At 71.9% G+C, this 51,421-nt stretch carries 42 protein-coding genes and 1 tRNA gene; 24 read left to right on the top strand and 19 right to left on the bottom strand.

The features are described 5' to 3' along the window. The 3 genes from IG62_RS0133170 to IG62_RS0133160 form a co-directional block, all read right to left on the bottom strand. Positions 1–904 (bottom strand): serine/threonine-protein kinase (locus IG62_RS0133170; RefSeq protein ID WP_030812021.1); only part of this gene is annotated, 904 nt, incomplete at its 3' end. Beyond that, a complete protein-coding gene (locus IG62_RS0133165) occupies positions 901–1,569 on the bottom strand; it encodes a hypothetical protein (RefSeq protein WP_030812018.1) in 669 nt (222 codons plus the stop codon). The genes IG62_RS0133170 and IG62_RS0133165, both read right to left, overlap by 4 nt. 328 nt (positions 1,570–1,897) lie before the next feature. Then, a complete protein-coding gene (locus IG62_RS0133160) occupies positions 1,898–4,045 on the bottom strand; it encodes an N-6 DNA methylase (protein ID WP_051798950.1) in 2,148 nt (715 codons plus the stop codon). Positions 4,046–4,238: 193 nt separating this feature from the next. Between IG62_RS0133160 and IG62_RS0133155 the strand changes: the two genes are divergently transcribed. Next, a complete protein-coding gene (locus IG62_RS0133155; protein ID WP_030812012.1) occupies positions 4,239–5,006 on the top strand; it encodes a DUF4190 domain-containing protein in 768 nt (255 codons plus the stop codon). Positions 5,007–5,198: 192 nt separating this feature from the next. Then, a complete protein-coding gene (locus IG62_RS0133150) occupies positions 5,199–6,728 on the top strand; it encodes a DUF2079 domain-containing protein (protein WP_078872400.1) in 1,530 nt (509 codons plus the stop codon). Between the two features lie 500 nt (positions 6,729–7,228). Here the strand turns inward: IG62_RS0133150 and mfd are convergent, their stop codons facing one another. Further along, positions 7,229–10,777: a transcription-repair coupling factor gene (gene mfd / locus IG62_RS0133140; protein ID WP_030812007.1), complete on the bottom strand. Its 3,549-nt coding sequence runs from the start codon at positions 10,775–10,777 to the stop codon at positions 7,229–7,231. A 232-nt stretch (positions 10,778–11,009) separates the two neighbouring features. Here mfd and IG62_RS0133135 point away from each other — a divergent pair, with 232 nt between their 5' ends. Continuing rightward, positions 11,010–12,641, top strand: a complete 1,632-nt coding sequence (locus tag IG62_RS0133135) for an MFS transporter (RefSeq protein WP_078872399.1) — start codon at positions 11,010–11,012, stop codon at positions 12,639–12,641. 23 nt (positions 12,642–12,664) lie between these two features. On the opposite strand, the gene IG62_RS0133130 is transcribed toward IG62_RS0133135, so the two are convergent. The 4 genes from IG62_RS0133130 to IG62_RS0133115 form a co-directional block, all read right to left on the bottom strand. Beyond that, a complete protein-coding gene (locus IG62_RS0133130) occupies positions 12,665–13,633 on the bottom strand; it encodes a hypothetical protein (RefSeq protein WP_030812001.1) in 969 nt (322 codons plus the stop codon). Positions 13,634–13,731: 98 nt separating this feature from the next. Then, positions 13,732–14,670: an LCP family protein gene (locus IG62_RS0133125; RefSeq protein ID WP_030811998.1), complete on the bottom strand. Its 939-nt coding sequence runs from the start codon at positions 14,668–14,670 to the stop codon at positions 13,732–13,734. A 257-nt stretch (positions 14,671–14,927) separates the two neighbouring features. Further along, entirely contained in the window at positions 14,928–17,576 is a 2,649-nt protein-coding gene (locus IG62_RS0133120) for an SUKH-4 family immunity protein (protein WP_030811995.1), read from the bottom strand. A 5-nt stretch (positions 17,577–17,581) separates the two neighbouring features. Continuing rightward, a complete protein-coding gene (locus tag IG62_RS0133115) occupies positions 17,582–18,589 on the bottom strand; it encodes an SMI1/KNR4 family protein (protein WP_037839911.1) in 1,008 nt (335 codons plus the stop codon). 373 nt (positions 18,590–18,962) lie between these two features. Between IG62_RS0133115 and IG62_RS0133110 the strand changes: the two genes are divergently transcribed. Together IG62_RS0133110 and IG62_RS0133105 are read left to right on the top strand one after the other, a co-directional pair. Next, positions 18,963–19,487 carry a YwqJ-related putative deaminase gene (locus IG62_RS0133110; RefSeq protein WP_030811989.1) on the top strand — a complete coding sequence of 175 codons (525 nt, stop codon included), beginning with the start codon at positions 18,963–18,965 and terminating at the stop codon, positions 19,485–19,487. An 8-nt stretch (positions 19,488–19,495) separates the two neighbouring features. Beyond that, positions 19,496–20,080, top strand: coding sequence for an SUKH-3 domain-containing protein (locus IG62_RS0133105; RefSeq protein WP_030811986.1), 585 nt, complete (start codon positions 19,496–19,498; stop codon positions 20,078–20,080). A 127-nt stretch (positions 20,081–20,207) separates the two neighbouring features. Here IG62_RS0133105 and IG62_RS0133100 read toward each other — a convergent pair whose 3' ends face one another. Continuing rightward, the gene (locus tag IG62_RS0133100) at positions 20,208–21,665 is read right to left on the bottom strand and encodes a sensor histidine kinase (RefSeq protein ID WP_078872397.1); all 1,458 of its coding nucleotides are present in this window, start codon (positions 21,663–21,665) and stop codon (positions 20,208–20,210) included. Positions 21,666–21,819: 154 nt separating this feature from the next. On the opposite strand from IG62_RS0133100, the gene IG62_RS0133095 reads away from it, so the two are divergent. The 7 genes from IG62_RS0133095 to IG62_RS0133065 all read left to right on the top strand — a co-directional run bounded on the left by IG62_RS0133095 (position 21,820) and on the right by IG62_RS0133065 (position 27,517). Beyond that, complete coding sequence (locus tag IG62_RS0133095) at positions 21,820–22,692, top strand: hypothetical protein (protein ID WP_030811980.1); 873 nt, start codon at positions 21,820–21,822, stop codon at positions 22,690–22,692. A gap of 7 nt (positions 22,693–22,699) precedes the next feature. Continuing rightward, positions 22,700–22,775: transfer RNA gene (locus IG62_RS0133090), tRNA-Gln, on the top strand. Between the two features lie 119 nt (positions 22,776–22,894). Beyond that, positions 22,895–24,352 carry a bifunctional UDP-N-acetylglucosamine diphosphorylase/glucosamine-1-phosphate N-acetyltransferase GlmU gene (glmU, locus tag IG62_RS0133085; RefSeq protein WP_078872396.1) on the top strand — a complete coding sequence of 486 codons (1,458 nt, stop codon included), beginning with the start codon at positions 22,895–22,897 and terminating at the stop codon, positions 24,350–24,352. A 73-nt stretch (positions 24,353–24,425) separates the two neighbouring features. Continuing rightward, complete coding sequence (locus IG62_RS0133080) at positions 24,426–25,400, top strand: ribose-phosphate diphosphokinase (RefSeq protein ID WP_030811974.1); 975 nt, start codon at positions 24,426–24,428, stop codon at positions 25,398–25,400. Positions 25,401–25,617: 217 nt separating this feature from the next. Beyond that, positions 25,618–26,211: a 50S ribosomal protein L25/general stress protein Ctc gene (locus IG62_RS0133075; RefSeq protein WP_030811971.1), complete on the top strand. Its 594-nt coding sequence runs from the start codon at positions 25,618–25,620 to the stop codon at positions 26,209–26,211. Between the two features lie 99 nt (positions 26,212–26,310). Beyond that, complete coding sequence (gene pth / locus IG62_RS0133070) at positions 26,311–26,901, top strand: aminoacyl-tRNA hydrolase (protein WP_030811967.1); 591 nt, start codon at positions 26,311–26,313, stop codon at positions 26,899–26,901. A 91-nt stretch (positions 26,902–26,992) separates the two neighbouring features. Further along, positions 26,993–27,517 carry a hypothetical protein gene (locus IG62_RS0133065; protein WP_030413452.1) on the top strand — a complete coding sequence of 175 codons (525 nt, stop codon included), beginning with the start codon at positions 26,993–26,995 and terminating at the stop codon, positions 27,515–27,517. Positions 27,518–27,612: 95 nt separating this feature from the next. On the opposite strand, the gene ppc is transcribed toward IG62_RS0133065, so the two are convergent. Further along, the gene (gene ppc / locus IG62_RS0133060; protein ID WP_030811963.1) at positions 27,613–30,369 is read right to left on the bottom strand and encodes a phosphoenolpyruvate carboxylase; all 2,757 of its coding nucleotides are present in this window, start codon (positions 30,367–30,369) and stop codon (positions 27,613–27,615) included. A gap of 300 nt (positions 30,370–30,669) precedes the next feature. Here ppc and IG62_RS0133055 point away from each other — a divergent pair, with 300 nt between their 5' ends. Both IG62_RS0133055 and IG62_RS0133050 read left to right on the top strand, forming a co-directional pair. Beyond that, positions 30,670–31,665 carry an acyl-CoA desaturase gene (locus tag IG62_RS0133055; RefSeq protein WP_030811960.1) on the top strand — a complete coding sequence of 332 codons (996 nt, stop codon included), beginning with the start codon at positions 30,670–30,672 and terminating at the stop codon, positions 31,663–31,665. 35 nt (positions 31,666–31,700) lie between these two features. After that, the gene (locus IG62_RS0133050; protein WP_037839908.1) at positions 31,701–32,390 is read left to right on the top strand and encodes a TetR/AcrR family transcriptional regulator; all 690 of its coding nucleotides are present in this window, start codon (positions 31,701–31,703) and stop codon (positions 32,388–32,390) included. 245 nt (positions 32,391–32,635) lie between these two features. Here IG62_RS0133050 and IG62_RS0133040 read toward each other — a convergent pair whose 3' ends face one another. Beyond that, on the bottom strand, positions 32,636–33,457 hold the full coding sequence (locus IG62_RS0133040) for a trans-aconitate 2-methyltransferase (RefSeq protein WP_030811954.1): 822 nt from the start codon (positions 33,455–33,457) through the stop codon (positions 32,636–32,638). 177 nt (positions 33,458–33,634) lie between these two features. On the opposite strand from IG62_RS0133040, the gene IG62_RS0133035 reads away from it, so the two are divergent. From IG62_RS0133035 to IG62_RS0133025, 3 genes are all read left to right on the top strand, one after another. After that, entirely contained in the window at positions 33,635–34,132 is a 498-nt protein-coding gene (locus IG62_RS0133035; protein WP_030413445.1) for a MarR family winged helix-turn-helix transcriptional regulator, read from the top strand. A gap of 305 nt (positions 34,133–34,437) precedes the next feature. Continuing rightward, positions 34,438–35,232, top strand: a complete 795-nt coding sequence (locus tag IG62_RS0133030) for an SDR family NAD(P)-dependent oxidoreductase (protein WP_030811951.1) — start codon at positions 34,438–34,440, stop codon at positions 35,230–35,232. Between the two features lie 71 nt (positions 35,233–35,303). Beyond that, positions 35,304–37,313 carry a beta-galactosidase gene (locus IG62_RS0133025; protein WP_030811949.1) on the top strand — a complete coding sequence of 670 codons (2,010 nt, stop codon included), beginning with the start codon at positions 35,304–35,306 and terminating at the stop codon, positions 37,311–37,313. Between the two features lie 478 nt (positions 37,314–37,791). Here the strand turns inward: IG62_RS0133025 and IG62_RS0133020 are convergent, their stop codons facing one another. The 4 genes from IG62_RS0133020 to galT all read right to left on the bottom strand — a co-directional run bounded on the left by IG62_RS0133020 (position 37,792) and on the right by galT (position 42,056). Next, complete coding sequence (locus IG62_RS0133020; protein WP_030811947.1) at positions 37,792–38,550, bottom strand: response regulator transcription factor; 759 nt, start codon at positions 38,548–38,550, stop codon at positions 37,792–37,794. Between the two features lie 271 nt (positions 38,551–38,821). Next, a complete protein-coding gene (gene galK / locus IG62_RS0133015) occupies positions 38,822–40,018 on the bottom strand; it encodes a galactokinase (protein WP_030811944.1) in 1,197 nt (398 codons plus the stop codon). A gap of 23 nt (positions 40,019–40,041) precedes the next feature. Then, positions 40,042–41,007: a UDP-glucose 4-epimerase GalE gene (gene galE / locus IG62_RS0133010; RefSeq protein ID WP_030811941.1), complete on the bottom strand. Its 966-nt coding sequence runs from the start codon at positions 41,005–41,007 to the stop codon at positions 40,042–40,044. Then, complete coding sequence (galT, locus tag IG62_RS0133005; protein WP_030811938.1) at positions 41,004–42,056, bottom strand: galactose-1-phosphate uridylyltransferase; 1,053 nt, start codon at positions 42,054–42,056, stop codon at positions 41,004–41,006. Before galT ends, galE begins: the two co-directional genes overlap by 4 nt. A 252-nt stretch (positions 42,057–42,308) precedes the next feature. On the opposite strand from galT, the gene IG62_RS0133000 reads away from it, so the two are divergent. After that, entirely contained in the window at positions 42,309–43,979 is a 1,671-nt protein-coding gene (locus IG62_RS0133000) for a sodium:solute symporter family protein (protein WP_030811935.1), read from the top strand. A 32-nt stretch (positions 43,980–44,011) separates the two neighbouring features. Then, positions 44,012–44,320, top strand: coding sequence for a hypothetical protein (locus IG62_RS0132995; protein ID WP_030413437.1), 309 nt, complete (start codon positions 44,012–44,014; stop codon positions 44,318–44,320). 21 nt (positions 44,321–44,341) lie between these two features. On the opposite strand, the gene IG62_RS0132990 is transcribed toward IG62_RS0132995, so the two are convergent. After that, positions 44,342–45,103: a response regulator transcription factor gene (locus IG62_RS0132990; protein WP_051798947.1), complete on the bottom strand. Its 762-nt coding sequence runs from the start codon at positions 45,101–45,103 to the stop codon at positions 44,342–44,344. A 326-nt stretch (positions 45,104–45,429) separates the two neighbouring features. Between IG62_RS0132990 and IG62_RS43500 the strand changes: the two genes are divergently transcribed. After that, positions 45,430–46,344 carry a hypothetical protein gene (locus IG62_RS43500; RefSeq protein ID WP_158795156.1) on the top strand — a complete coding sequence of 305 codons (915 nt, stop codon included), beginning with the start codon at positions 45,430–45,432 and terminating at the stop codon, positions 46,342–46,344. A 43-nt stretch (positions 46,345–46,387) separates the two neighbouring features. Here the strand turns inward: IG62_RS43500 and IG62_RS0132980 are convergent, their stop codons facing one another. Continuing rightward, positions 46,388–48,187, bottom strand: a complete 1,800-nt coding sequence (locus tag IG62_RS0132980) for an ABC-F family ATP-binding cassette domain-containing protein (protein WP_030811926.1) — start codon at positions 48,185–48,187, stop codon at positions 46,388–46,390. A gap of 126 nt (positions 48,188–48,313) precedes the next feature. Here IG62_RS0132980 and IG62_RS0132975 point away from each other — a divergent pair, with 126 nt between their 5' ends. Next, complete coding sequence (locus IG62_RS0132975) at positions 48,314–49,093, top strand: alpha/beta hydrolase family protein (RefSeq protein ID WP_030811924.1); 780 nt, start codon at positions 48,314–48,316, stop codon at positions 49,091–49,093. 21 nt (positions 49,094–49,114) lie between these two features. Here IG62_RS0132975 and IG62_RS0132970 read toward each other — a convergent pair whose 3' ends face one another. Continuing rightward, positions 49,115–49,330 carry a hypothetical protein gene (locus tag IG62_RS0132970; RefSeq protein ID WP_158795155.1) on the bottom strand — a complete coding sequence of 72 codons (216 nt, stop codon included), beginning with the start codon at positions 49,328–49,330 and terminating at the stop codon, positions 49,115–49,117. A 137-nt stretch (positions 49,331–49,467) separates the two neighbouring features. After that, a complete protein-coding gene (locus tag IG62_RS0132965; protein WP_030811920.1) occupies positions 49,468–49,683 on the bottom strand; it encodes a hypothetical protein in 216 nt (71 codons plus the stop codon). A gap of 233 nt (positions 49,684–49,916) precedes the next feature. Here IG62_RS0132965 and IG62_RS0132960 point away from each other — a divergent pair, with 233 nt between their 5' ends. Genes IG62_RS0132960 through IG62_RS0132950 form a run of 3 tightly spaced genes read left to right on the top strand, consistent with a single transcriptional unit; the run spans position 49,917 to position 51,211 of the window. Continuing rightward, positions 49,917–50,771 (top strand): helix-turn-helix domain-containing protein, encoded by an 855-nt coding sequence (locus tag IG62_RS0132960; protein ID WP_030811918.1) that lies wholly within the window; start codon positions 49,917–49,919, stop codon positions 50,769–50,771. Positions 50,772–50,781: 10 nt separating this feature from the next. Continuing rightward, entirely contained in the window at positions 50,782–50,982 is a 201-nt protein-coding gene (locus IG62_RS0132955) for a DUF397 domain-containing protein (RefSeq protein ID WP_030811915.1), read from the top strand. A 10-nt stretch (positions 50,983–50,992) separates the two neighbouring features. Continuing rightward, entirely contained in the window at positions 50,993–51,211 is a 219-nt protein-coding gene (locus IG62_RS0132950) for a DUF397 domain-containing protein (protein WP_030811912.1), read from the top strand. Positions 51,212–51,421 lie beyond the last annotated feature (210 nt).

Here is a 51,421-nt window from a genome sequence, read left to right as displayed (position 1 = left end):
GGCGGAAGGGGCGGGTGGGGTCCATGGGGGCGAGTGGTGCGGGCGGGTTCGCCGGGGAGCCCACGGTGGCGGTGGGCAGGAGGGGGGCCAGGGCCTGGTAGACCTCCTGCGCGTCGGCGGGGCGGGCCTGCGGGTCCTTGCGCAGGAGGTGCAGCACGAGGGCTTCGAGGGCCTCGGGGACGTCGGGGCGGAGCTTCCGCACCGGCACGGGCTCCTCGTGGAGGTGGCGGTGGAGCACGCCGAGGGCCGTCGACCCCGCGAACGGGACCTCGCCGCTGAGGAGTTCGTGCAGCAGGACACCCAGCGCGTAGAGGTCGGTGTACGGGCCGACCGCGCCGCCCATGGCCTGCTCGGGCGCCATGTAGGCGGGGCTGCCGATGGGCGAGCCGGTGTGCGTGAGGCGGGTGGTGTCGGTGTCCAGCGCGGAGGCGATGCCGAGGTCGAGGACGACCAGGGAACCGTCCGGGCGGATCATGACGTTACGGGGTTTGAGGTCGCGGTGGACGATCGGCACCGCGTGGACGGAGGCGAGCACGGCGCAGAGCTGGGCGGCGACCGAGACCGCCCAGGGCCAGGGGTAGGGGTCGTGCTCGGCGAGGTGGTCGGAGAGGTCGGCGCCCTCGACGTACTGCATGACCAGGTAGAGGTCCTCGCCGTCGCTGCCGGCGTCGTGGACGGTGACCAGCCCGGGGTGGTCGACCTGCGCGGTGACCCGGCACTCGCGGACGAAGCGGCGCCGCATCTCCTCGCCGTCGGGGGTACCGGCCACCCGGTCCGGGCGCAGCAGCTTGACGCCGACCCGGCGGTCCAGCCGGCGGTCGTAGCCGATCCAGACCTGGCCCATCCCGCCCTGGCCGAGCAGCGCGGAGAGTTCGTAACGGTCGCCGATGACCCGGCCGTTCACCGCCCTTCCTCCTTGCGGAGGTAGTCGCTGAGCTCGTCGAGTTCGGCCCGCACCCGGTCGATGCGCTGCGGCTGCGGACGCTCCTGGGGCGCGGGCGCGGGGAGATACGGGGGCGCGGGGTGGTGGCCGGGCGCCGGCGGCGGGGGCAGCCGGGTCTCGGTCGCGGCGTACGGGTTGGCCGGGCGGGGGCCCTGGTACGGCTGGGTCTCCCGGGAGTGGAAGGCGCCCGGTGCGGCCGGCTGCGGCGGGCCGTAGGGCTGCGCGAGGGGCGGGGTGCCCGGCATGCCCGCGAGGCCCGGGTAGGCCGCCGGGACGTGGCCGGTGCCGGGGGCGGCGGTGCGCCGGGCACGGGTGTCGACGACGAGGTAGTAGGCCACGGCCGCCGCGATCTGCATCAGCAGCAGGCCCACGCCGACGTTGGTGCGCCAGTCCGTCTCGGCGTAACTGGTGATCAGCACGCACGCACCGATGACCGCCACCAGGTCACCGCCGAACAGCCACCAGCCCAGCTGCCCGCGCTGCACGATCGCGGCCCGCAGCATCGGCACCCAGGCCAGCAGCCCCAGGCTGAGCACCGCGGTGGCCACGAACACCACCCGCAGCAGGATGACCGTGCCCTGCGCGGGGGGACGGTGCGGCGGGGGGGCCGGGACGGGGCCGTGCATCAACTGCTCCTGACGGATCGGTTCGTGGCCGGTGGGGCCGTGCTGACACGGCGGCCTGGCACGGCGGCGGTGGTGCGCCCATCACCGCACGTGCCTTGCGAGCGTATATACGACACGGGGCGCGCGTGCGGGGTTGTACGGAATGGACCGGGCGATGTGCCGGGCCCATATTGCGACCTGCGGCAGGCCGGGACCGCCCCAGGTCCCGCCGTTCCGCCGGTCCGTCCGCTATACCCGATCCGTCCGCCGGTCGGTGGCGACCGGTGGCGTGAAAAGCGAACCGGGGGCGCCCCGCCGATCCGTCGGACCGTGCGTGACCGGCCGTCCGTCAGTCCGGTGTGACCGACCCGTCCGTCAGCCCGTCGTAGAGGCCCTGGACCAGCTGTTCGCCGAGCCGGGTGGCCTGGCGCAGGGTGCTTTCGAAGGCGGCCAGGTCGCTGAACCGGCTGCCGTAACGGCGCTGTTCGGCCAGCGGGAGCCGGGGCAGCTGGAGGCGGCGGACGTCGAGCCGGGTGGCGGTGGAGGCGTAGCTGCTGGCCTGGCGGTTGTTGGCGGTGCCGCGCAGGAAGCCGGCGAGGAACCACGGGTCCAGGGCGGCCGGGTCGGGGCGCAGCAGGGTGAGGTTGCGGCCGAGGGCGGCGCCGGCGGTGGCCGCGTCGACGACCCGGGCGATGGCGCCGCCGCCGAGGACCGGGACGACGACGTCGCCCTCGCGGAGCAGGACGGGTTCCTCGGCCGGCCCGGAGGCGGGCGCCTCGGGCAGGGCGCCGGAGGGGCAGCCGCCGGCGATGACGTCGTGGTCGGTGAGGACCGGGGGCGCGTCCGGCCCCTCGGCCGGTGCGGTGCCGGGGCCGCCGGTGCGCAGTACCAGGGCGCCGGAGCGGGCGAGTTCGCCGACGGTGGTCAGCGGCCAGCGGGCCGGTCCGGTGTCGGCGTCGGCGGGCCGGGGGGTGAGCTGGGTGGTCCGGGCGAGGGTTTCGGTCAGCCGGTCGTGCACCTCGGCGAGTGCGGCGGGGCCGCCGGCCGCGGCGGGCGGCGGGAGGTGCCGGGCCGGGGCCAGGTCGACGTCGTCGTCGAGGAGGTCGATGGCGGCCAGCGAGCGCCGGACGCCGGGCCGTTCCTCGATGCCGCCGTCGCGGTCGAAGGCCCGCCAGGCCTCCACGGCGGTGTCCCGGACGGTCTGCCAGTCGGGCCGGTCCCGGCCGGCGGCCGGGCCGGCGGCGGGGCCCGCGGTGTCGACGACGAGGAGCTGCGGGGTGGGCGGGGTGGTGCCGCCGGGCTTGCGCAGCACCCACAGGTGCAGCGGGACGCCGTTGGGCGGGGCGGCGCCGGCCGGCAGCGCGATGACCGCGCGCAGGGCACCGCGGCGCAGCAGGTCGGCGCGGATCCGGCGGCCGGAGCGGCGGGACGCGGCGGCCGGCGGCATGAGCACGACGGCGGTGCCGCCCTCGCGCAGCCGGGCCAGGGCGTGCTGGACCCAGGCGAGTTCGGATTCGGTGCGGGCCGGGAAGCCGTACTCCCAGCGCGGGTCGTAGGCGAGTTCGTCGTGGCCCCAGTTGCGTTCGTTGAACGGCGGGTGGACGAGCACGGCGTCCGCGGTGAGTTCGGGGAAGGCGTCGGCGCGCAGGGTGTCCGCGGCGCGCACCCGGACCTCGGCGGGGGCGCCGAGGGCGAGGCGGAGCGCGGTGAGCGCGGCGAGGTCGGGGTCGGACTCCTGGCCGTGGAGGGTGACGGCGGTGCCGTCGGTCTCGTCGGCGGTGCGCTCGCGGGCGGCGGCGAGCAGCGCGCCGGCGCCGCAGGCCGGGTCGAGGACGGTGGCCAACGGGCCTGCCACGGCGGCGAGTTCGGCCATCAGGGCGGCCGGTCCCGGCGGGGTCAGGGTGTACTGCCGGGGATTGGCGTCCAGATGGCGGCCGAGCAGGAACGCGTAGGCCTCGGGGGCGCCGTCCAGGGTCGCGAGCTCGCCGGTGGAGCGTACGAGTGCGGCGGAGGGGGCGAGCGCCTCGCGGGTGAGGCCGCGGACGGGGTGGCCGGGGCCGAGCCGGGCGGCGAGCACGGAGTCGAGCATCGCGGGCAGCACGCCGGTGAGCTCGGTGTCGTCGGCGGCGCCGCGCAGCTGCTGCCAGGCGGCGGGCCGGTCGTGGGCGAGCAGCAGGACGGCGCCGGCCTGGCGGAGCGCGGCGGCGGCGCCCGCGGGGTGTCCGACGAGCTGCTGCCAGACCCGCTCGCGCAGCGGGACCTCGGCGAGTTTGCCCTGGTCGCGCAGCCATTGCTCGATGTCGCGGAGGGCGAAGGCGGGGCTGGTCTCGGTGCCGCCGACGGGCTTGGGGAAGTCGGGGTGGCGGCGCCGCCAGTTGCTGACCGCGGCCCGGCCGACGCCGGCGAGCCGGGCGATGCCGGCGGCGGTCACCTCGGTCGGGCGGCCGTCCGCCCCCTGGTCCGCTGACGCGTTGTGCGGCACCTGACTGACTCCCATTCCGTGAACCCCCGACCTCCTGTGACCCCCGACGCTGTGTCGGCCAGCATACCCATCCGCCAGAATTCTCCCCCTTCACAGCGTGAACCAATCCTCTTCTCTCATTCATGTTGACTCGGTTCACAGCCTCTGCTGTTATTGACCCACCACCGCAACGGTCTTCGATCCACCAGCCCGGAAGGGGCTCCCACGCATGTCCCAGCAGATGCACTTCCAGCCCGCCCCGCAGGGGCACGCCGCCCCGCAGCAGGCCCGTAACGGTCTCGGCGTCGCCGCCCTGATCCTCGGCATCATCGGCGCACTCAGTGGCATCCCGATGATCCTGTTCTGGCTGGCCGGGCCCCTGGGCATCCTGGCCCTGATCTTCGGCCTGGTGGGCATGGGCCGGGCCAAGAAGGGCCAGGCCACCAACAAGGGCGTGGCGATCACCGGCACGATCCTCGGCGCCCTCTCGATCATCCTCGCGGTCGTCGGGGTCATCGTCACCCTGATGGCCGTCAACAAGGCCGTCGACGAGGTGCACAAGGAGTACGAGAAGCAGTCGGGCAGCAGCAGCAACATCAAGGACCTGGGCGCGGGTCAGGCCGCGAAGTACAACAACGGCCTTGAGGTGTCCGTCTCGAAGCCGACCCCGTACACCGTCGACAAGAACACCCTCATCGACGGCCACACCGAGGGCAACAAGGCCTGGAAGGTCACCGTCACCCTCAAGAACACCGCCTCCAAGCCCTACACCAACCCGCTGATGACGACCGACGCGGAGGCCGACGGCAAGAAGTCCGAGGAGGTCGCCGACGACAAGCACGGCATCCTGCACCACGACTTCGAGAAGACGCTCAGCCCCAACGAGTCCTCCAAGGTGGACATGGTCTTCGACGCCCCGCCGACCGCCAAGGAGCTCGAACTCAAGATCACGCCGGACCTGCTGCTCGACCCGGCGAACTGGAAGCTGGCGCTCTGACGCAACGGGGTCCCGCCCCTTCCTCCCCCTCCCGGCCCGGCACCGCGACCCGCGGTGCCGGGCCGGCGCCGTCCGGCCGGCGGGAACGGACCGTGCCGGCGCGGCGTCTGACTCACTGCCCGACGGGCACCTGGTCTCCGGGCCGGCCGCGTCAGGTACCTTTCCGGCAGTTGAGAGTGAGTGAGGACCCTGATGGACACGGCCGCCGCAACGGCCGGGGGTGCCCCCGGACGGGACCTGGGGCAGGACGGCCGCACCGTGCCGCCGCCCCGGACCCCCGCCGACCCGGCCGCGACCACCGCCCCCGGGCCGCCCGCCGGCCCCCTTTGGCGCACCGCCCGCCGCCTGCGGGACCGGGCGGCCCCGCTGCATGTGCCCCGCCTCGACCCGTACTGGGCCGCCCTCCTCTTCTTCCTCGCCTTCGCGCTGCTGGCCCTGCACCGCTTCCGGACCCTGTCCACGTCCTCCTGGGACCTGGGCATCTTCGAACAGGCGATACGCGGCTACGCCCACTTCCGGGCGCCGGTCGTCGACCTCAAGGGCCCCGGCACCAACATCCTCGGCGACCACTTCAGCCCCGTACTGGTCGTGCTCGCCCCCCTCTACCGCGTCTTCCCCTCCTCACTGACCCTGCTGATAGCCCAGGCCGCGCTGTTCGCGGTGTCCGTCATACCGGTCACCCGCGCCGCGGCCCGCGCCCTCGGCCGGCTCCCCGGCCTCGCCCTCGGCATCGCGTACGGAGCCTCCTGGGGCCTGCAGAAGGCCGTCGACTTCGACTTCCACGAGATCGCGTTCGCCCTGCCGCTGCTGGCCTTCGCCCTCGAAGCGGTGCTCCGCGGCCGCTGGACCGCGGCGGTGTGCTGGGCGGCGCCGCTGGTCCTGGTCAAGGAGGACCTGGGCGTCACCGCCGCCGCCATCGGGGCCCTCGCGCTGATACGCACCCGGCGGGCGAGCCCCCTCCCCATCGCCCTTGTCGGCTTCGGCCTCGGCGCCGCCGCCCTCACCCTCGGCGTCCTCATCCCCTCCTTCAACGGGTCCGGCTCGTACGACTACTGGGCCAAGTTCGGCGCCGACGGCGGCGGGGCGACGATCCCCCTCGACACGGCGCTGCGCACCACCTTGTGGGTGCTGCTCCCCACCACCGGCCTGCTCGCCCTGCGCTCCCCCCTCATCCTGGTCGCGCTGCCCACCCTGGGCTGGCGGTTCCTCTCCCACGAACCCCACTACTGGGGCATCGACTGGCACTACAACGCCGTGCTGATGCCGGTGGTCTTCCTCGCCCTGGTCGACGCGCTCCCCCGGGCCCGGGTCTCCACCCGCCCCTGGCTGCGCTCCTACGCCCACCACCTGCCGGCGGCCGCCCTCGCCGCGGCCCTCGCGCTGACCGCCAACCTGCCACTGGCGCGGCTCACCGAGTCCGCGACGTACCGCACGCCGCCGGACGTCGCCGCCGCGGCGCGGCTGCTCTCCCGCATCCCCGACGGCGCCACCGTCGAGTCCGACATACGCCCCCTGAGCCGGCTCACCGACCACACGCGCGTCTTCTGGCTCGGCAACACGGGGGGCTTGGCGCCCGGCTACATCGCGGTCCAGCTGCGGGACGGACACACGGTGCGCCAGACGGTCGCGGAAGCGGTGGCACGGCATCCGCGGGCGCACTATGTCGTGCTTGGCGGCGCGGCGGATGTCCTGGTGCTACGCCGTACGTCTGCGCTTCGCTGAGCCGCCTCCCACGTTTTCGGCTGGCCCGCCGTGGGGGTTGCGGTTCTTCCGCCTTCGGCGGGCGTGGGGGTTTGGGCCGGGGGGCGCTCGGTTTCGTTGTGGTGCCGGGTGTGGTCCTCCGGGGGCGGGTTTCCGGACTGCTGACGCTTTACGTCCGGAAACCCGCCCCCTCCGGCCCACCCCCTACGGCCGGAATCGCGCCCCCGCCCGGTTGGGGGGAAGCAGACTGGGGCTCTGCCGCGCCAAAGGCGCGGCAGAGCCCCAGTCCCATGCCCTCCCGGGCGGGGGCGCCCCACCGGACGCAAGGGGGCGGCCCGGAGGCGCCTGTTGTGTGGACGTAAAGCGTCAGCAGTCCACACAACAGGCGCCGGAGGGCCGAACCCGCAACCCACCACCCACCAGGCGCCCCCGGCCCTAAACCCCACCCCGCCGAAGGCGGAAGAACAGCAACCACCACGGCGGGCCAGCCGAAAACGTGGGAGGCAGTCACAAACGTACGGCTACGACAACACCGTCGTCAGGAACTCGCCCACCCAGGCGAGAAGCTGACGCCCCACCACCGGCTTGCCGCCGATCTTGGCCGTCGTGGGCCGCGGAACCAGGATCTGGTGAGCGGCCGGCTTCAGGACCGTACGCGGGTACAACCGCTTCAGGCGGAGTTCCTGGGACTCGCGGAGTTCGACCGGGCCGAAGCGGATGTTGGCGCCCTGGAGGGTGATGTCCGAGACGCCGCAGGAACGGGCCAGCATCCGCAGGCCGGCGACGAGCAGGAGGTTCTCGACCGGCTCGGGCAGCTTGCCGTAGCGGTCGGTGAGCTCCTCGCGGACCGCGGCGATGTCCTCCTCGGAGTTCGCGGAGGCGATCGCGCGGTAGGCCTGGAGGCGGAGGCGCTCGCCGGGGGCGTAGTCGTGCGGGACGTGCGCGTCGACGGGGAGCTCGATCTTCACTTCGAGCGGCGGCTCCTCCTCCACGCCGCCTTCGAGGGACGCGCGGTAGTCGGCGACGGCCTCGCCGACCATGCGGACGTAGAGGTCGAAGCCGACGCCGGCGATGTGGCCGGACTGTTCGCCGCCGAGGAGGTTGCCGGCGCCGCGGATCTCCAGGTCCTTCATGGCGACGTACATGCCGGCGCCCATCTCCGTGTGCTGGGCGATGGTGGCGAGGCGCTCGTGGGCGGTCTCGGTCAGCGGCTTCTCGGGCGGGTAGAGGAAGTACGCGTAGCCGCGTTCGCGACCGCGGCCGACCCGGCCGCGGAGCTGGTGCAGCTGCGACAGGCCGAAGTTGTCGCCGCGCTCCACGATCAGCGTGTTGGCGTTGGAGATGTCGATGCCGGACTCGACGATCGTGGTCGAGACCAGGACGTCGAACTTCTTCTCCCAGAAGTCGACGACGACCTGTTCGAGGGCCGACTCGGACATCTGGCCGTGGGCGGTGGCGATCCGGGCCTCGGGGACGATCTCGCGGAGGCGGGCGGCGGCACGGTCGATGGACTCGACGCGGTTGTGGATGTAGAAGACCTGGCCCTCGCGGAGCAGTTCGCGGCGGATGGCGGCGCCGATCTGCTTCTGCTCGTAGGGGCCGACGAAGGTCAGGACCGGGTGCCGCTCCTCGGGCGGGGTGGTGATCGTGGACATCTCGCGGATGCCGGTGACCGCCATCTCCAGGGTGCGGGGGATCGGCGTGGCGGACATGGTCAGCACGTCGACGTTGGCCCGGAGCTTCTTCAGCTGCTCCTTGTGCTCGACGCCGAAGCGCTGCTCCTCGTCGACGATGACCAGGCCCAGGTCCTTGAACTTGGTCTCGGAGGAGAACAGGCGGTGGGTGCCGATGACGATGTCGACGGCGCCGTCCCGCAGGCCCTCCAAGGTCGCCTTGGCCTCGGTGTCGGTCTGGAAGCGGGACAGCGCCTTGACGTTGACCGGGAACTGGCCGTACCGCTCGGTGAAGGTGCCGTAGTGCTGCTGGACGAGCAGCGTGGTCGGGACCAGGACGGCGACCTGCTTGCCGTCCTGGACGGCCTTGAAGGCGGCGCGGACCGCGATCTCGGTCTTGCCGTAGCCGACGTCGCCGCAGATCAGCCGGTCCATCGGGACCGACTTCTCCATGTCCTCCTTGACCTCGGCGATGGTGGTGAGCTGGTCGGGCGTCTCCGCGTACGGGAAGGCGTCCTCCAGCTCGCGCTGCCAGGGGGTGTCCGGGCCGAAGGTGTGGCCGGGGGCCGCCATCCGGGCCGAGTACAGCTTGATCAGGTCGGCGGCGATCTCCTTGACGGCCTTCTTGGCGCGCGCCTTGGTCTTGGTCCAGTCGGCGCCGCCGAGCCGGTGCAGGGTCGGGGCCTCGCCGCCCACGTACTTGGTGACCTGCTCCAGCTGGTCGGTGGGGATGTAGAGGCGGTCGCCGGGCTGGCCGCGCTTGGCCGGCGCGTACTCGACGAGGAGGTACTCGCGGGTCGCGCCCTGGACCGTGCGCTGCACCATCTCGATGTAGCGGCCCACGCCGTGCTGCTCGTGGACGATGTAGTCGCCCGCTTCGAGGGTGAGCGGGTCGATGGTCTTGCGGCGCCGGGCCGGCATCCGCTGGCCGTCCTTGCCGGCCGCCTTCTGGCCGGACAGGTCGGTCTCGGTCAGCACCGCCAGCTGGAGCTGCGGAGCGATGAAGCCGTTGTCGAGGGAGCCGCAGGCGACGTGGACGAGGGCGGGCGAGATCTCGGGGAGGTCGGCGTCGAGGCGGGCGGCGATGCCCTCACCGCCGAGGACCTCGACCGTGCGGGCCGCGGGGCCGTGCGCCTCGGTGACGTAGACCGTGCGCCAGCCGTCGGCGAGCCACTGCTTGGTGTCGGCCAGCGCCCGCTGGGTGTCACCGCGGTACGTCTCGGGGGCCTGCAGCCCCAGCTTGAGGGTGTCGCCGTCGTCCTCGGCGTCCGGGTCCTCCCCGGAGGCGAACGGCGTGACCGACCACCACATCATGTCCAGCTCACGGGCCCGGTCGCGGACGTCCGCGAGGCCCCACAGGGACGCCGCGCCGACGTCGATGGGCGCGTCCCCGCCGCCCGCCGTCGCGGCCCAGCTGGCCTGCAGGAACTCCTGGCTGGTCGCCACCAGGTCGGCGGCCCGGGTGCGCACCCGCTCCGGGTCGCAGACGACGGCCATGGAGCCCTTGGGCAGGACGTCGAGCAGCAGCTCCATCTCGTCGACGAGGACCGGCGCGAGCGACTCCATGCCTTCGACCGCGATGCCCTCGGCGATCTTGCCGAGGAGTTCGCCCAGCTCCGGGTGCTGTTCGGCGAGGGCGGCGGCGCGGTTGCGGACGTCCTCGGTGAGCAGCAGCTCACGGCAGGGCGGCGCCCACAGGCCGTGCTCGGCGATCTCCAGGGAGCGCTGGTCGGCGACCTTGAAGTAGCGGATCTCCTCGACGTCGTCGCCCCAGAACTCGATCCGGAGCGGGTGCTCCTCGGTGGGCGGGAAGACGTCCAGGATGCCGCCGCGGACCGCGAACTCGCCGCGCTTCTCGACCAGTTCGACGCGGGCGTAGGCGGCCGCCGCCAGCCCGTCGACGATCTGCTCCAGGTCGGCGGTCTGCCCCGTGCGCAGGCTGACCGGCTCCAGGTCGCCCAGGCCCTTGACCTGCGGCTGGAGCACCGAGCGGATCGGCGCGACGACGACCGAGACGGGGCCCGCGGTCGGGTCGTCCGGGCTGGGGTGGGTGAGCCGGCGGAGCACCGCCAGGCGCCGGCCGACGGTGTCCGAGCGCGGGGAGAGCCGCTCGTGCGGCAGCGTCTCCCAGGACGGGTACTCGACGACGGAGTTGTCCTCGCCGGCCGGCATCAGGCTGCGCAGCGCGGCGGCGAGGTCCTCGGCCTCCCGGCCGGTGGCGGTGACCGCCAGCACGGGGCGCCGCGCCTCGCGGGCGAGCCCGGCGATCACGAACGGGCGGGCGGCCGGCGGGCCGACGAGATCCACGTGCGGGCGGCGTCCGTCGGCCGCGGCCCGGACCGCTTCGGCGAGCGCCGGGTCCCGTACGACGGCGTCGAGCAGACCAGTCAGGCTCATGAAAGGCTTCCGTCCCAGAGGGCGAGGCGAACAACGCGAACAGCCCGCGACGTCATACGGGCGGGGGTTGCCCACGATACGCCCGACCGCCGACAAACCGCCGCCCGAGCAGACCGGGCCCGGGCGGGGGCGGACCGCCCGGTCCCGTTCCGGATCCCGGTCCGGCATGGAAGGCTGGGGCGGGAACGGTGCCCACTACACACAACGGTGGCAGGGAAGCGGAGGGGGACCCATGAGCCGCACGACCAGGGGCAGCGACAGCCCCACGGACCGGGGCACGGGCGGCCCACGGACGCCGGCGCCGGAGCCCGGGGGCGCCCGCACCGAGCGGCGCGGCCCGGTCGTCGCCGCCCTGATGCTCGGCATGGCACTGGCCGCGCTGGACTCCACGATCATCGCCACCGCCGTCCCCCAGATCGTCGGGGACCTCGGCGGCTTCGCGGTCTTCTCCTGGCTGTTCTCCGGCTACCTGCTGGCCGTCACCGTCACCCTGCCCGTCTACGGCAAGCTCTCCGACACCTTCGGCCGCAAGCCCATCCTGATCACCGGCATCGTGCTCTTCCTCGCCGGCTCACTGGCCTGCGCGGCCGCCTGGAACATGGCGTCCCTGATCGCCTTCCGGGTACTGCAGGGCCTGGGCGGCGGCGCCCTCCAGGGCACCGTGCAGACCATCGCCGCCGACCTCTACCCGATGAAGGAACGCCCCAAGATCCAGGCCAGGCTCTCCGGCGTCTGGGCCACCTCGGCGATCGCCGGGCCGGCGCTCGGCGGACTGCTCGCGGCCTACGCGGACTGGCGGTGGATCTTCCTGGTCAACCTGCCGGTGGGCGCGGTGGCGCTGTGGCTGGTCGGGCGGCACTTCACGGAGCCGCAGCGCGCCACCGGCCGTGATGGCGGCGGCCGGGCCGGCCGGCCCCGGGTGGACTGGCCCGGCGCGCTGGCGATCTTCGCCTGCGGCGGGCTGCTGCTGACCGCCCTGGTCCAGGGCGGCGTCGCCTGGGCCTGGCTCTCCACCCCGTCCCTGCTGCTGTTCGCCGGCAGCGCGGTGTGCGGCGCGGCCACCGTCCTGATCGAACGGCGCGCCGCCGAGCCGATCATCCCCGGCTGGGTGTGGCGCCGCCGCACCATCTCCGCGGTCAACCTCGCCCTGGGGGCGCTCGGCCTGCTGATGGTCGCCCCCACCGTCTTCCTGCCCACCTACGCCCAGTCGGTGCTGGGCCTGGGCCCGATCGCGGCCGGTTTCGTGCTGTCCGTGATGACCCTGAGCTGGCCGGTGTCGGCGGCACTGAGCAGCCACGTCTACAACCGCCTCGGCATCCGCAACTGCGCCCTGCTCGGCATCGGCGCGGCCGGGCTGATCCTGCTCGCCTTCCCGCTGCTGCCCTACCCCGGCGCGGCCTGGCAGCCCGCGCTGATCATGCTGGCGCTGGGCGCCGCCCTCGGCCTCTTCCAGCTGCCGCTGATCATCGGCGTGCAGTCCTCCGTCGGCTACGCCGAGCGCGGCACCGCCACCGCGTCCATACTCTTCTGCCGCCAGGTCGGCCAGTCCGTCGGCGCCGCCCTCTTCGGCGCCGTCGCCAACACCACCCTCAAGGACCGCCTCGCCCACGCCCCGGCCGACATCCGCCCCGGCCTGCCCGGCGACCTCGACGCGGTCTCGCACGCCCTGGAGCACGCCGGCACACTGACCGCGCACGCCACCGACTACCTCCGCCGTGCGGTCGCCACCACCGTCGGCCACGTCTACCTCGGCGCCGCCACGGCCGCCGCACTCGCCGCGCTCGCCCTGCTCCTGCTCGCCCCGCGGCGCTTCCCGGTGCACGCGGACGCCCGTACGGCAGAGGCCGAGCCCGGCGGGGCGTAACCGGGGCGGAGCCTTCGCACGGGTCAGCCGCCCGCCTGGCGCGGCACCTGGGTCTCCACGGTGTCCTCCTCGTCGGGACCGGCGGGGCCGGCCGCCGGGCCGTCGTCCTCCGGCGCCGGGGCCTTGCCGGTCAGCGCCGCCAGGCTGTTGCGAACGTGCGCCATGTGGGCACGGAGCTCCTCGCGCTCCTCGTCGTGCTCCCGCAGCGCCCGCTCCGTGGCCCGCTCGATGCGCTCCGCCGCGACCCGGGCCTGCGCCAGCAGTTCGGCGCCCTGGTCCTCGGCGGCCTCCTGGTGGTGCCGGGCGGCCTCCTCGGCCTGGGCGTAGCGCCGCCGCTCGTCGGCGAGCAGCACCTCACCCCGCTCGTCCAGCTCCGCCACCAGCCGCTCCAGCGCCGCCTCCCGCTCGGCGATCTCCCGCCCGCCCGCGTCCCACTCCTCCGCGTGCCGCTTCTCCTGGTCACTGAGCAGCTGGTCGGTGCGCCGCACCACGTTCGCCAGCGCCTCGGCGGCCTCCGCGCGCAGCTGCCCGGCCTCCCGGGACGCCGCCGCCACCAGCTTCGTGGCGTTGTCCCGGGCCACCTCCTCGGTGTGCCGGGCCCGTTCGTCGGCGTCGGAGCGCAGCGCGGACGCCGCCTTGTCCGCCGACTCCCGGACCTTCTTGGCGTGCACGTCGGCCTCGTCCCGCTCCCGCTCGGCGAACTCCTCGGCCTCCGCGCGCAGCCGCGCCGCCTCGGACTCCGCCGTGGTCAGGATCAACCGGGCCTCGCTGCCGAGGGATTCGTACGTCTGCGGGGGCAGCTTCGCCAGATAGAGCCGCAGCTCGGTGAGTTCGGCCTCCATCTCGTTGCACAGGACGGTGAGCCGTGCGGCCCGCTCCCAGCAGGAGTCACGGTCGATGGAGAGCCCCTCGAAGCGGCGGTCCACGTCCTCCGGCCGGTACCCACGGCCCCGTACGATCTCGAACCCGTGAGGCGAAACCGATGCACTCATCCCTCAAGCCCCTCTGTGCAGTTGCGCGCACTTCTCCTCGGACCGGCCGGCGGCGGCGCCCTCGCGACCCTCCGGCCGACCCACTGCACCAGGATGCGTTATTTAGCGACAGAAGTCGGAATTGGATCATCGTGGCGCAACGCCCGGAACAACCGGCTCGCCCCGTTTTCATCCCACAACAGGACCGACCCGGCCCCGGCCACCATCTCCCCCGGCTGCCGCACCGGCACCGTCGTCGCCGTCCCGCCCCCGCCCGCGATCTGCTTCATCGCCCAGCCCATGTCCAGCAACTGCGCCACTCCGGCCTGCTGATCCACCCTCAGCGCCGCCACCGACACGTCCAGCACCCGCCGCAGCCGGAACGGATCGAGCAGCACCTGGGAGTCCGTCATCCCGTCCGCCAGCGCACCGATCAGCCGGCGCTGCCGCTTCACCCGTCCGAGGTCCCCCTGCGGGTCGGCATACCGCGCCCGGACGTACGCCAGCGCCTCGGTGCCGTTCATCCGCCGGCAGCCCGCCGGGAAGTCCGCCCCCGACCTCTCATCCCGCAGCGGCCGCTCCAGACACAGCCGCACCCCGTCCGGCAACGCGTCCACCACCTGCACCAGCCCCAGGAAGCTGACCTCCGCGTACCGGTCGATCCGCAGCCCCGTCGCCTGCTCCACCGTCCGGGTGAGCAGCCGCGGCCCGCCGTCCGCATACGCCTCGTTGATCTTCCGGCTGCCGTACCCCGGCACCGGGACGTAACTGTCGCGCGGCAGGCTCACCAGGGAAGGGTCGTGCTCGCCGTAGTGCAGCACCATGATCGTGTCGGTGTTCCGCACCTCGTTGTTGCCGACGTGCAGCTCCTTGCGCTGCTCGGGGGTCAGCTCGGCCCGGCTGTCCGAACCGACCAGCAGCCAGTTCGTGCCCCGGCCCGCGGCCGGCCGCCCCGCGTAGTCACCCAGCGCATCGACGTGCTGCAGCTGCTGCCCCGCCCGCACATACAGCCCCACCCCGCCCGCCACCACCAGCAGGACCAGCACCAGCAGCGCCACCAGCAGCCACCTCAGCCAGGCCAGCCGCGACGGCCCGGAACCCGTGCCCCGGCGCCGCGGCGGGCGCCGCCCCGGCAGCGAACGGGCGATCCGCCGCCGGTGCCACCACGGCGGCCGCCGCGCCCGGTACAGCGTCGTCGACGAGCCGGGCCACGACGACGACCACGACGGGGGTATCGGACGGCCCATACAGGCATGGTCAGGGCGCCCGGCCCGCCCCGCAGGTCGAGCGCCCCCGCCCTAGCGGAGAGCACCCCTCACAGCAGGCCGTCCCACATCTGCTCCAGCAGCACCGACCACCAGGTCTCCGGCGAACCGAGCGCCGGCGGATCCAGCGCCACCAGCTGCGCCTGGAAGTCCACCGTCCAGCGGCCCGCCTGCTCCGGCGTGAGCCCGTACCGCAGCCGCCACATCCGGCCCAGCATCGCCAGACACCGCACGAACTCCGGCAGCCCGGAATTCACGAACTGCGGCGCGGCCGGCTGACCGCCCGGACCGGCCTCCACCGGCACCGCCACGATGTTCGCGGTCCCGTACTGGACACACAGCTGACGCCCGAAGTCGTTGCCCATCACCAGGTACGACCCGGCGTCCGACGCCGGCTGCACCCCGCGCTCCGCCGCCAGCTCCGCCAGCGTCGGCACCGGACGGCCCGGCTGCGCCTGCGCCCAGAAGAACGGCCCGAAGTCCACCGGCAGCCCGGCCCACACCAGCATCTGCGCCACCACGTCCGGCACACCGTGCCGGGAGACCGCCCGCTGGTCGAACCGGAAGATCCCCTGCGGCCCGAAGGACTGCTCCAGCTCCTGCCCGATCACCTGCGGCGGAACCGGCGGAACCGGCTGCACCTGCGACGGATGCGGCAACGGCACCCGCACCGGCGCCGGCCGCGCCGGACCGTCCGCGACCTGGTGCAACTCGCCCTGGTGCTCGACGAGGTGCCGCACGCCCTGCTGACGCGAGGCGTGGTCCCGGCCGTACGCGGCGGTGTGGCTGATCCGCACCTGCGGCCAGTTGTCCCGGATCATCCGCGCGCAGTAGCCGCCCGGCAGATCACAGCTCTCCAGCTCGGTGTGCAGCTCCAGCACCTGCTGCGGCGGGACGTTCATCCCGCGCAGCTCGTGCAGCAGCTGCCACTCCGGATGCGGCGTACCCGGCGCCGAACGGCGCACGATCTTCTGCTCCGAACCGTCCGGGGCGCGATAGCTCAGCACCGCCATGTAGCCCGGACCGACCGTCGGCTGACCACCGGGCGCCGGCGGATAGCCGTACGCACCGGGAGCCGCACCGCCGGGGCCCGGCACACCGGGCGGCGGGCCGGGCGGGGCGGGCTGCGGGCCGGGCTGTCCCCCCTGCGGCGGACCCGGCACACCGGGCGGCGGCACACCGGGGCCTGCGGCCGGCGGCATACCGGGCGCACCCGGGCCACCGGACAGTGCCGCGCCACTGGCCAGCATCGTCGCCGCGGCGTGCACCCCACCACCGGGGCCACCACCCGTGGCGGGCACCGGCGGGGGCGGCGGCGGACCGCCCGGCGCACCCTGGCTGCCCTGACCGCCGTGCGCACCCTGACCGGGCCGCCCCGGCGGGCCGGGCGGCTTCGGCGCACCGGGTACGCCCGGAGGCGCGGGCGGCGGCGGCACACCCGGCCCCGCACCCGCACTCCCCGGACCACCGGCACCCACGAGATCCTGCAGCGACGCCCCGTCGGCGAGCATCGTCGCCGCGGCGTGCACCCCACCACCGGGACCGCCGGCACCCGGCGCACCCGTACCGCCGGAACCACCCGCGTCACCGCCACCGGGCCCGTCGCCGCCGCCCGGACCGTCCACCGCGCTCAGATCGAGACCGTCCGCATCCAGCTGCGAAACCAGCTGCGTCGGCACATAACCACCGGCCGGCCCCCCGGACGCACCCGCGGCGGCCCCTCCCGCACCCGCGGCCGGGGCTTTTGCGCTCTGCGGGGCGGGCGGGGGCGTGGCGGGGCCGGGAGCACCCGGCCCGGCGACACCGGGCGGCGGCGGGACGTCCGCGACCGGCGACCCCGACGGCGGCGGCAGATCCGGCAGCCCCGGAACGGCCGGCGGCGCGGACGGCATCGGCGGCAGCGACGCCCCACCCGGACCGCCGGCCTGGCCGGACGGCAGGTCCAGCGCGGGCGCGACCTGAGTACGCGGCAACTGGCTGCCGCCCTGCAGCAGTTCGGTCTTGGCGTCCGGCCGCGCCCGCGGCGCCACCGGGGCGTCCTCCTCGTCGCAACCGGCCAGCGGCGGCGCGAAGACCGTCGCGGGCAGACCCACCGAACGGTCCCCGGCCCCCGCGTCGGAATGCGTCGTGTCCGCCGCCGCCCACGGGGTGTCGTCGGCAGCACCCGCAGCGGGGGCAGGAGCGGGCGCGGGCATCGCCGACTGCTGCGGCGCGGCGGCCTGTTGCGGCACCGACGGGACAGCCGGGCCGGAACCCGCACCGGCCCCCTCCCCCGCACTCCCCGCGCCACCGGCCGCCGCCGCACCGCCGCTCCGGTCCGGGATGCCGATCGCGTCCGCCGCCTCCTGCAGCCACTCCGGCGGCGTCAGCAGGAACGACGTGGCCTCCAGATCGATCCGCTGCGGCGGCGGCTCGGCAGCGCCGTACCCGCCGTCCACCGGCGAGCCGTACTCCTCCTCGTAACGACGGATCACCTCGCCCACCGGCAACCCCGGCCACAGCGTGGTCTCCCCGCTGTCCCGCGCGATCACCATCCGGGCCCGGCCGCCCTCCGCCGCCGCACCGCCCTCACGGTCCTCCGCCCAGGCCACGAAGCCCAGATCGAACTCCCGCACCCGCACCTCACGGTGCAGCTCGGCCGGCACCTCGCCGTTCACCCACCGCTCGGCGCGCTCCTGCGCCTGCGCGAACGTCACCACCGCGATCAGCCCCCCACCGCGACGGCCTGCGCGAAACCGCCGTCCACCATCAGGTTCGCCACCGCCTCCAGCTCCGGCGGATTACCCGCCAGCCGCTGCAGAAAATCGTCGAAATCCGCCCCACACGGCAACAACAGCCGCTCCACCCGCTCCTGCACCGTCCAGCCGTCCCGGTCCCGCGCATCGTCGTACGGGCAGAACCACACCGAACCCCGCCCCTCACCGCGCACCTTCACCGCGATCACACCACCCTGCGCGAACGCCACCCCCAGATAGTCCTTGGTGAAGTGGTCCCGCAGGCACTTGTTCACGTACACCAGGTCGTTGACCGCCGCGTCGTCCCGCACCGTGAAGAACGGCTGGTCCACCAGCAGCCCCAACTCCGCGTCCAGCGCCGCACCCACCGGCGCGCACCCGCCCGCCGCCTTCACGAATGACCGGTACGCACCCGGCAGCCGGTACCCCAGCGCCTCCTCGGCCTGGACCACCTGCTCCTCACCCACCGACAGATCACGGTGCGGCAACCCGAAGTGCGCCGGCCGGGTCTCCTGCAACGGCCGCGTCCCGCGCTTGTCGTGCGCCACCGGCGCCGTCGCCAGCCCACCGTGATGCCGCAACAACGCCTTCACCTCGACCGGGACCAGCTCCATCCGCCGCGTACCGGCCACGTGATGCCAGGTCCAGCCGTGCGGCGTGGCCACCGACGGCACATCTATCCACAGCTCGTGCCCCTGCGCATGCAGCGCCGCGTTCGCCGACACATAGTCCGTCAGCCTCAGCTCGTCGACCCCGAAACCCTCCGGCGGCTCGGCGATCTCCGCCGCGGCCCGGGCGTACGGCGTGAAATCCGGGAAGCCCCGCCCGTCCATCCGCACCCCCGCCGGATACCGCGCGGCACGCACCGGATCCGGAAAATGCACGACCTGTCCGGCATAGGCCGCATTCGGTGGCGCGGCATGTCCCGCCGCCTGGGGGCCGGGTGGAACCCCCAGCCCTGGCCGACCTGTCGTCATCGCGGTTGCCCCCTGGCTGAAGCTGGCTTTGGGGCACAGCCTATGCCGTACCGCAACACCCTCCGCCGCCCCCGCCCCGCACGTCAGCGCCACCCCCCCGGCCCGGCGACGAGCCGCCTCCCACCCGGCGGAACCCCCTCTTCCGCCCGCGCGCCCCCACCCGTCAGCCCCGCGACACACCGGCGTCACCCGCCGGCCCACCACCCCCGAACCCCGCACACCACCCCGCCCACCAGCCCCGTTGACCCCCGGCCGACACCCCATCAGCCCCCCGTGATCACCGCGACAGGCCGTCCGACTACCGGAACACCCAGCACATTTGGCAGGCTGACCCCCGCAACCGGGGGGTTTGCAGGGAGGGAAAGCACCACGGATGAGCACCACCACACGCCACAGCACCGGCACCGGCACCGGCACCGGCGACCCTCGCATCGGCTGGAGCGGAACCGCCGACACCCACCGCCCGCCCACGCTCCACCACCGCCGCGACGGCATCCTCCCCACCATCGGCGCCGCCCTGTCCGTACGCGGCCACACCCTCACCTGCACCGCCAGCAAGGCCGAACAACCCCCGCCGCTCCACCCCCTCGTCCAGGACTTCCTCGACACCCTCCCCACCGCACAACGCGAACGCTTCACCGGACGCTGCCCAGAAGCCGTCCTGCTCTCCCGCCACCTCACCGCCGTCGAGACCAACCGCGGCAAACGCGCCTCCCGCAAACCCCTCACCAACGGCGAAGCCCGCCGCTCCCTGAAACACTCCAAGATCACCGCACGCCACATCCGCGAGGACGGCGACCCCCAGCACGGCAGCTACGCCCCACCCTGCCGCTCCTGCGACGCCCTCCTCGCCCACTTCGGCGTCATGCCGATCGGCGCGACGCCCACAGGGAGCTGACCGCCACCATGCCGCCCACCACCCCCGGACCCCGCGACGCCACCCACGACCGGACCCCCGGCCACACCCCCGGACCCGGCCGCACCGACTCCACCCGCTTCCCGCCCGCCGTCGACGTCGCCCTCCAGGAAGCCGGCTGGCAACCCGGCCGCTGGGACATAAAGCAGGCCGAACACTGGGCCGACACCCTCCGCGCCCACACCTCCCCCGCCGGCCACCGCCACACCGTCTTCCCCGCCGCCGTCGAAGCCTGGGCCGAATTCGGCGGCCTGCGCATCACCGGCCCCGGACCCGGCCGCCACATCGCCCCCACCCCCTTCGTCATCGACCCCCTGCACGGCCTCCACCTCGCCCGCACCCTCGGCGACCTCGGCCGCGCCCTCGCCACCGACGTCGCCCCCCTCGGCCGCGAGGAACTCCCCACCCACGACGGCACCCACCCCCAGGCCACCCTCGCCATCGACGCCGAAGGCCGCGTCTACAGCCTCGACCACACCGGCGACTGGTACCTCGGCGCAGACATCGACACCGCACTGGGCACCCTGGTCCTCGGCACCCGACCGAGCCGCCTCTCCCCACACGGGACCGACTGACCCGGAAGCACGGCCCCACAACGCCCCGCCGGTACGGACCGACAACGCCCCCGCCGGTACAGCCCAGCCCCGCCCGGCGGACCGTTGGGGGAAAGAAAACCTGGGGGAAGGAAAACGGCGACCCGGCTCAGCCCACGACGCGCGGAGCCGGCCGCGGCGCCGGCAGAACCGCCGAAACCCGGAAACCACCACTGTCCGTCGGACCCGAGACGAAGACCCCACCCAGGGCCGTCACCCGCTCCCGCATCCCCACCAGACCATTGCCCCCGCTCGGCAGCCCCGCATCCGCCGCCCCGCCCTCACACGGACCGTTCTCCACCTGCACCGCCAGCTCACCCTCACGATGCGCCAGACGCACCCGCGCCCGGGCACCCGGCGCATGCTTGTGGACGTTCGTCAACGCCTCCTGAACCACCCGGTACACCGCACGCTCCACCCGCGCCCCATAACGCGGACGGACCGACTCCCCCTCACCACCGGCCACCGACAGCTCCACCACCATCCCGGCCGCCCGGGACTGCCCCACCAGATCCCCCAGATCATCCAGACACGGCCCGTCCGCATCCCCCTCCGCCGACGACGCCTCCCCAACGGAACGCCCCCGATCCGGATCCCGCTCCCGACCCAGGCCCCGGTCCCGGTCCCGGCCCAGATCTCCCTCGGCCGCCTCCCGCGCCCGCACCCCCGACGCCACCGCAGCCAGCCGCTCCGGCACATCCGCCCCCGCGGTACCCCGCGCCGCCGACCCCTCGGCCGTCCGCAGCACCCCGAGCATCTCCCGCAGCTCCGTCAGCGCCTGCCGGCCCATGTCCCCCACCAGAGCCGCGTTCTTCGACGCCTTCTCCGGATCCTTCAACGCCACCGCCTGCAGCGCCGCCGCATGCACCACCATCAAACTCACCCGGTGCGCGACCACGTCGTGCATCTCCCGCGCGATCCGCGTCCGCTCCTCGTTACGGGCCCACTCCGCCCGCTCCTCGGCCCGGTCCGCCAACAGCGACAGCTCACGCTCCAGACCGTCCGCACGCTCCCGCAGACTCTCCACCAACCGCCGCCGCGCACCGACGTACAAACCCCACAACACCGGCGGCGCCGTCAGCACCAGACCCAGCGCCAACGCCATCACCGGCACCAGCCACACCGGCGGATTGAAGTCCGGCTGCGACGCGATGTCCTGCCGCATGCTGAGGAACGTCGTCACCAACGTCCCCGTCACCGTCATACCGGCCAGCAACGCGGTGATCCGCCGCGGCACATCCGACGCGGCGAGCGTGTACAGCCCCACCACACTCAGCAGCCCGCCCATCTCCGCAGGCATCACCGCTATCGAGACCAGCACCACCACCACGGGCCACCGGCGACGCACCAGCAACACCGGTCCCACCAGCACACCGAGCAGCGCCCCCAGCAGCTCCGGCAGATGCGCCCCATGTGCAAAACTCACGCCCTCGAGCAGGCACTCCACCGTCGAAGCAGCCGCCAGCGACGCGTCCAGAACGGCGCTGCGCCGCCGTCCCCACCACCACGGCCCACCTATCGGCGCACCCCGCGCGCCCACACCTTCACTTGCCCCCGTCGCGGTCATACCGACCAGCCTACGGGGGCCTCCACCGGTTCCTCCGCCCAGTTATGGACGGCCGCTCGCCCTGATACCAGCCTTACCCTCGGTTATCCCTCGAACTGTTGAATCGCCCACGTTTTCGATGCTCTGGCGTGTCGTGTCCCGCCACCCTGTTCCCATGCCGAACACCCAACGGACCCCGTACGACTACGAAGCGTTACGCCACCACGCCCTCACCCTCCGCCGCGCCGGCCTCAGCCGCCGCCAGATCCGCGACCGGTTGTCCCTCCCCCTGACCGACGCCGCCCTGACCTCCCTCCTGGAAGGTGAGCCGCCGCCCGACTGGACCAGGCGCCCGAACGCCAAGGACGACCTACGGGCGAAGGCACGCGAGCTGCGCAAGCAGGGGCGCACCTACGACGAGATCGTGGGCGAGCTGGGAGTGGCCAAGAGCTCGGTGTCGCTCTGGGTGCGGGATTTGCCCAAGCCCCAGAAGTCACCCGAGGCCATGCACCAGATGCGGGAGGCGCGGTGGGCGCCGTACCGCGAAGCCCGGGACCGGGCGATCGAGCAGACGAAGGCGGAGGCGGCGAAAGACATCGGCACACTCAGCGAGCGGGAACTGTTCCTGATCGGTGTCGGCCTGTACTGGTCGGAGGGGAGCAAGAGCAAGCCGTACCAGCGCAGAGAACAGGTCATCTTCGTCAACAGCGACCCAGACATGATCAAGGTCTACCTGGCCTGGCTGACGCTGCTCGGCGTCGAGCGTGAGCGACTGCGTTTCTCCGTGATGATCCACGAGTCTGCCGATGTGGCAGGCGCCGAGCAGTACTGGGCGGACCTGGTGGGCATCGACGTCCCCGACCTGTGCAAGACGGTACTCAAGAGGCACAACACCAAAACGGTGCGCAAGAACGTGGGCGACGACTACCGCGGCTGCTTCGTGGTCCGCGTTCTTCAGTGCGCTGAGCTCTACCGTCGCATCGAGGGTTGGTGGGCCGGCATGGTCAAATCGGTGTCCACGCCCGGCGCAGGCTCGGGTATGGTCTGACGCACTGTCCCCCGTGGTGTAACTGGCAGCACACTGGTTTTTGGTACCAGCAGGACAAGGTTCGAATCCTTGCGGGGGAGCCAGTGCACGTTCGGGTCCTGATCGGCAAGATCAGGACCCGCCGTCGTTTCGCCCGCAATACGCCCCGGTATCCTTCGGGTGACCACCACCCGAAGTAGCCAAGAAGCCGAAGGGCATCCCCGTGAGCGCCAACCGCCCGGCAGCCGTCGTCGTTCTCGCAGCGGGTGAAGGTACCCGCATGAAGTCGGCGACCCCCAAGGTCCTGCACGCACTCTGCGGCCGCTCCCTCGTCGGCCATGTCGTCGCCGCCTCCCGTGAGCTGGACCCCGAGCACCTCGTCGTGGTCGTCGGTCATGCCCGGGAGCAGGTGCGGGCGCATCTCTCCGAGGTCGATGCCGGGGTGCGGACCGCCGTCCAGCACGAGCAGCTGGGTACCGGGCACGCGGTCCGTATGGCGCTGGACGAGCTGAGCGACAGCGGTGTCGTGCTCGACGGCACGGTGATCGTGGTCTGCGGTGACACGCCGCTGCTGACCGGGGAGACGCTGCGGCGGCTCGGTGAGACACACGCGGCGGACGGGAATGCCGTGACGGTGCTGTCGGCGGAGGTGCCGGACGCGACGGGTTACGGGCGCATCGTGCGGGATGCGGCGTCGGGTGCGGTGACGGCGATCGTCGAGCACAAGGACGCGTCGGAGGCGCAGCGGGCGGTCCGGGAGATCAATTCGGGGGTGTTCGCCTTCGATGCCCGGCTGCTGGTGGATGCGCTGGGGAAGGTGCGGACGGACAACAGTCAGGGTGAGGAGTACCTGACTGATGTGCTGGGGATCGTGCGTGAGGCGGGGCACCGGGTGGGGGCGGCGGTGGCCGCTGATCACCGGGAGATCCTGGGGATCAACAACCGTGTGCAGTTGGCGGAGGCGCGGCGGCTGCTGAATGAGCGGTTGCTGGAGCGGGCGATGCTGGCGGGTGTGACGGTGGTGGATCCGGCGTCGACGTTCGTGGATGTGTCGGTGTCGTTCGAGCAGGACGTGACGGTGCACCCGGGGACGCAGTTGCTGGGTGCGACGCATGTGGCGTCGGGTGCCGAGGTGGGTCCGCATTCCCGGCTGACGGATACGTCGGTGGGTGAGGGTGCGGTGGTGTCGTTCACGGTTGCCGAGGGTGCGCGTATCGGTGTGGGTGCGAATGTGGGCCCGTATGCGTATCTGCGTCCGGGGACGGATCTTGGTCCGCGGTCAAAGGCCGGCGCGTATGTGGAGATGAAGAACGCGTCGGTGGGTGAGGGCACGAAGGTGCCGCATCTTTCTTATGTGGGGGATGCGACCATTGGTGAGTTCACCAATATCGGTGCGGCGAGTGTGTTCGTGAACTATGACGGTGAGGCGAAGCACCACACGACCGTTGGTTCGCATTGCAGGACGGGGTCGGACAACATGTTTGTGGCTCCGGTCACGATCGGGGACGGCGCTTATACGGCGGCCGGCTCGGTCATCACCAAGGATGTGCCCCCGGGTTCGCTGGCGGTCGCGCGTGGCCAGCAGCGGAATATCGAGGGTTGGGTCGCGCGTAAGCGGCCCGGAAGTGCCGCCGCGCAGGCTGCTGCGGCTGCTCGCCGGGAGTCGGAAGGCGAGCGGTGATCGTGCAACCAGGTGCGCCGTGCGGGGCGTACCGTGATGAGCGCACGCAAACTGTGATTCGAGGAGATTTGCTGTGACCGGGATCAAGACGACCGGCGAGAAGAAGCTGATGTTCTTCTCCGGCCGCGCCCACCCCGAACTGGCGGAGGAGGTCGCGCATCAGCTGGGTGTCGGCCTGGTCCCGACGAAGGCTTTTGACTTCGCCAACGGTGAGATCTATGTCCGCTATCAGGAGTCGGCGCGCGGTGCGGATTGCTTTTTGATTCAGAGCCACACGGCTCCGATCAATAAGTGGATCATGGAGCAGCTGATCATGATTGATGCGTTGAAGCGGGCGTCGGCCCGTAGCATCACGGTGATCGTGCCGTTCTACGGTTATGCGCGTCAGGACAAGAAGCATCGTGGTCGTGAGCCGATTTCGGCGCGGCTGATCGCGGATTTGATGAAGACCGCGGGTGCGGACCGTGTGGTGACGGTGGATCTGCACACGGACCAGATCATGGGTTTCTTCGACGGTCCGGTGGATCATCTTTTTGCGCTGCCGGTGCTGGCGGATTATGTCGGTGCGAAGGTGGACCGGGACAAGCTGACGGTGGTGTCGCCGGACGCCGGCCGGGTGCGGGTGGCGGACCGTTGGTGTGACCGTCTGGGTGCGCCGTTGGCGATCGTGCACAAGCGGCGGGACAAGGACGTGGCGAATCAGGTCACGGTGCACGAGGTCGTCGGTGATGTGGAGGGCCGGGTGTGTGTCCTGGTCGACGACATGATCGACACCGGTGGCACGATTTGTGCGGCGGCGGATGCGCTGTTCGCGAATGGTGCGTCGGATGTGATCGTGACGGCGACGCATGGTGTGCTGTCGGGTCCGGCGGCGGATCGGCTGAAGAATTCGAAGGTGAGTGAGTTCGTGTTCACGAATACGCTGCCGACGCCTTCGGAGCTGGAGCTGGACAAGATCACGGTGCTGTCGATGGCGCCGACGATCGCCCGGGCGATCCGTGAGGTGTTCGAGGACGGTTCGGTGACGAGCCTGTTCGAGGAGCAGTGATCGTCGGTGTCCGTGGGGCGGGGTAGGTGCCCGCGTCCGCCGGGCGCTTGAGATCCATTTTGGGGCGGCCTTCCTGCCGGGTAGACTCGTGGAGTTGCTCGGCGAGGGAGGCCGCCTTTTTTGGGTGGTTGTCCGTTATCGACGCGCTCTTCGTAGCAGGTCTGTCGTGGGCCGGGTGACGCCCACCGGATGTTTCTGAGATACGAGGAGTGCTGTCATGGCTGAGGTGAAGCTTTCCGCTGAGGTGCGGGACGACTTCGGTAAGGGTGCGGCCCGCCGTCTGCGTCGCGAGGCGAAGGTTCCGGGTGTCATTTACGGTCACGGTGCGGAGCCGCAGCACGTGGCGATCGACAGCCACGCGCTGATGATGGCGCTGAAGACGCCGAACGCGCTGCTGCGTCTGGAGTTCGGCGGCAAGACCGAGCTGGTCATCCCCAAGGATGTGCAGCGTGAGGCGATCCGCCGCTTCCTGGTGCACGTGGACTTCCTGGCCGTGAAGAAGGGCGAGAAGGTCACGGTCGAGCTGCCGATCCAGACCGAGGGTGAGCTGGCTCCGGGTGGCAACCTGCTGGAGCACGTGCTGAACACGCTGCCGGTCGAGGCCGAGGCGACGCACATCCCGGAGTCGGTGACGGTGTCGATCGCGGGTCTGGACTCGGGTTCGTCGGTGCTGGCGAAGGACATCGCGCTGCCGTCGGGTGTGTCGCTGGCGGTGGAGGACGAGGCCGTCGTCCTGCAGGTCGTTTCGGCGCAGGCGGAGGCTCCGGCTGAAGAGGGTGCCGAGGGCGAGGCCGCGGGCGCCGAGGCCTGATTCGCTTCCGGGGCCGGTGTGCCCTGGTGATTCTTTTGGTGACCGTCGTCCCGTGCTGTTGGCGCGGGGCGGCGGTCGTGCCGTTGGAGGAGGGTGCAGATGGCGGATGCGGACAGCCCGTGGCTGGTGATGGGTCTCGGTAATCCGGGTGCGGAGTACGCGGGTAATCGGCACAACGTCGGTTTCATGGTGGCGGATCTTTTGGCGGAGCGGATGGGGGGCCGTTTCAAGGCGCACAAGGCGCGGGCTCAGGTGGTGGAGGGCCGGTTGGGTGCGCCGGGGTTGTCGAGCCGTCGGGTGGTGGTGGCGAAGCCGTTGTCGTTCATGAATCTGTCGGGTGGGCCGACGACCGCGTTGCGGGATTTCTTCAAGGTGCCGGTGGCGCATGTGGTGGCGGTTCATGATGAGTTGGACATTGATTTCGGTGCGTTGCGGCTGAAGCTGGGTGGTGGTGACAACGGTCACAACGGGCTGAAGTCGATCACGAAGTCGTTGGGGGCGGATTATCACCGGGTGCGGTTCGGGATCGGGCGTCCGCCGGGTCGTATGCCGGTGGCGGATTTCGTACTGAAGGACTTTTCGTCGGTGGAGCGGCGGGAGTTGGACTATTTCGTGGATCGTGCGGCGGATGCGGTGGAGACGTTGATCGTGGATGGTTTGGAGCGGGCGCAGGGTACGTACAACTCGTGATCGAGTGCCTTAAGGGGACGGGTCGGGGCAGGGTCTGACGAATTGTTGTCGGAGGTTGACGGGTGCTGGTGGATGGCCAAGGATCGCGGCCATGCCCAAGAGCAGTACGCGCACCCGTTCGGTCAGACGCAGTCGTTGGCGACGGCTCGGTGAGAGTGCCTATGGGGTGGTGCTGGTCGCCCGGACGGGGTTGATGGGGCTGCTGGCGTTGCTGTTGCTGGTGGCGGGGGTGTGGACCTCGTGGAGTACGGCGAAGTACGCGATGCTGGTCAAGGGCCGGGAGCGCGGGGTGCTGACGGTGTCGGCGTGTGCGGGTGAGCGGTGTTCGGGTCCGTATGTGCCGGTGGCGGGGACGGGTCGGCCGCGGGCTCGGGTGTCGATCGCGCAGGCGGCGGCGCCGGAGAAGGGTGAGCGGGTCGAGGTGGTGCTGAAGCCGGGGACGTCGCGTGCGGTGCGGGCGGGGGCGGCGGGGGTGCTGCATGCGTGGGTGCCGTTCGCGGGGGCGTTGTTGCTGGCGGCGCTGGTGGTGGCCGGGGGGATGCGGTTGCGGCGTACGGCGTGGGGGATGGGGTTGTTGGGGGCGGCGTTGCTGGGGGCGGCGTTCGCGGCGATGTAGCGCGCCCTGGATTTGATGCGGCGGAATTGATGCGGCGGCGGCCGGCTCCTTCGGGGAAGGGGCCGGCCGCCGCCGTTGGTGTGGGGTGTGTCGGGTCAGCCGGTGTTGCGGAGGCCGGCGGCGACGCCGTTGACGGTGAGGAGCAGGGCGCGGGCGAGTACCGGGTCGGGCTCTTCACCGCGTTCGGCGGCGGTGCGCTGGCGGTGCAGCAGGGAGACCTGGAGGTAGGAGATCGGGTCGAGGTAGGCGTCGCGGATGTGGAAGGTCTGCTTGAGGACGGGGCTGGCGTCGAGGAGTTCCTTTTCGCCGGTGATGCGCAGGACCTCGGCGACGGTGAGTTCGTGCTCGGCCTTGATGACGTCGAAGACGTGCTTCAGTTCGTCGGGGACGAGGGTGTCGACGTAGTGCTGGGCGATCCGCAGGTCGGTCTTGGCCAGCGTCATTTCGACGTTGGAGAGGAAGTTGCGGAAGAAGTGCCAGTGGTCGTGCATTTCGTCGAGGACGGTGTCAAGGCCGGCTTCGCGGGCGGCCTTGAGGCCGGTGCCGACGCCGAACCAGCCGGGGACGATCTGCCGGGACTGGGTCCAGCCGAAGACCCAGGGGATGGCGCGGAGGCCGTCGAGGCCGGCGCCGGAGTCGGGGCGGCGGGAGGGCCGGGAGCCGAGGTGGAGTTCGGCGAGCTGGTCGACGGGGGTGGAGGCGAAGAAGTACGCGGGGAGGTCGGGGTCCTCGACGAGGCGGCGGTAGGCACCGTGGGCGGCTTCGGAGACGGTTTCCATGGCCGCGTCCCAGCGGGCGAGGGCCTCGTCGGACTGGCGGGGTGCGGTGTGCAGGGCGGAGGCCTGGAGGGTGGCGGCGACGGTCAGTTCGAGGTTTTCCCGGGCGAGGGACGGGATGAGGTACTTGTCGGAGATGACCTCGCCCTGTTCGGTGACCTTGATCTCGCCTTCGAGGGTGCCGTAGGGCTGGGCGAGGATCGCGTCGTGGGAGGGGCCGCCGCCGCGGCCGACGGTGCCGCCGCGGCCGTGGAAGAGGCGGAGGCGTACGCCGTGCCGGTGGGCGACGTCGCGGAGGAGTCGCTGGGCGCGGTGGATCTCCCACTGGGAGGTGGTGATGCCGCCGAACTTGGAGGAGTCGGAGTAGCCGAGCATGACCTCCTGGACGTCGCCGCGGAGGGCGACCAGGCGCCGGTAGGAGGGGTCGGCGAGCATTTCGTCGAGGAGCTGGTCGGCGATCTTGAGCTCGTCGGTGGTTTCGAGGAGCGGGACGATGCCGATCTTGGCCCAGCCGGCGTGCAGGTCGATGAGGCCGGCCTCGCGGGCGAGGACGGCGGCGGCGAAGACGTCGTCGGAGCCCTGGCACATGGAGATGATGTAGGACTCGGTGACCTCGGCGCCGAAGGTTTCCTTGGCCTTGAGGATGGTGCGGAAGACGTTGAGGGTCTTGGCGCCGGCTTCGTCGAGGGGGGCCGGGGTGGGGGCGAGCGGGCGCCGGGAGCGGAGTTCCTTGGCGAGGAGCTTGCGGCGGTAGTCGCGGGGCATGTCGGCGTAGCGCCAGGATTCCTCGCCGAGGCGGTCGAAGAGCTGGCCGAGGGCGTGGTGGTGGGCGTCGGCGTGCTCGCGGATGTCGATGGTGGCGAGCTGGAGGCCGAAGGCGCCGATGGTGCGGATGGTGCGTTCGAGGTGGCCGTCGGCGACCAGGCCGCCGCGGTGTTCGCGCAGGGAGGTCTGGAGGAGGGTGAGGTCGTCGAGGAGCTCGGTGGTGCCGAGGTAGTCGCGGCCGGGGACGTGGGGGGTGTCGCCGGCGAGCCGCTCGCGGGTGTTGACCAGCTTCTGGCGGATGCAGGTGGCCTTGAGGCGGTAGGGCTCTTCGGCGTTGAGGCGCTTGTACCGGGGGCTGATCTCGGGGAGGACGTCGAGGTCGCGCTGGAGGGATTCGAGGAGTTCGTCGGTGGCGCCGCAGTTGCGGATGGAGTTGGACAGGGCGCCGCGGAGCTCGTCGACGTGTTCGAGGGCGTCGGTGATGCCGTGCTCGTGCTGGAGGATCAGTACGTCCCAGGTGACCTGGGGGGTGACGTTGGGGTTGCCGTCGCGGTCGCCGCCGATCCAGGTGCCGAAGGTGAGCGGGCGGGTGCCGGGGGGCAGCGGGGAGCCGGCGCGTTCGAGCTCGGCGGCGAGGTCTTCGAGGACGTCGCCGACGGCGCCGCGGGCGAGCTCGTCGAGGTAATAGATGGCGTTGCGGGCCTCGTCGGTGGGCTCGGGGCGGGCGACGCGGAGTTCGTCGGTCTGCCAGATGAGGTCGATGCTCTCGGCGAGGCGGAGGTCGGTGCGGCGGCGTTCGGTGGCGTCGGTCCGGTCGAGCAGCTCGGCGACCTTGCGGAGCTTGGTGAGGACGGAGCGGCGGGCGGCCTCGGTGGGGTGGGCGGTGAAGACGGGGCGTACGCCGAGGTTGCGGGCGGTGTTCCGCAGGTGCTCGGGGTCGGCGTCCTTGAGCATGTCGGCGGTGCGGGCGAGGATGCTGCCCTCGGCGGCGCGCTTGGCACGCAGCTCGCGGCCGCGGTGGACCTGCTCGGTGACGTTGGCGAGGTGGAAGTACGTCGAGAAGGCGCGGACGAGCTTGGCGGCGGTGGCCAGGTCGGTGTCGCCGAGGAGGCGGGCCGCGGCCTCGCCGTCGGAGCGGGTCAGGGCGCGTACCCGCTCGACGAGGTCGAGGAGCTCGGGGCCTTCCTGCCGGACGAGGGTCTCGCCGAGGAGGTCGCCGAGGCGGCGGATGTCGGCGCGCAGGGCGACGCCGGCGGCCTCGGAGGGCTCGGTGGTCGCGGTCTCGACGGGGGTGTTGTCGGCACTGCTCACTGGTGCTCCTTGCGGCGATCAGGGGCGTCGCTCCGCGGCTCGCTGGGAGGGGTTGGTGGGGCGCGACGCGTGGCAGGTCTGATGCGGGCGGGTTGCGGACCGCGCTGTCCGACGTCCCCAGGATAGGACTGCCCACTGTCGGCGGATCACACCGTCCGATGGGTGGGCATCCGTACGGAGGTGGTGGTGTGGGCCCTGTCACGGCCTTGCCCGTGGCGGTGGCGCTGCCATACTTACGAGACCGTAGGTTACGGTTCCGTAGGCCGTAGCCGTTCCCCCGAGCCCCCGACGAGGGACATCATGACCGCAGGTCCTGAAGCCGTAGAAGATCCTTTGCTTTCTTCCGATGCGTCCGGGCGGGCCGGTGCTCCGTTGCCGTCCGCGACGCTGGGTGGTGAGCAGCGCCGCTCGGTCGAACAGATCACGCTGCTGTTGTTCATCACCGTTCCGTTCGTGGCGCTGCTGGCGTCGGTGCCGCTGGCCTGGGGCTGGGGGGTGAGCTGGCTGGACCTGGCGCTGATGACGGCGATGTATTTCATCGGTTGCCACGGCATCACGATCGGTTACCACCGTTATTTCACCCATGGGTCGTTCAAGGCGAAGCGTCCGCTGCGGATCGCGCTGGCGATCATGGGGTCGCTGGCGGTGGAGGGTCCGCTGGTCCGCTGGGTGGCGGATCACCGCAAGCACCACAAGTTCTCCGATGCGGAGGGTGATCCGCACTCCCCGTGGCGGTTCGGTGAGACGGTGCCGGCGCTGATGAAGGGCCTTTGGTGGGCGCACATCGGCTGGATGTTCGACGAGGAGCAGACGCCGCAGCACAAGTTCGCGCCGGATCTGATCAAGGATGAGGCGATCCGGACGATCTCGCGCCAGTTCGTGCTGTGGACGACGGTGTCGCTGCTGATCCCGCCGGTGGTGGGCGGCCTGGTGACGTGGTCGTGGCAGGGTGCGGCCACCGCGTTCTTCTGGGGTTCGCTGGTCCGGGTGGCGTTGCTGCATCACGTCACGTGGTCGATCAACTCCATCTGCCACGCGGTGGGCAAGCGCCCGTTCAAGTCCCGCGACCGCTCCGGCAACGTGTGGTGGCTGGCGGTGCTGTCCTGCGGGGAGTCCTGGCACAACCTGCACCACGCGGATCCGACGTCCGCCCGGCACGGCGTGCTGAAGGGGCAGCTGGATTCCAGCGCCCGGCTGATCCGCTGGTTCGAGAAGGCGGGCTGGGCGTACGACGTCCGCTGGCCGAACGCGTCGCGCGTCGATGCCCGGCGCAAGGAGACCGCCGCTGCGGGGTAGCCCGCGGCGGTGACGGGGGAAGGCATCATTGACGAGTGGCGATCGACGACAGCAGTAGTACGAGCAGCAGTAAGAGCAAGTCTTCCGCTGCCGCGGGCACGCGGCGGGCGCGCAGGGTCCGGATGACCGGGGCGGAGCGCCGTGAGCAGCTGCTGGACATCGGTCGCACGCTCTTCGCCGAGCGCGGCTTCGAGGGCACGTCGGTGGAGGAGATCGCCGCGAAGGCCGGGGTCTCCAAGCCGGTGGTCTACGAGCACTTCGGCGGCAAGGAGGGGCTGTACGCGGTGGTGGTGGACCGCGAGATGCGTCAGCTGCTGGACATGGTGACCGGCGCGCTGACCGCCGGCCATCCCCGCGAGCTCCTCGAACAGGCCGCGTTCGCGCTGCTGGACTACATCGAGACGTACACCGACGGTTTCCGCATCCTGGTCCGCGATTCGCCGGTCGCCCAGTCGACGGGCACGTTCGCGTCGCTGATCAGCGACATCGCCACCCAGGTCGAGGACATCCTCGGTCTGGAGTTCAAGAACCGCGGCTTCGACCAGAAGCTGGCCCCGCTCTACGCCCAGGCCCTGGTCGGCATGGTCGCGCTGACCGGCCAGTGGTGGCTCGACGTCCGCAAACCGAAGAAGGCCGAGGTCGCCGCCCATCTGGTCAACCTGGCCTGGCACGGCCTGGACGGCCTGGAGCAGAAGCCGCGGCTGATAGGGCACCGGAAGAACTGAGCGGATGGCCGCGGGGCCGGCCGTGCGGAAGCGTGTGCGCATGACCGAGATTCCGATCCATGCGGCCCGCTCCCCGTTCGGCGGCCGGATCCGCCTCGCGCAGCAGATCCTCGTCGCCCACCTGGGCCGTACGCCCTGAGCGCCCGCACGCCGGGTCGTGCCGGCCTCGAACCAGCGGGCTTGCCGTGCCTCCCCAGGCAGGCGGGCGAGCTGGTGTGTCCGAGGCCGGTGTGCACGGGCCGGGATCAGGCCGCCGGTTTCCGGGCGATGGCGAAGATGCGGCGGAAGGGGAAGACGGTGCCGTGGGGGCCGGTGGGGTAGGCCTTGCGGAGGGCGTCGCGGTATTCGGCGAGGAATGCCTCGCGGGCCGTGGGGTCGTCCTCCAGGGCGGTCAGGACGGGGCGCAGGGCGGTGCCCTTGACCCAGTCGAGGACCGGGTCGTCGCCCTGCAGGAGCTGGACGTAGGTGGTTTCCCAGACGTCGGCTTCGCAGCCCAGGTCGGTGAGGCGTTCGAGGTAGGCGGCGGGTTCGAGGATGTGGATGAAGCGCCTGCCGTGGGTGTTGAGGCGCTGGCGCCACTGGGGGGCGTCGCACAGCTCGCCCAGGAGGGCGTGGCTGGGTGAGGTGAAGTTACCGGGGACCTGGAAGGCGAGGGTGCCGCCGGGCGTGAGGGCGTCGATCCAGCGCGGCAGGGATTCGGGGTGGTTGGGAACCCATTGCAGCGCCGCGTTGGAGACGATCAGGTCGAAGGGCTCGTCGGGGGTCCAGTCGGTGGCGTCGGCGGGAGCGAAGTCGAGGTGGCCGCCGCCCGGGGTGGGGCCGGCGTGGGTCTCGGCCTCCTTGAGCATCTCGGGGGAGTTGTCGTATCCGGTGATGTGCGCGTCGGGCCAGCGGATGGTGAGCTGGGCGGTGACGTTGCCTGGGCCGCAGCCGAGGTCGGCGATGCGGGCGGGTCGGTCCCGGCGGGGCAGTTCCGGTATCCGGGCGAGCAGGTCGAGGAAGGGGCGGGTGCGGTGCCCGGAGTGGCGGAGGTACTGCTGCGGATCCCAGGTTGGTGCGTCGTGCATGTTCATAACCCTTTCGTCGTGCAGGGCTGGCACAAGGCTGGCGCGGTCGGGTAGGCAGGTCCGGTTCGGGCCGTGGCGGCCGGAAACCGAGCCTCCGCCGACGATGCCCCATAGTCCAGCCAAATATATCTCGACGTCAAGAGACTTCATGTCGACAGACCCTCTACACTGATCGTCATGGAGGACGAGGTCGACCGACTGGTCGCAGCATGGCGCCGGGAGCGCCCGGACCTCGACGTGGAACCGCTTGAGGTCCTCAGCCGCGTCTCCAGGCTGGCCAGACATCTCGACCGGGCCCGGCGCATCGCGTTCGCCGAGGTGGGCCTGGAACCCTGGGAGTTCGACGTCCTGACGGCGCTGCGCCGGGCCGGGGCGCCGTACCAGCTCTCCCCCGGAGCGCTGCTGACGCAGACGCTGGTCACCTCGGGGACGATGACCAACCGCATCGACCGGCTGGCCAAGAAGAACCTCGTCGAGCGGCTGCCCGACCCCAGTGACCGGCGGGGAGTGCTGGTCAGGCTGACTCCGGAGGGCCGCGACAAGGCCGACCAGTCGCTGGCCGGTCTGCTGGTGCAGGAACGCGCCATCCTGGCCGAACTCTCCCGTCAGCAGCGTGGCGAACTTGCCGGGCTGCTGCGCAAGCTGACCGGGCCGTTCGACAACATCCCGGGGTAGCCGGCCGCCGACGCCCCGGTGAGCCCGCCCGGCTCCCGACGGCCGCCCGGCGCCCCGCCCGCGTCGACTTTTCGGGGCGGAAGAGGGGCGCGCACTCCCGGGACAGCGGCGCGGGCGCTGTCGCCGGAGGTCGCAGGGGCGAAGGCGCGGTGGCGGAAACGCACCGTCAGCCCGCGCGCGACACCGTGCCGCACACCGCAATTGGGGGCGCGTAAGCCAGACTTGTGCGCCCCCTGATTCGACGCGCGCCCCCTGCGCACCCTGTCCCCTTGCCCGCGGCTCCCGTTGTGCACTTGGATCGCGCCATGAGCCAGCAGCGCGCACCGCACCGGCCCCGCGGCCCGTACGGCAGGCGGTTCGAGGACCGTACGGTCGTGGTGTCCGGGGCCGCCGCCGGCATCGGGGCGGCCACCGCCGACCGGCTGGCCGCCGAGGGCGCCGGCGTGCTGCTGCTGGACATCGACGACGACCGCGGCGAGCACCTCGCCCGGCGGATCCGCGCGGCCGGCGGCCGGGCCTCCTTCGAGCACGGCGACGTGGCGGCCGAGGCGGACTGGCAGCGGGCCGTCGAGGCCGCGCGACGGCGCTACGGCCCGGTGGACGGGCTGGTGAGCAACGCCTACCTGCCGTACGTCGCGCCGGCCGACCGCACCCCGCTCGCCGACTGGGAGCGGCAGCTCGCGGTGAACCTGACCGGCTCGTTCCTCGGCGTGCGGGCCGCCCTCGCGGACCTGCGGGAGCGGCACGGCGCGGTGGTGCTGACCTCGTCCGTGCACGCCCTGGTGGGGCTGCCGGGCCGGCCCGCCTACGCGGCGGCGAAGGCCGGGCTGACCGGGCTGGGCCGCCAGCTGGCCGTCGAATACGGCCCGGAGGTACGGGTCAACAGCGTGCTGCCCGGCCCCGTACTGACCGCGGCCTGGGACGGGATCGGCGAGGAGGAACGGCAGGCCGCCGCCGCGGAGACCGCCGCCCGCAGGCTGGGGCGGCCCGAGGAGATCGCCGCCGCGATCACCTTCCTGCTCTCCCCCGAGGCGTCCTTCATCACCGGCGCGAGCCTCGTCGTGGACGGCGGCTGGAGCGTGTACAAGAACTCGTCCTGACCGGGACACGGGTCCCGGGCGCCCGCGGGCCGCGGACCGGCCCGCCCGAGCTTCGACCCCTGGGGGGACCGATGGGCATCCATTTCGGCGGCGACTACAACCCCGAGCAGTGGCCCGAGGAGGTGTGGGCCGAGGACCTGGAGCTGATGAAGGCGGCCCACGTCACCATGGTCACCGCCGGGATCTTCTCCTGGGCGAAGGTCGAACCCCGGCCCGGGGCATGGGATTTCGGGTGGTTCGACCGGGTCATGGACGGGCTGGCCGGCGCCGGCATCGCCGTCTGTCTGGCGACGATGACCGCCTCGCCACCACCCTGGCTCTCCCACGCGCACCCCGAGATCCTGCCCGAGGGCCCGGACGGGCAGCGCCGCTGGCCCGGCGGCCGACAGCACTACTGCCCCTCCAGCCCCGTCTACCGCACCCACGCCGTACACCTCGTCGAGCAGCTCGCCACCCGCTACGCGGGCCATCCGGCGCTGGCCATGTGGCACGTCGGCAACGAGTACGGCTGCCACACCCGGCAGTGCTTCTGCGACGTGTCGGCCGCGGACTTCCGGCGCTGGCTGCGCACCCGCTACGGCAGCATCGACGCGCTCAACGCGGCCTGGTCGACGGCCTTCTGGTCGCAGGGCTACGGCGACTTCGACGAAGTGCTGCCGCCGCGCACCGCACCCACCTTCCCCAACCCCGCCCAGCAGCTGGACTACCTGCGCTTCGGCGACGAGGCCCTCCGCGCCTGCTACCTGGCCGAAAAAGCGGTCCTGAACCGGCTGACCCCGGGCGTTCCGGTCACCACCAACCTGATGCCGCAGCACAAACCGGTGGACGCGTTCGCCTGGGCGCCCCATATGGACGCGATGGCGCTGGACTTCTATCAGGACCCGTACGCCGCCGACGACCACGTACGGGCCGGATACGTCTTCGATCTGATGCGGTCCGCGCGGTCCGGGCAGCCCTGGCTGCTGCTGGAGCAGGCGCCGAGCGCGGTCAACTGGCGGCCCCGCAACGGACCCAAGCCGCCCGGTGCGATGCGGCTGTGGAGCTGGCAGGCCGTCGCGCAGGGCGCGGACGCGGTGCTGTTCTTCCAGTGGCGGCAGTCGCTGGGCGGGGCCGAGAAGTTCCACTCCGCGATGGTCCCGCACGGCGGCACCGGCAGTCGGATCTTCCGCGAGATCACCGAACTCGGCCGGGAACTGGCGGCCGTCCCCGGCATCGAGGGCACCCGCTCCCGGGCCGAAGTGGCGCTGCTGGCGGACTGGCACAGCTGGTGGGCGCTGGAGCTGGACTCCAAACCGTCCACCGCGCTGGACCACTCCCGGATCGCGCTGGACCACTACCGGCCACTCTTCGAGGCCGGCGTGGCCTGCGACGTCCTCCCGCCCCAGCGCGACCTGACCGGCTACCGGCTGGTGGTCGTGCCCAACCTCTACCTGCTGACCGGACAGGACGCGGAACGACTGGCCGACTACGTGCGCGCCGGCGGCCGCCTCCTGGTCTCCTTCTTCTCCGGCATCGTCGACGCACACGACCGCGTCCACCCCGGCGGATACCCGGGCCCCCTCCGCGAGCTGCTGGGCCTGCACGTGGAGGAATTCTGGCCACTGCCCACGGACCGCTCCGTAAGCGTCGGCGACGGCGCGTACACCGGGCGGGCGGACCTGTGGTCGGAAGCCATCAACCTCGAAGGAGCCGAGGCACTGGCCCGGTTCACCGACGGCGACCTCACCGGGCGCCCCGCCGTCACCCGCCACACCTACGGCCGGGGCACCGCCTGGTACGTCGCGACCCGGCTCGCCCCCGCACTCCTGCGGACCCTCCTCGACGACGTACGGTCGGAGGCTGGCGTGGCGCCCGTCCTCCCGAACCTCCCGCCCGGCGTCCAGGCCACGGTCCGCGAGGGCGCCGACGTGCGGTACGTCTTCCTCCTCAACCACGGTACGGAGGCCGCGGAAGTTGCCCTTCCGCGGCCGTTCCGGGACGCGCTGGCCGCCGACGGCCCGGCCGTCACCCGGGTCACACTGGCACCACGAAACGTCGCGGTCCTGACGGAACGCTTGCGCTTTGCCGTGCCGCGTACGTAGCCGTCTGTCCCGCCGCGGGGCTTGGTCGCCGTTGCGCTTTGCGGCGCCCCGCACGTACTTGGCCGTCCCGCCGCGGTTGTTGTTCGCCGTGGCGCCTGCGGCGGGCTGGGTGGGTGTTGGGTGCGGTGACGGGCCTCCGGGGCCGGTTGTGTGGACTGCTGACGCTTTACGCTCCGCCTTCGCTCCTTATTGAGTCCTTGGAAGCGAAGCCCACACAACCGGCCCCTCCCCCACTCACCCGCACACTCCCCCAACGGGAGGGGACGGGCCGGAGGGGCCTTGTTCGTGGACGTAAAGCGACAGCAGTCCACGAACAAGGCCCCGCAGGCCAGTCACCGCACCCACAACAAACCCAGCCCGCCGCAGGCGCAACGGCGAACAAGCCCCGCGGCGCCGCAGACAAGTACGTGCGGGGCGCCGCAAAGCGCAACGGCGAGCGAGCCCGCGGCGGGACAGCCAGGTACGTGGGCAGAAACCCTTACGGTACGGCCGTGGCCGGCTCCAGTTCGACCGGGCCGACGCCCGCCCGGCGGGCCAGCGCCACCGCGGCGAGGGTGGAGTGGACGCCCAGCTTGCCGAGGACGTTCTGCATGTGGGTGCGGACCGTGTGCGGCGAGAGGAACAGCCGCTCGGCGACGGCCTTGCGGCCCAGGCCGGCCACCATGCAGCGGAGCACCTCGCGTTCGCGCGGGGTGAGCGACTCGACCAGCCGCTCGCTCTCCGAACGGTGTTTGCGGGCGGCCGTCAGCTCGCGCAGCACACCGGTCAGCAGCGCCGGCGGCAGATGCGTTTCGTCGCGCAGCACGCCGCGGATCACGGCGAGCAGCCGGGACAGCGAGCAGTCCTTGGCGACCCAGCCGGACGCGCCGGCCTGCAGGGCGGCGGCCGCCCGGCGCGGGTCGTCGCGGTCAGCGACGACGACCGTACGCAGGTACGGGTGGCTGGTGCGCAGGCCTGAGACCAGCGCGATGCCGTCCCGCGGGCAGCTGCGCGGGACGACCGGCTCGCGGGCCGTGCCCTGGGCCGGCACCGCGAGCAGCGGCGCGGCCAGGTCGGCGTCGGCGAGCAGCACGTCGAAGCGGCGGCCGTCGGTGACCGCCCGGTCGAGGTTGCGCAGGGCGGCCGGAGCGCTGCCCGCGGCCGCGACGTCCACGTCCTGCTCCGCGGCGAGCGCGGCTGCCAGGGATTCGGCGAAGATGCGGTGGTCGTCGACCACCAGAACCCGGATGCGTTGCACAGAGACCCCCTGTCTCGGTGAACGGACCATAGCGGGCACGACGCCGGGATTGAAGATCGCCTCGGTCGCACGGCCGCCGCCGTGCCGACATGACTACCCCCACCCCAGGCGCCGTACCCGAACGGTCTCGCCCCCTGATCAGCACCGGCCCCCACCGGTGCAGGATCTCAGAGTACGGACGGGCCGCGGCGAGGGAAGGTGAATGGCCAAACTGCTGCCGCACCCCGTCCATTTGGCGACGCCCCGATGGCCGCACGCCGCCGGTCGCGCCCTACTGGAGCCGGTGCGCTCCGGCGCTGGGCACGGCTTCGAAGATCCGCGGTTCGAGATGGCCGGCGGCCGCGAAGGCCGCGGTGATCGCCGTGCCGACCTCGGTGGCGACCGGTTCCTCGACGAGGACGATCGCCGAGCCGCCGAAGCCGCCGCCGGTCATCCGGGCCCCGAGGGCGCCCGCGGCGAGGGCGGTGTCGACGGCGAGGTCGAGTTCGGGGCAGGAGATCGTGAAGTCGTCGCGGAGCGAGGCGTGGCCGGCGGTCAGCAGCGGGCCGATGGCGCGGGTGCGGCCGGCGTCCAGGGCGGCGATGACGTCTTCGACCCGCTGGTTCTCGGTGACGATGTGGCGGACCAGGGCCTGCACGCCGGGGTCGTCGTTGAGTTGCGCGAGGGCCTCGGGGAGATGTGTACAGGGCACGTCGCGCAGGGCCCGCACCCCGAGCGCCCGCGCGCCGCGCTCGCAGCCGGCGCGCCGCTCCGCGTACGCGCCGTCGCCCAGCTCGTGCTTCACGCGGGTGTCGACGACCAGCAGCCGCAGCCCCTCCCCCGCGAGGTCGAACGGAACCTGGCGGTGGGTCAGCTCGCGGGTGTCCAGGAACAGCGCATGACCTTCGGTGCAGCAGGCCGCGGCGGTCTGGTCCATGATCCCGCAGGGCACGCCGACGAAGGCGTTCTCGGCCCGCTGGGCGATCCGGGCCAGCCGCTGCGGGTCCAGGCCGAGGGCGTAGAGGTCGTTGAGGGCGAGGGCGGTGGCGACCTCCAGGGCGGCGGAGGAGGACAGTCCGGCGCCGGTGGGCACCGTGCTGTCGTAGTGCAGGTCGGCGCCGCCGACGGGCAGTCCGGCCTCCCGCATCGCCCAGACGATGCCCGCCGGGTAGGCGGCCCAGCCTCCTTGGGCGGTGGGGCGCAGGGTGTCGGTGCGGAGTTCGACGATGCCGCCGTCGGCGCCGCCGGAGTGCAGCCGCAGCACCCCGTCGGTGCGGGGTGCGGCGGCGGCGAGGGTGGTGTGCGGGAGTGCCAGCGGCAGCACGAAGCCGTCGTTGTAGTCGGTGTGTTCACCGATCAGGTTGACCCGGCCGGGCGCCGCCCAGATGCCCGTGGGGGCGGCGCCGTACACCGCGGTGAAGCGGTCCGCGGTGTGCCGGGCGCCGTGCGGGCGCCCGGTGGTCGGGGTGGCGGCTCGGTGACCTGCCATCAGGACTCCTTCGTCCGGTGCGGCTAGCTGGTGTGGTCGAGGCTCTGCGCGAACGCCCAGGCGTCGGCGACGATGCCCGCGAGGTCGGCGCGGCGGGGCTGCCAGCCGAGGCGGTCGGCGGCGGTCTTGGCGGAGGCCACCAGGACGGCCGGGTCGCCGCCGCGGCGCGGGGCGGTGACCTCGGGGATGGGGTGGCCGGTGACCTTGCGGACGGTCTCGATGACCTCGCGGACGGAGAAGCCGTTGCCGTTGCCGAGGTTGCAGATCAGGTGCTCGCCGGCGGTGGCCGCGCCCAGGGCCAGCAGGTGGGCCTCGGCCAGGTCGGCGACGTGGATGTAGTCGCGGACGCAGGTGCCGTCGGGGGTGGGGTAGTCGTCGCCGAAGACGGAGATCGCCTCGCGCCGGCCCTGGGCGACCTGGAGGACGAGGGGGATGAGGTGCGATTCGGGGTCGTGGCGCTCGCCGCAGCTGCCGTAGGCGCCGGCGACGTTGAAGTAGCGCAGCGAGACCGCGGCCAGGCCGTGGGCGGTGGCCTCGCCGCTGATCATGTGGTCGACGGCGAGCTTGCTGGCGCCGTAGGGGGAGGTGGGGGCGGTCGGGTCGGTCTCGGTGATGGGGGTGTTCACCGGCTCGCCGTAGGTGGCCGCGGTGGAGGAGAAGACCAGCTTGCGCACGCCCGCGGTGCGCATCGCGGCCAGCAGTGCCATGGTGCCGCCGACGTTGTTGTCCCAGTACTTCTCGGGCTTGACGACGGACTCGCCGACCTGGGAGAAGGCGGCGAAGTGCAGGACCGCTTCGTAGGAGGAGTCCAGCCACTTGCCGGCGTCGCGGATGTCGCCCTCGATGAAGTCGGCGCCGGCGGGGACGCCGGCCCGGAAGCCGGTGGAGAGGTTGTCGAGCACGGTCACGGTGTGGCCGGCCTCCAGCAGGTGCTGGGCCACCACACTTCCGACATAACCCGCCCCGCCCGTCACCAGGTACTTGCTCATGGCTTGCTCGCTACCTCTCGCAGTCGTTCGGCCGCGGCTTCCGGCGGCACGTCGTTGATGAACACGTTCATGCCGGATTCGGAACCCGCGAGGAACTTCAGCTTGCCGGAAGTCCGGCGAATGGTGAAAAGCTCAAGGTGGAGGGCGAAGTCCGCGCGCTGTGCGGTGTGGTGCGGCGCCTGGTGCCAGGCGGCGATGTAGGGGGTCGGCGGGGCGCCGGCGCCGGTGTCGAAGATCCGGTCGAAGCGCCGCAGGAGCTCCAGGTAGAGCCGTGGGAATTCGGCGCGGGCGGCGTCGTCGAGGGCGAGCAGGTCGGGGGCCCGGCGCTTGGGGTAGAGGTGCACCTCGTAGGGCCAGTGGGCGGCGTAGGGGACGAAGGCCGTCCAGTGGTCGCCTTCGAGGACGATGCGGCGGCCGTCGGTGCGTTCGTCGGCGAGGACGTCGTCGAAGAGGTTGCGTCCGGTGGCCTGGCGGTGGGCGGCGAGCGAGGCCAGCATGCGTTCGGTGCGCGGGGTGACGAAGGGGTAGGCGTAGATCTGGCCGTGCGGGTGGCCGAGGGTGACGCCGATCTCCGCGCCGCGGTTCTCGAAGCAGAAGACCTGCTCGACGCCGGGGAGTTGGGAGAGTTCGGCGGTGCGGTCGGTCCAGGCGGCGAGGACCAGGGCGGCCTGGTCCTCGGTGAGGTCGGCGAACGAGGCGTCATGGTCGGGGGTGAAGCAGACGACCTCGCAGCGGCCGCGGTCCCCGGCGAAGGAGGGGAAGCGGTTCTCGAAGACGGCGACGTCGTAGTCGGCGGCGGGGATCTCGGAGTGCCGGCCCCCACGGGAGGGGCACAGCGGGCATTCGTCGGCCGGCGGGTGGTAGGTGCGGGCCTGGCGGTGCGAGGCGATGGCGACGTGGTCACCGAGGAGGCGGTCGGCGCGGATCTCGGCGGCGGTGGCGACCGGGTCGAGGGGGCGCCGGTCGACGGCGTCGCGTACGACGTCGTCGCGCGAGTCGTAGTAGATCAGCTCCCGGCCGTCCGCGAGCCGCGTCGTCGTCTTCTTCACCCCGGGGGCTCCTCACCTCACCGACCAAACACAAACAAACACAATGAAGCACAACTAAACAGTTGCGTCAACGCCGGACCAGGACCGCGCGGGAGCACGGGCAGCGCGGCGCCAGACCGGGCATATGCCCCTTCCTCATCACGATCCAACAACTGAAACGAACAAAAGTGTTCAGTTTCTGACCGCCCGCGCGTAGCTTTCTGTGCGTTCCGACCGCCCGCACCGCCCGCACGCAAAGAAGCGAGCTACGACATGATCAATTTGGCCGAAGGGCTACGGCTGCCCACCAACGGGCTGGACTACACGATCCTGGCCCTCTACTTCGTCGTCGTCCTCGGCATCGGCTTCGCGGCCAAGCGCAGCGTGAGGACGAGCCTGGACTTCTTCCTCTCCGGGCGGTCCCTGCCCGCCTGGGTCACCGGCCTGGCGTTCGTCGCCGCCAACCTGGGCGCCACCGAGATCCTCGGGATGGCCGCCAACGGCGCGCAGTACGGCGCCTACACCGTCCACTGGTACTGGATCGGCGCCATCCCGGCGATGGTCTTCCTCGGCCTGGTGATGATGCCGTTCTACTACGGCTCCAAGGTCCGCTCGGTGCCGGAATTCCTGCTGCACCGCTTCGGCCCGTCCTCGCACCTGCTGTCGTCGGTCATCTTCGCCGTCTCGTCCGTGCTCATCGCGGGCGTCAACCTCTACGCGATGGCGATCGTGCTGCAGGCGCTGCTCGGCTGGCCGCAGTGGGTGGCGATCGTCGTCGCCGGCTTCTTCGTGCTCGCGTACATCACCATCGGCGGACTGTCCTCGGCGATCTACAACGAGGTGCTGCAGTTCTTCGTCATCCTCGCCGCGCTGATCCCGCTGACCGTCGTCGGCCTCAAGCGCGTCGGCGGCTGGCACGGCCTGACCGACTCGCTGACCTCCTCGCACGGCGACGCGTTCCTGACCGCCTGGAAGGGCACCGGCATCGGCGAGGGCAACCCGCTGGGCGCCAACTGGCTGACCATCGTCCTCGGCCTCGGCTTCGTGATGAGCTTCGGCTACTGGACCACCAACTTCGCCGAGGTGCAGCGCGCGCTGTCCGCGAAGAACCTCTCGGCCGCCAAGCGCACCCCGCTGATCGCCGCCTTCCCGAAGATCTTCATACCCATGGTCGTGGTCGTGCCCGGCCTGATCGCGCTGGTCATGGAGCCGACGCTGGGCAAGAGCAAGGACGGGCTGCAGTACAACGACGCGATCCCGGTCCTGATGCGCGACCTGCTGCCCAACGGCGTCCTCGGCATCGCCGTCACCGGTCTGCTCGCCGCCTTCATGGCCGGTATGGCCGCCAACGTGTCGTCCTTCAACACGGTCTTCACCAACGACATCTGGGCCGCGTACCTCAAGAAGGGCCGCGAGGACGCGTACTACCTCAGGACGGGCCGGGTGGTCACCGCGGTCGGCGTGCTGATCGGCATGGGCACCGCCTTCATCGCCTCGTCCTTCAGCAACATCATGAACTACCTGCAGACGCTGTTCTCCTTCTTCAACGTCCCGCTGTTCGTGGTGTTCATCATCGGCATGTTCTGGAAGCGGACCAGCGCCGCGGCCGGCTTCTGGGGGCTGCTGTCCGGCACCGCCGCCGCCATGGTCAACTACTTCGGCCTCTACAAGCAGGGCATCATCACCATCCCCTCCGACCAGGGCGCCAACTTCGTCTCGTCGATCGTCGCGTTCGTCGTCGGCGCGCTGGTGATGGTCGTGGTCACGATGGTCACCAAGCCCAAGTCCGCCGAGTCCCTGGCCGGACTGGTCTACGGCACGAGGTCCCCCGGCATGGAGGAACCGCCCGCCGAGGGCGACGACGCCTGGTACCGCCGCCCGGCCCTGCTGGGCTGGGGCGCCGTCGTCCTGGCCGCCGTCTGCTACGTCCCGTTCTCCTTCTGAACACCGGCCCCGAACAGCGGAGTTGACCCACCATGAGTGACTATCAGCACGAGGTCGAGGAGCTGGAGCGCGAATCGGCGACCGCCGCACGGCTCTTCGACGTACGGCGCATCATCGGCGGCCTGTTCGTCGTCTACGGCGTGATCGTCACGATCGCCGGAATCACCGCCTCCGACGCGGACCTCAAGAAGGCCCAGGACATCAACATCAACCTCTGGACGGGCCTCGGCATGCTCGTCCTCGGCCTGTTCTTCCTGGTCTGGCTGAAGCTGCGGCCGACCGTGCCGCCCACGGCCGAGGAGCTCCGGGCCGCGGCCGACGACGGGCCCGCGGAGGGCTGACCGCCGCCGGCCCCCCGGTTCCTATCCCTGCGACGGGGACGGCTCGTCCGTCCCCGTCCCCGTCCCCGTCTCCGTCTCCGCCGCCGTCTCCGCCGCCGTCGTCGTCCGTGCCGGCCGCCCGCGGCCCGCCCGGTCCAGCAGCCCGGTGCGCGCCGCCAGCGCGGCCGCCTCCAGCCGGGAACCGACCTCCAGCTTCATCAGCACCCGCTGCACATGCGTGCGCGCGGTGCTCGGCGCGATGTCCATCCCGGCCGCGATCAGCCGGGTGTCCTCGCCGTCCGCGACCCGCATCAGGACCTCGACCTCGCGCGGGGTGAGCAGTTCCAGCAGCCGCGCGCCCTCGTCGTCCGGCTGTGCCGCCGGGTGCAGCAGCTCCTCGAACGCCTGCTGGAGCAGCTGCGGCGAGACCGCCGACTCCCCCGCCCGGGCCTTCATCATGGCCCGTTCGACGCCCTCGATCCGCTCGTCGTTGCGGACGTACCCGGACGCCCCGGCCGCGAACGCGGCGGCGATCCCGCGCGGGCTGGGCACCGGACCGAGCACCACCACCGCCACCTGCGGCCGCTCCTTCTTGATCCGTACGACCGGGTCGAAGGTGCCCGGCTGGGCGGGCGCCGCGGTCCCCAGCAGGCACACCTCGGGCGCCCGGCTCACCACCAGCTCCGCGGCCCCGGCACTCGGCGCGGCGGCCGCCAGCACCCGGTGCCCGCGCAGTTTCAGCGCCGAGGCGAGTGCCTCCGCGAGCAGCCGGTGATCGTCGACCACCATGAGCCGCACGCCCATAGAGCAACCCCCTCCCTCCGCGCGGCCCCGGCGCGCCCCGGCCGGGCCGTTCGTCCCCGGGAAGCTACACGCTCGACTGCCGACGCGCGCCCCCTACCGGGCAGAAGCCCCCCGGAATGCTGGAATCCCGGCCATTCGGGGCCGATTGCCGCCGGAACGAGACGCTCCGCCGTGGCCCGGCCTGCGCGGGGAACGCCCCGGGGCCGGTGTCGGTGCCGTGTGCCACAGTTGACGACAGCAGGCGGGGGACGGGGCGACCGGCTCCATGCGGTGCACACGGCGCGGTTCGATGCCGGGGTGGGGCGAGACGTGAGCGAAGGAAGGCCATGAGTACACCGCAGCAGCCGCACAACGGCTTCGGGGGCGCGCCGGGTTACGGGATGCCGCCGGCCGGCCCGCCCGGCGGATATCCGCAGCAGGGACCGGGTGGCCAGGTGCCGGGCGGTCAGGTTCCGGGCGGTCAGATACCGCCGCCCCCGGGGCCGTACGCACCGCAGGGGCCCTACGACGCACCCCCGCAGGCGCCCTACGGAGCGCCGCCGCAGCCTCCTTACGGGATGCCGCCGCAGGGCCACCCCGGTTACGGCGGGCCCGGAATGGTGCCGCCGCCGGTCCCGCCGCGCAGCAAGAGCGGAAAGGTATGGGGGATCATCGGCGCGATCGTCGGTGTGCTGGTGGTCGGGAGCATCGCGTCGACCGTGGCGCTCCGCGGGGGCGGCTCGGGCGGTTCCGGCGGGCCGAAGTACCGGATCACGGTGCCGCAGACGCTGGCGGGCGGGGAGTACAAGCTCGCCAAGGACATCTCCCAGCAGGCCGACAGCGCGGTGCCGCACGACGGGGCCAACGAGCACGGCATACGGACGGTCGGCGGGCAGTACGCCAGCGGGACCAAGTCGATGGTGATGCTGGGGATGTACGGCTCCATAGACGACCCGGAGACCAGCGTCGAGCACGCCATCCAGGGGATGACGCGCGACGGGAAGACGGTCGTCGCGGTGGCGGAGAAGAAGTTCACGCCGAGCGGCGGCGGGGACCCGCTGACCTGCGGCGTGGACGTGCGCACGGAGATGGGGCAGAAGGTCACGCTGACGTTCTGCATAGGGGCCGACTCCAGCACGTCCATGAACGTCGCCCAGACCGATGCCGCGGAGCTGTCGAAGGATCCCCAGTCCATCGACCTGCAGAAGTTCGCGGACCAGGCGGGAAAGATCCGCAGCGAGGTCCGCAAGCCGTTGGGCTAAGGCCCGGGGCGGTGGGCCGACGGCCCACCGCGCCGGCCCGCCCCTACGCGTCCTCTGCCAGCTCCAGCCAGCGCATCTCCAACTCGTCGCGTTCGGCGGCCAGTTCGCGGAGCTGGGCGTCGAGGCCGGCGACCTTCTCGAAGTCGGTGGCATGCTCGGCGATCTGGGCGTGCAGCTTCGCCTCCTTGTCGCCGATCTTGTCCAGCTGGCGCTCGATCTTCTGGAGCTCCTTCTGGGCCGCGCGGTTGATCGCGGCGGTCTTCTTCGGCGCCTCGGCCGGCTGCGCGGGGGCCGGGGTGGCGGCCTCGATGACCTTCTGGCGGCGCTCCAGGTACTCGTCCAGGCCGCGCGGCAGCATCCGCAGCGTGGCGTCGCCGAGCAGCGCGAGGACCCGGTCGGTGGTGCGCTCGATGAAGTAGCGGTCGTGGCTGATGACGATCAGCGAGCCGGGCCAGCCGTCGAGCAGGTCCTCCAGCTGCGTCAGCGTCTCGATGTCCAGGTCGTTCGTGGGCTCGTCGAGGAAGAGGACGTTGGGCTCGTCCATCAGCAGCCGCAGGATCTGCAGACGGCGGCGCTCACCGCCGGACAGGTCGCCGACCGGCGTCCACTGCTTCTCCTTCGTGAAGCCGAACTTCTCGCAGAGCTGGCCGGCGGTCATCTCCCGGCCCTTGCCCAGGTCGACGCGTTCCCGGACCCGCTGGACGGCCTCCAGCACCCGCAAGGCCGGGTCGAGTTCGGCGACCTCCTGCGAGAGGTAGGCCAGTTTCACGGTCTTGCCGACGGCGATCCGGCCGGCGGCCGGCTGCGTCTCCCCCTCCGTACGGGCCGCCTCTGCCAGCGCCCGCAGCAGCGAGGTCTTGCCCGCGCCGTTGACGCCGACCAGGCCGATCCGGTCGCCGGGGCCGAGCTGCCAGGTCAGGTGCTTGAGCAGCACCTTCGGGCCGGCCTGGACGGTCACGTCCTCCAGGTCGAAGACGGTCTTGCCCAGCCGGGAGTTGGCGAACTTCATCAGCTCGGCGGTGTCCCGCGGCGGCGGCACGTCCGCGATCAGCTCGTTGGCGGCCTCGATGCGGAAGCGGGGCTTGCTGGTACGGGCCGGGGCGCCGCGGCGCAGCCACGCCAGCTCCTTGCGCATCAGGTTCTGCCGCTTGGCCTCCTCGCTGGCCGCGATCCGCTCCCGCTCTGCGCGGGCGAAGACGTAGTCGCTGTAGCCGCCCTCGTACTCGTGCACATCGCCGCGCTGCACGTCCCACATGCGGGTGCAGACCTGGTCGAGGAACCAGCGGTCGTGGGTGACGACGACCAGCGCCGAGCGCCGGGCCTGGAGGTGCCGGGCCAGCCAGGAGATGCCCTCGACGTCGAGGTGGTTGGTGGGCTCGTCGAGGACGATCAGGTCCTGCTCGGCGATCAGCAGCTTGGCGAGCGCGATCCGCCGCCGCTCGCCGCCGGACAGCGGACCGATGACGGTGTCCAGACCGTGGGTGAAGCCGGGCAGGTGCAGATCGCCGAAGAGGCCGGTCAGCACATCGCGGATCTTGGCGTTGCCGGCCCACTCGTGGTCGGCGAGGTCGCCGATGACCTCGTGCCGGATGGTGGCGGCCGGGTCGAGCGAGTCGTGCTGGGACAGCACGCCGAGCCGCAGCCCGCCGGAGTGCGTGACCCGGCCGTCGTCGGCGCCCTCCAGCTTGGCCAGGATCCGGATCAGGGTCGTCTTGCCGTCGCCGTTGCGCCCGACGACGCCGATCCGGTCCCCCTCGTTGACGCCGAGGGAAACACCGTCGAGCAGGGCACGGGTCCCGTAGACCTTGCCGACGGCTTCCAGATTGACGAGGTTGACGGCCATCTCACTCCTGCGCTTCACACGATGCGCTTCACATCGATCGACCTTCCCAGCGTAGTCGGCCTCCGGAAGCACCCCGACGGGGAAAGCGGCTGAGGGGCCGCGGCCGGGTTGGATAGCGTGATCACCATGACTTCCGGCAACTCCGGGACATCCGGCGCGGGCACGACAGTGGAAACGGAAATCGGGCTGCTCTACGGCCCGGGCGGCAAACAGCTGGACCTCTACCGCCCCGCGGAGGCGGCCGGACCGCTGCCCACCGTCCTGCTCTGGCACGGCATCGGCCCGGACGAGCGGGACGTCCTCGCCCCGCTGGCCCGTACCGCCGCGGCCCGCGGGCTGCTGGTCCTGGTCCCGGACTGGCGCTCGGACGCGGCGGACGGCGGCCGGTCGCAGCTGCTCGCGTCGCTGGCCTTCACCCGCAAGGAGGCCGCCGGGCTGGGCGGCGACGGGGAGTCGGTGGTCCTGGCCGGCTGGTCCGCGGGGGCCGGGGCGGCGCTGGGCGTGGCGCTGCGGCCCGAGCTGACGGCGGACGGGTGGCGACCGACCGCGGTGGCGGGGATCGCCGGCCGCTACGACCTGCCGGCACGCACCACCGGCACCGCCCCGCTCGCCGATCTTGCCGAGAGCCGCGACCCGGCCGTCCCGGTTCACCTCGTCCACGGCAGCCGCGACCCGATCGTGCCGCCCCGGTACTCCCACGACCTGGCCGACGCGCTGCGCGCCGGGGGACGCCCGGTGACGCTGCAGGAGCCGGACACCGACCACGCCGGCGTGATCATGACTGCCTACGACCCGACGACGGACCGCTGCATCCCGACCAGCGACGGGGCCGCGGTGGCGGCGGGACGGCTGGTGGCGGGGGTACTGGCGGCGGCGGGGGGCGCGGCGGGCGCGGAACACTCTTAACGCTCCCGGCACGCCCCCGGGTCACCCCCGCCCGCACCCACCGGACGACCATGCGTTGAGCATCCGCACCCGCTCCGCCAGCTCCCGGCGCCTGACGTCCTGGGCCGACGGGCTCTGCCACGGCTCCTGCGTGCCCACGTACGGCCGGACGAGGCGGCTGTCCTCCCCGCACAGCAGGAGCAGGCCGGGCGGCACCCGGCGGACATGCACCAGCCGACGCGGCGCCCGAGCCGCCATCGGGGCGGCGGTGGCGGTCGCGATGGCCGTGCCGCAAAGGGCGCCGGTACCGCTGCTCCCCCGATGACCACCCCGCCCCGGAAGTAACCAACTCAGCAGCGCTTCAAGCATCGTTCGGACAACTCCCGGCGTGCCGTTCACCGCACGGCCGCCCTGCGGAGAACCTCGGCGAGCTTGCGGGCGGTGTCCGCGTTGCAGTTACCGAGGGCGACGAGCGGGACGGCGTAACTGCCCGCGAAGCCTGGCAGATCGACACCGAGCGAGGGCAGCGTGATGCCGTTGTCCTTGAGCGCGGTACGCAGCTCCTCGGCACTGTCGTGCACGTCGTCGGGGGTGGGGTGGTGGGTGGGCATAGGGCTACACCTTCCTGTGCGCTGCGTTCCGCACTGATGCCCGGGCCACCCCTAGGACGGCCCAACGGGCATGCAGATGGCGGGACTTCATGGGTTACGGCGTGCTGCGCGGCACTACCTGGACCGTAGGGGGCATACATGCCCCGGGGCAAGGTTGCCGCTCAGGGTTAACCAGGTTGGGTGGACCGTGGCACCGTTAGGCGCGACACTGTGCGCGGACAGGGGAAGGTGACATGCCGCCGAGGGACAATCCAACGGCCCGCCAAGCCCGACTCGGGGGCGAGCTGCGCAAGTTGCGTGAACGCGCAGGCAAGACCGCCCGAGAGGCGGCAGCGATGATTTCGACAGACCAAGCCAAGATCAGTCACATCGAGGCGGGTCGCGTCGGAGTCAGCGAAGACCGCATCCGCCGGCTCGCCGTCTTCTACGCCTGCGACAATGAGGCCCTCGTCGAAGCGCTGTGCGCCATGGCACGCGAGCATCGCGGCCAGCACTGGTGGGACGGCTATCGTGGCATCCTCGCTCCCGGATTCCTCGACATCGCGGAGCTTGAACACCACGCCGTCGGCCTGCGATGCCTACAGCCCGTCACGTTTCCCGGCATTCTCCAGACCGAGGAATACGCACACGCCCTCTTTGCCAGCGCGATTCCACGGCTTCCCGACCACGAGCTAAAGGCCCGGGTCGAGCATCGCATGAAGCGGCGCGACATCTTGGAACGAGATGAACCACCCAATTTCGAGGCCATCGTTCATGAGGCAGCGCTGCGCATGCGCGTAGGCGGCCGAAAAGTTGCGCGCAGACAGCTCGAACACCTCTTGTCCATGTCCGAGCGACCGGGCCTGATTCTCCGGGTCATCCCCTTCACAAGCGAGGACTTCATCGACGTGACGCAGACGGTGATGTATGCGAGCGGCGTCGTCCCACAGCTCGACACCGCCCACATCGATACCCCGTTGGGTGGCCGCTACTTGGATGCAGCCGCTGATCTGGACCGCTATCGCACACTGCTCGGCGTCGCGGAGCAGGCGGCACTCACGCCCGAAGAGTCGCGAAGTGTTATCCGTCACGTCGCAAGGGAACTGTGAGAGCCAAGGCATGAGTAGAGAAATCAAGTGGCAGAAGTCGAGCTTCTCCAGCGGCAACAGTGAACAGTGCCTCGAAACGGCCAGGGTTGCCGGAGAAATACTCATACGCGAAAGCGACGACCCCCAAGTGGTCGTCAGAACCACGCCGGAGAAACTCGCCGCCTTCATCCTCGGCGTGAAGAACGGCGAGTTCGACCACTTCGTCAGCTGAGGTGAACGCAATGGCAAGCAGCCGGATTGACTTGAGCGCCGCTGTCTGGCGCAAGAGCAGTTACACCAACGGCGATGGCGGGGACTGCGTCGAGGTGGTCGACGGCCTCCCTGGCATCGTCCCCGTTCGCGACTCCAAGGACCCGCACGGCCCGGCGATCATCTTTCCCGCCGCGGCCTGGTCGTCCTTCGTCTGTGCCGTCAAGGATGCGGCGTTGCAGGGCAGTTGAGACGTCGGGGTGGGCGGCGGCCACACGCCGCGGGCCATGGGAATATCGCCCGCCCCCGCCTCGTTGTGGCCCCGCAGGGGGGCCTCGCGTCCCCTACGGGATCCGTTCGAACGCCCCCTAGTACTGCAACCGCATGTGGGGGTTGTGGCCTCGGCGTTGGTAGTGGCAGTGGCGGGCTCGGGCTTGGCTGCGTCTGCGGAAGTGTGACCA

Source organism: Streptomyces sp. NRRL S-337 (assembly GCF_000720175.1).
GTDB classification, from domain to species: Bacteria; Actinomycetota; Actinomycetes; order Streptomycetales; family Streptomycetaceae; genus Streptomyces; species Streptomyces siderophoricus.
Note: the sequence above shows the minus strand (reverse complement) of the source record. Positions and strands in the feature narration are given on the sequence as shown.

What these genes read in the sequence shown, in the direction of transcription:
- IG62_RS0133055 (WP_030811960.1), top strand. Translation starts at nt 30,670, where the DNA reads ATGACCGCAGGTCCTGAAGCCGTAGAAGATCCTTTGCTTTCTTCCGAT.
- IG62_RS0133035 (WP_030413445.1), top strand. Translation starts at nt 33,635, where the DNA reads ATGGAGGACGAGGTCGACCGACTGGTCGCAGCATGGCGCCGGGAGCGC.
- IG62_RS0133075 (WP_030811971.1), top strand. Translation starts at nt 25,618, where the DNA reads ATGGCTGAGGTGAAGCTTTCCGCTGAGGTGCGGGACGACTTCGGTAAG.
- IG62_RS0133025 (WP_030811949.1), top strand. Translation starts at nt 35,304, where the DNA reads ATGGGCATCCATTTCGGCGGCGACTACAACCCCGAGCAGTGGCCCGAG.
- IG62_RS0132995 (WP_030413437.1), top strand. Translation starts at nt 44,012, where the DNA reads ATGAGTGACTATCAGCACGAGGTCGAGGAGCTGGAGCGCGAATCGGCG.
- IG62_RS0132980 (WP_030811926.1), bottom strand. Translation starts at nt 48,187, where the DNA reads ATGGCCGTCAACCTCGTCAATCTGGAAGCCGTCGGCAAGGTCTACGGG.
- galE (WP_030811941.1), bottom strand. Translation starts at nt 41,007, where the DNA reads ATGAGCAAGTACCTGGTGACGGGCGGGGCGGGTTATGTCGGAAGTGTG.
- IG62_RS0133160 (WP_051798950.1), bottom strand. Translation starts at nt 4,045, where the DNA reads ATGGGAGTCAGTCAGGTGCCGCACAACGCGTCAGCGGACCAGGGGGCG.
- mfd (WP_030812007.1), bottom strand. Translation starts at nt 10,777, where the DNA reads ATGAGCCTGACTGGTCTGCTCGACGCCGTCGTACGGGACCCGGCGCTC.
- IG62_RS0132975 (WP_030811924.1), top strand. Translation starts at nt 48,314, where the DNA reads ATGACTTCCGGCAACTCCGGGACATCCGGCGCGGGCACGACAGTGGAA.
- IG62_RS0132955 (WP_030811915.1), top strand. Translation starts at nt 50,782, where the DNA reads ATGAGTAGAGAAATCAAGTGGCAGAAGTCGAGCTTCTCCAGCGGCAAC.
- IG62_RS0133155 (WP_030812012.1), top strand. Translation starts at nt 4,239, where the DNA reads ATGTCCCAGCAGATGCACTTCCAGCCCGCCCCGCAGGGGCACGCCGCC.
- galK (WP_030811944.1), bottom strand. Translation starts at nt 40,018, where the DNA reads ATGGCAGGTCACCGAGCCGCCACCCCGACCACCGGGCGCCCGCACGGC.
- IG62_RS0133130 (WP_030812001.1), bottom strand. Translation starts at nt 13,633, where the DNA reads ATGAGTGCATCGGTTTCGCCTCACGGGTTCGAGATCGTACGGGGCCGT.
- IG62_RS0132990 (WP_051798947.1), bottom strand. Translation starts at nt 45,103, where the DNA reads ATGGGCGTGCGGCTCATGGTGGTCGACGATCACCGGCTGCTCGCGGAG.
- pth (WP_030811967.1), top strand. Translation starts at nt 26,311, where the DNA reads ATGGCGGATGCGGACAGCCCGTGGCTGGTGATGGGTCTCGGTAATCCG.
- IG62_RS0133000 (WP_030811935.1), top strand. Translation starts at nt 42,309, where the DNA reads ATGATCAATTTGGCCGAAGGGCTACGGCTGCCCACCAACGGGCTGGAC.
- IG62_RS0133110 (WP_030811989.1), top strand. Translation starts at nt 18,963, where the DNA reads ATGAGCACCACCACACGCCACAGCACCGGCACCGGCACCGGCACCGGC.
- IG62_RS0132970 (WP_158795155.1), bottom strand. Translation starts at nt 49,330, where the DNA reads ATGGCGGCTCGGGCGCCGCGTCGGCTGGTGCATGTCCGCCGGGTGCCG.
- IG62_RS0133100 (WP_078872397.1), bottom strand. Translation starts at nt 21,665, where the DNA reads ATGACCGCGACGGGGGCAAGTGAAGGTGTGGGCGCGCGGGGTGCGCCG.
- IG62_RS0132960 (WP_030811918.1), top strand. Translation starts at nt 49,917, where the DNA reads ATGCCGCCGAGGGACAATCCAACGGCCCGCCAAGCCCGACTCGGGGGC.
- IG62_RS0133165 (WP_030812018.1), bottom strand. Translation starts at nt 1,569, where the DNA reads ATGCACGGCCCCGTCCCGGCCCCCCCGCCGCACCGTCCCCCCGCGCAG.
- IG62_RS0133115 (WP_037839911.1), bottom strand. Translation starts at nt 18,589, where the DNA reads ATGACGACAGGTCGGCCAGGGCTGGGGGTTCCACCCGGCCCCCAGGCG.
- IG62_RS0133065 (WP_030413452.1), top strand. Translation starts at nt 26,993, where the DNA reads ATGCCCAAGAGCAGTACGCGCACCCGTTCGGTCAGACGCAGTCGTTGG.
- IG62_RS0132950 (WP_030811912.1), top strand. Translation starts at nt 50,993, where the DNA reads ATGGCAAGCAGCCGGATTGACTTGAGCGCCGCTGTCTGGCGCAAGAGC.
- IG62_RS0133040 (WP_030811954.1), bottom strand. Translation starts at nt 33,457, where the DNA reads ATGCACGACGCACCAACCTGGGATCCGCAGCAGTACCTCCGCCACTCC.
- IG62_RS0133095 (WP_030811980.1), top strand. Translation starts at nt 21,820, where the DNA reads ATGCCGAACACCCAACGGACCCCGTACGACTACGAAGCGTTACGCCAC.
- IG62_RS0133105 (WP_030811986.1), top strand. Translation starts at nt 19,496, where the DNA reads ATGCCGCCCACCACCCCCGGACCCCGCGACGCCACCCACGACCGGACC.
- IG62_RS0133135 (WP_078872399.1), top strand. Translation starts at nt 11,010, where the DNA reads ATGAGCCGCACGACCAGGGGCAGCGACAGCCCCACGGACCGGGGCACG.
- IG62_RS0133030 (WP_030811951.1), top strand. Translation starts at nt 34,438, where the DNA reads ATGAGCCAGCAGCGCGCACCGCACCGGCCCCGCGGCCCGTACGGCAGG.
- IG62_RS0133150 (WP_078872400.1), top strand. Translation starts at nt 5,199, where the DNA reads ATGGACACGGCCGCCGCAACGGCCGGGGGTGCCCCCGGACGGGACCTG.
- IG62_RS0132965 (WP_030811920.1), bottom strand. Translation starts at nt 49,683, where the DNA reads ATGCCCACCCACCACCCCACCCCCGACGACGTGCACGACAGTGCCGAG.
- IG62_RS43500 (WP_158795156.1), top strand. Translation starts at nt 45,430, where the DNA reads ATGAGTACACCGCAGCAGCCGCACAACGGCTTCGGGGGCGCGCCGGGT.